This window comes from Acinetobacter sp. G11 (genome assembly GCF_049808495.1).
GTDB classification, from domain to species: Bacteria; Pseudomonadota; Gammaproteobacteria; order Pseudomonadales; family Moraxellaceae; genus Acinetobacter; species Acinetobacter kookii.
In genome coordinates this window covers 1-57,671 of record NZ_JBNCAT010000001.1, presented here as the reverse complement: position 1 = coordinate 57,671, position 57,671 = coordinate 1, and the positions used below count along the sequence as shown (strand labels likewise).

The 57,671-nt window shown below is 43.5% G+C and carries 56 protein-coding genes and 1 rRNA gene; 32 read left to right on the top strand and 25 right to left on the bottom strand.

All coding sequences use genetic code 11. The features are described 5' to 3' along the window. Nucleotides 1-247: 247 nt before the first annotated feature. Both ACPUEY_RS00285 and ACPUEY_RS00280 read left to right on the top strand, forming a co-directional pair. Nucleotides 248-2,383: a multicopper oxidase family protein gene (locus tag ACPUEY_RS00285; RefSeq protein ID WP_425120725.1), complete on the top strand. Its 2,136-nt coding sequence runs from the start codon at nt 248-250 to the stop codon at nt 2,381-2,383. Between the two features lie 122 nt (nt 2,384-2,505). Further along, nucleotides 2,506-3,231, top strand: coding sequence for a YgfZ/GcvT domain-containing protein (locus ACPUEY_RS00280; protein ID WP_425120724.1), 726 nt, complete (start codon nt 2,506-2,508; stop codon nt 3,229-3,231). 52 nt (nt 3,232-3,283) lie between these two features. On the opposite strand, the gene ACPUEY_RS00275 is transcribed toward ACPUEY_RS00280, so the two are convergent. Continuing rightward, nucleotides 3,284-3,529 carry a hypothetical protein gene (locus tag ACPUEY_RS00275; RefSeq protein WP_092820385.1) on the bottom strand — a complete coding sequence of 82 codons (246 nt, stop codon included), beginning with the start codon at nt 3,527-3,529 and terminating at the stop codon, nt 3,284-3,286. A gap of 364 nt (nt 3,530-3,893) precedes the next feature. Between ACPUEY_RS00275 and ACPUEY_RS00270 the strand changes: the two genes are divergently transcribed. Continuing rightward, nucleotides 3,894-4,700 carry a tetratricopeptide repeat protein gene (locus tag ACPUEY_RS00270; protein ID WP_425120723.1) on the top strand — a complete coding sequence of 269 codons (807 nt, stop codon included), beginning with the start codon at nt 3,894-3,896 and terminating at the stop codon, nt 4,698-4,700. An 81-nt stretch (nt 4,701-4,781) separates the two neighbouring features. On the opposite strand, the gene ACPUEY_RS00265 is transcribed toward ACPUEY_RS00270, so the two are convergent. From ACPUEY_RS00265 to ACPUEY_RS00250, 4 genes are all read right to left on the bottom strand, one after another. Then, nucleotides 4,782-5,708, bottom strand: coding sequence for an AEC family transporter (locus ACPUEY_RS00265; RefSeq protein WP_092820387.1), 927 nt, complete (start codon nt 5,706-5,708; stop codon nt 4,782-4,784). A gap of 99 nt (nt 5,709-5,807) precedes the next feature. After that, a complete protein-coding gene (locus ACPUEY_RS00260; protein WP_425120722.1) occupies nt 5,808-6,917 on the bottom strand; it encodes an NADH:flavin oxidoreductase/NADH oxidase in 1,110 nt (369 codons plus the stop codon). A gap of 15 nt (nt 6,918-6,932) precedes the next feature. Beyond that, on the bottom strand, nt 6,933-9,038 hold the full coding sequence (locus tag ACPUEY_RS00255; RefSeq protein WP_425120721.1) for a TonB-dependent receptor domain-containing protein: 2,106 nt from the start codon (nt 9,036-9,038) through the stop codon (nt 6,933-6,935). A 46-nt stretch (nt 9,039-9,084) separates the two neighbouring features. Continuing rightward, complete coding sequence (locus ACPUEY_RS00250; RefSeq protein ID WP_425120720.1) at nt 9,085-9,372, bottom strand: carbohydrate porin; 288 nt, start codon at nt 9,370-9,372, stop codon at nt 9,085-9,087. A 241-nt stretch (nt 9,373-9,613) separates the two neighbouring features. On the opposite strand from ACPUEY_RS00250, the gene mutM reads away from it, so the two are divergent. Both mutM and ACPUEY_RS00240 read left to right on the top strand, forming a co-directional pair. Then, a complete protein-coding gene (gene mutM / locus ACPUEY_RS00245; protein WP_425120719.1) occupies nt 9,614-10,474 on the top strand; it encodes a bifunctional DNA-formamidopyrimidine glycosylase/DNA-(apurinic or apyrimidinic site) lyase in 861 nt (286 codons plus the stop codon). Next, nucleotides 10,471-10,752, top strand: coding sequence for a peptidylprolyl isomerase (locus tag ACPUEY_RS00240; protein ID WP_092820391.1), 282 nt, complete (start codon nt 10,471-10,473; stop codon nt 10,750-10,752). Before mutM ends, ACPUEY_RS00240 begins: the two co-directional genes overlap by 4 nt. On the opposite strand, the gene ACPUEY_RS00235 is transcribed toward ACPUEY_RS00240, so the two are convergent. The 3 genes from ACPUEY_RS00235 to typA form a co-directional block, all read right to left on the bottom strand. Continuing rightward, entirely contained in the window at nt 10,733-11,431 is a 699-nt protein-coding gene (locus ACPUEY_RS00235) for an HAD family hydrolase (protein ID WP_425120718.1), read from the bottom strand. The two genes, ACPUEY_RS00240 and ACPUEY_RS00235, sit on opposite strands and share 20 nt — an antisense overlap. A 142-nt stretch (nt 11,432-11,573) precedes the next feature. Further along, complete coding sequence (gene mscL / locus ACPUEY_RS00230; RefSeq protein ID WP_092820394.1) at nt 11,574-12,011, bottom strand: large conductance mechanosensitive channel protein MscL; 438 nt, start codon at nt 12,009-12,011, stop codon at nt 11,574-11,576. 208 nt (nt 12,012-12,219) lie between these two features. Then, entirely contained in the window at nt 12,220-14,052 is a 1,833-nt protein-coding gene (gene typA / locus ACPUEY_RS00225; protein WP_092820395.1) for a translational GTPase TypA, read from the bottom strand. A gap of 175 nt (nt 14,053-14,227) precedes the next feature. On the opposite strand from typA, the gene ACPUEY_RS00220 reads away from it, so the two are divergent. From ACPUEY_RS00220 to ACPUEY_RS00210, 3 genes are all read left to right on the top strand, one after another. Next, the gene (locus ACPUEY_RS00220; protein ID WP_425120717.1) at nt 14,228-15,598 is read left to right on the top strand and encodes a uracil-xanthine permease family protein; all 1,371 of its coding nucleotides are present in this window, start codon (nt 14,228-14,230) and stop codon (nt 15,596-15,598) included. A gap of 66 nt (nt 15,599-15,664) precedes the next feature. After that, nucleotides 15,665-16,690 carry a methyltransferase gene (locus ACPUEY_RS00215; protein WP_425120716.1) on the top strand — a complete coding sequence of 342 codons (1,026 nt, stop codon included), beginning with the start codon at nt 15,665-15,667 and terminating at the stop codon, nt 16,688-16,690. A 9-nt stretch (nt 16,691-16,699) separates the two neighbouring features. Beyond that, the gene (locus tag ACPUEY_RS00210; RefSeq protein ID WP_425120715.1) at nt 16,700-18,160 is read left to right on the top strand and encodes an amino acid permease; all 1,461 of its coding nucleotides are present in this window, start codon (nt 16,700-16,702) and stop codon (nt 18,158-18,160) included. Between the two features lie 57 nt (nt 18,161-18,217). Here ACPUEY_RS00210 and ACPUEY_RS00205 read toward each other — a convergent pair whose 3' ends face one another. Next, on the bottom strand, nt 18,218-19,045 hold the full coding sequence (locus ACPUEY_RS00205; RefSeq protein WP_425120714.1) for an alpha/beta fold hydrolase: 828 nt from the start codon (nt 19,043-19,045) through the stop codon (nt 18,218-18,220). 142 nt (nt 19,046-19,187) lie between these two features. After that, entirely contained in the window at nt 19,188-20,252 is a 1,065-nt protein-coding gene (omp38, locus tag ACPUEY_RS00200) for an outer membrane protein Omp38 (protein ID WP_425120713.1), read from the bottom strand. A 382-nt stretch (nt 20,253-20,634) separates the two neighbouring features. Here omp38 and ACPUEY_RS00195 point away from each other — a divergent pair, with 382 nt between their 5' ends. The 3 genes from ACPUEY_RS00195 to ACPUEY_RS00185 all read left to right on the top strand — a co-directional run bounded on the left by ACPUEY_RS00195 (nt 20,635) and on the right by ACPUEY_RS00185 (nt 23,068). Further along, nucleotides 20,635-21,156: a GspH/FimT family pseudopilin gene (locus tag ACPUEY_RS00195; protein WP_425120712.1), complete on the top strand. Its 522-nt coding sequence runs from the start codon at nt 20,635-20,637 to the stop codon at nt 21,154-21,156. Nucleotides 21,157-21,273: 117 nt separating this feature from the next. Beyond that, nucleotides 21,274-22,449: a thiolase family protein gene (locus ACPUEY_RS00190; RefSeq protein WP_425120711.1), complete on the top strand. Its 1,176-nt coding sequence runs from the start codon at nt 21,274-21,276 to the stop codon at nt 22,447-22,449. Between the two features lie 169 nt (nt 22,450-22,618). Then, nucleotides 22,619-23,068 carry a VOC family protein gene (locus ACPUEY_RS00185; protein ID WP_425120710.1) on the top strand — a complete coding sequence of 150 codons (450 nt, stop codon included), beginning with the start codon at nt 22,619-22,621 and terminating at the stop codon, nt 23,066-23,068. Between the two features lie 72 nt (nt 23,069-23,140). On the opposite strand, the gene ACPUEY_RS00180 is transcribed toward ACPUEY_RS00185, so the two are convergent. From ACPUEY_RS00180 to ACPUEY_RS00160, 5 genes are all read right to left on the bottom strand, one after another. Continuing rightward, complete coding sequence (locus ACPUEY_RS00180) at nt 23,141-23,626, bottom strand: DUF934 domain-containing protein (protein ID WP_092820404.1); 486 nt, start codon at nt 23,624-23,626, stop codon at nt 23,141-23,143. Then, nucleotides 23,619-25,262: a nitrite/sulfite reductase gene (locus ACPUEY_RS00175; protein ID WP_092820405.1), complete on the bottom strand. Its 1,644-nt coding sequence runs from the start codon at nt 25,260-25,262 to the stop codon at nt 23,619-23,621. The genes ACPUEY_RS00180 and ACPUEY_RS00175 overlap by 8 nt, the downstream gene beginning before the upstream one ends. Before the next feature lie 254 nt (nt 25,263-25,516). Beyond that, nucleotides 25,517-27,919, bottom strand: coding sequence for a glucose/quinate/shikimate family membrane-bound PQQ-dependent dehydrogenase (locus tag ACPUEY_RS00170; protein ID WP_425120709.1), 2,403 nt, complete (start codon nt 27,917-27,919; stop codon nt 25,517-25,519). Nucleotides 27,920-28,113: 194 nt separating this feature from the next. Further along, a complete protein-coding gene (locus ACPUEY_RS00165) occupies nt 28,114-29,394 on the bottom strand; it encodes a carbohydrate porin (RefSeq protein WP_425120708.1) in 1,281 nt (426 codons plus the stop codon). 121 nt (nt 29,395-29,515) lie between these two features. Beyond that, complete coding sequence (locus ACPUEY_RS00160) at nt 29,516-30,634, bottom strand: CaiB/BaiF CoA transferase family protein (RefSeq protein ID WP_092820408.1); 1,119 nt, start codon at nt 30,632-30,634, stop codon at nt 29,516-29,518. 217 nt (nt 30,635-30,851) lie between these two features. Between ACPUEY_RS00160 and ACPUEY_RS00155 the strand changes: the two genes are divergently transcribed. From ACPUEY_RS00155 to ACPUEY_RS00140, 4 genes are all read left to right on the top strand, one after another. Beyond that, nucleotides 30,852-31,862 carry an AraC family transcriptional regulator gene (locus tag ACPUEY_RS00155; RefSeq protein ID WP_425120707.1) on the top strand — a complete coding sequence of 337 codons (1,011 nt, stop codon included), beginning with the start codon at nt 30,852-30,854 and terminating at the stop codon, nt 31,860-31,862. Between the two features lie 167 nt (nt 31,863-32,029). After that, the gene (locus tag ACPUEY_RS00150) at nt 32,030-33,235 is read left to right on the top strand and encodes an acetyl-CoA C-acetyltransferase (RefSeq protein ID WP_092820410.1); all 1,206 of its coding nucleotides are present in this window, start codon (nt 32,030-32,032) and stop codon (nt 33,233-33,235) included. An 11-nt stretch (nt 33,236-33,246) separates the two neighbouring features. Beyond that, nucleotides 33,247-35,379: a 3-hydroxyacyl-CoA dehydrogenase NAD-binding domain-containing protein gene (locus ACPUEY_RS00145; RefSeq protein WP_425120706.1), complete on the top strand. Its 2,133-nt coding sequence runs from the start codon at nt 33,247-33,249 to the stop codon at nt 35,377-35,379. Between the two features lie 170 nt (nt 35,380-35,549). Then, nucleotides 35,550-35,822, top strand: a complete 273-nt coding sequence (locus tag ACPUEY_RS00140) for a DUF4199 domain-containing protein (RefSeq protein WP_092820412.1) — start codon at nt 35,550-35,552, stop codon at nt 35,820-35,822. 53 nt (nt 35,823-35,875) lie between these two features. On the opposite strand, the gene ACPUEY_RS00135 is transcribed toward ACPUEY_RS00140, so the two are convergent. Continuing rightward, nucleotides 35,876-36,505, bottom strand: a complete 630-nt coding sequence (locus tag ACPUEY_RS00135) for an NAD(P)H-dependent oxidoreductase (protein WP_131272679.1) — start codon at nt 36,503-36,505, stop codon at nt 35,876-35,878. Nucleotides 36,506-36,605: 100 nt separating this feature from the next. Between ACPUEY_RS00135 and ACPUEY_RS00130 the strand changes: the two genes are divergently transcribed. Then, complete coding sequence (locus ACPUEY_RS00130) at nt 36,606-37,517, top strand: LysR substrate-binding domain-containing protein (RefSeq protein ID WP_425120705.1); 912 nt, start codon at nt 36,606-36,608, stop codon at nt 37,515-37,517. Nucleotides 37,518-37,537: 20 nt separating this feature from the next. Here ACPUEY_RS00130 and ACPUEY_RS00125 read toward each other — a convergent pair whose 3' ends face one another. Next, the gene (locus tag ACPUEY_RS00125; RefSeq protein ID WP_425120704.1) at nt 37,538-37,960 is read right to left on the bottom strand and encodes a GNAT family N-acetyltransferase; all 423 of its coding nucleotides are present in this window, start codon (nt 37,958-37,960) and stop codon (nt 37,538-37,540) included. A gap of 9 nt (nt 37,961-37,969) precedes the next feature. After that, complete coding sequence (locus tag ACPUEY_RS00120) at nt 37,970-39,193, bottom strand: class I SAM-dependent methyltransferase (RefSeq protein ID WP_425120703.1); 1,224 nt, start codon at nt 39,191-39,193, stop codon at nt 37,970-37,972. A 102-nt stretch (nt 39,194-39,295) separates the two neighbouring features. On the opposite strand from ACPUEY_RS00120, the gene trhA reads away from it, so the two are divergent. Beyond that, a complete protein-coding gene (gene trhA, locus ACPUEY_RS00115) occupies nt 39,296-39,937 on the top strand; it encodes a PAQR family membrane homeostasis protein TrhA (RefSeq protein WP_425120702.1) in 642 nt (213 codons plus the stop codon). A gap of 143 nt (nt 39,938-40,080) precedes the next feature. Beyond that, nucleotides 40,081-41,397 (top strand): MFS transporter, encoded by a 1,317-nt coding sequence (locus ACPUEY_RS00110; protein WP_092820416.1) that lies wholly within the window; start codon nt 40,081-40,083, stop codon nt 41,395-41,397. A gap of 51 nt (nt 41,398-41,448) precedes the next feature. Here ACPUEY_RS00110 and ACPUEY_RS00105 read toward each other — a convergent pair whose 3' ends face one another. After that, nucleotides 41,449-41,793: a hypothetical protein gene (locus tag ACPUEY_RS00105; protein WP_261183377.1), complete on the bottom strand. Its 345-nt coding sequence runs from the start codon at nt 41,791-41,793 to the stop codon at nt 41,449-41,451. 79 nt (nt 41,794-41,872) lie between these two features. After that, entirely contained in the window at nt 41,873-42,883 is a 1,011-nt protein-coding gene (locus tag ACPUEY_RS00100; RefSeq protein ID WP_131272684.1) for a metallophosphoesterase, read from the bottom strand. Between the two features lie 111 nt (nt 42,884-42,994). On the opposite strand from ACPUEY_RS00100, the gene ACPUEY_RS00095 reads away from it, so the two are divergent. Continuing rightward, a complete protein-coding gene (locus tag ACPUEY_RS00095) occupies nt 42,995-44,629 on the top strand; it encodes a phospholipase D family protein (protein WP_092820419.1) in 1,635 nt (544 codons plus the stop codon). Nucleotides 44,630-44,633: 4 nt separating this feature from the next. On the opposite strand, the gene ACPUEY_RS00090 is transcribed toward ACPUEY_RS00095, so the two are convergent. After that, a complete protein-coding gene (locus ACPUEY_RS00090; protein ID WP_425120701.1) occupies nt 44,634-45,467 on the bottom strand; it encodes a lysophospholipid acyltransferase family protein in 834 nt (277 codons plus the stop codon). Nucleotides 45,468-45,847: 380 nt separating this feature from the next. Between ACPUEY_RS00090 and hflX the strand changes: the two genes are divergently transcribed. The 8 genes from hflX (at nt 45,848) to ACPUEY_RS00050 (ending at nt 51,246) form a co-directional block, all read left to right on the top strand. Next, the gene (gene hflX / locus ACPUEY_RS00085; protein WP_092820421.1) at nt 45,848-47,179 is read left to right on the top strand and encodes a ribosome rescue GTPase HflX; all 1,332 of its coding nucleotides are present in this window, start codon (nt 45,848-45,850) and stop codon (nt 47,177-47,179) included. A 43-nt stretch (nt 47,180-47,222) separates the two neighbouring features. Further along, nucleotides 47,223-47,594: a hypothetical protein gene (locus ACPUEY_RS00080; protein WP_131272688.1), complete on the top strand. Its 372-nt coding sequence runs from the start codon at nt 47,223-47,225 to the stop codon at nt 47,592-47,594. 9 nt (nt 47,595-47,603) lie between these two features. Continuing rightward, nucleotides 47,604-48,278, top strand: coding sequence for an LrgB family protein (locus ACPUEY_RS00075; RefSeq protein WP_425120700.1), 675 nt, complete (start codon nt 47,604-47,606; stop codon nt 48,276-48,278). Between the two features lie 91 nt (nt 48,279-48,369). After that, the gene (locus tag ACPUEY_RS00070) at nt 48,370-48,816 is read left to right on the top strand and encodes a DUF2147 domain-containing protein (RefSeq protein WP_092820424.1); all 447 of its coding nucleotides are present in this window, start codon (nt 48,370-48,372) and stop codon (nt 48,814-48,816) included. A gap of 162 nt (nt 48,817-48,978) precedes the next feature. Continuing rightward, nucleotides 48,979-49,425: a DUF2147 domain-containing protein gene (locus ACPUEY_RS00065; protein WP_425120699.1), complete on the top strand. Its 447-nt coding sequence runs from the start codon at nt 48,979-48,981 to the stop codon at nt 49,423-49,425. Between the two features lie 150 nt (nt 49,426-49,575). Continuing rightward, nucleotides 49,576-50,025 carry a DUF2147 domain-containing protein gene (locus ACPUEY_RS00060; protein WP_425120698.1) on the top strand — a complete coding sequence of 150 codons (450 nt, stop codon included), beginning with the start codon at nt 49,576-49,578 and terminating at the stop codon, nt 50,023-50,025. A 163-nt stretch (nt 50,026-50,188) separates the two neighbouring features. After that, nucleotides 50,189-50,638: a DUF2147 domain-containing protein gene (locus tag ACPUEY_RS00055; RefSeq protein ID WP_425120697.1), complete on the top strand. Its 450-nt coding sequence runs from the start codon at nt 50,189-50,191 to the stop codon at nt 50,636-50,638. Between the two features lie 158 nt (nt 50,639-50,796). After that, nucleotides 50,797-51,246: a DUF2147 domain-containing protein gene (locus ACPUEY_RS00050; protein ID WP_425120696.1), complete on the top strand. Its 450-nt coding sequence runs from the start codon at nt 50,797-50,799 to the stop codon at nt 51,244-51,246. A gap of 49 nt (nt 51,247-51,295) precedes the next feature. Here ACPUEY_RS00050 and ACPUEY_RS00045 read toward each other — a convergent pair whose 3' ends face one another. From ACPUEY_RS00045 to pdxA, 3 genes are read right to left on the bottom strand one after another with little or no spacing between them, the layout of a single operon-like run. Further along, on the bottom strand, nt 51,296-52,141 hold the full coding sequence (locus tag ACPUEY_RS00045) for a symmetrical bis(5'-nucleosyl)-tetraphosphatase (protein ID WP_425120791.1): 846 nt from the start codon (nt 52,139-52,141) through the stop codon (nt 51,296-51,298). A gap of 15 nt (nt 52,142-52,156) precedes the next feature. Beyond that, nucleotides 52,157-52,969: a 16S rRNA (adenine(1518)-N(6)/adenine(1519)-N(6))-dimethyltransferase RsmA gene (gene rsmA / locus ACPUEY_RS00040; protein WP_131272691.1), complete on the bottom strand. Its 813-nt coding sequence runs from the start codon at nt 52,967-52,969 to the stop codon at nt 52,157-52,159. A 30-nt stretch (nt 52,970-52,999) separates the two neighbouring features. Beyond that, the gene (pdxA, locus tag ACPUEY_RS00035; RefSeq protein ID WP_425120694.1) at nt 53,000-53,968 is read right to left on the bottom strand and encodes a 4-hydroxythreonine-4-phosphate dehydrogenase PdxA; all 969 of its coding nucleotides are present in this window, start codon (nt 53,966-53,968) and stop codon (nt 53,000-53,002) included. A 491-nt stretch (nt 53,969-54,459) separates the two neighbouring features. Here pdxA and rplM point away from each other — a divergent pair, with 491 nt between their 5' ends. The 5 genes from rplM to ACPUEY_RS00010 all read left to right on the top strand — a co-directional run bounded on the left by rplM (nt 54,460) and on the right by ACPUEY_RS00010 (nt 57,391). After that, a complete protein-coding gene (gene rplM, locus ACPUEY_RS00030) occupies nt 54,460-54,888 on the top strand; it encodes a 50S ribosomal protein L13 (RefSeq protein WP_004811299.1) in 429 nt (142 codons plus the stop codon). A gap of 12 nt (nt 54,889-54,900) precedes the next feature. After that, complete coding sequence (gene rpsI / locus ACPUEY_RS00025) at nt 54,901-55,287, top strand: 30S ribosomal protein S9 (protein ID WP_034588505.1); 387 nt, start codon at nt 54,901-54,903, stop codon at nt 55,285-55,287. A gap of 333 nt (nt 55,288-55,620) precedes the next feature. Then, nucleotides 55,621-56,271 (top strand): glutathione S-transferase N-terminal domain-containing protein, encoded by a 651-nt coding sequence (locus ACPUEY_RS00020; RefSeq protein ID WP_425120693.1) that lies wholly within the window; start codon nt 55,621-55,623, stop codon nt 56,269-56,271. A 12-nt stretch (nt 56,272-56,283) separates the two neighbouring features. Beyond that, on the top strand, nt 56,284-56,715 hold the full coding sequence (locus tag ACPUEY_RS00015) for a ClpXP protease specificity-enhancing factor (RefSeq protein ID WP_425120692.1): 432 nt from the start codon (nt 56,284-56,286) through the stop codon (nt 56,713-56,715). A 19-nt stretch (nt 56,716-56,734) separates the two neighbouring features. Then, a complete protein-coding gene (locus ACPUEY_RS00010; protein WP_425120691.1) occupies nt 56,735-57,391 on the top strand; it encodes a hypothetical protein in 657 nt (218 codons plus the stop codon). 176 nt (nt 57,392-57,567) lie between these two features. Here the strand turns inward: ACPUEY_RS00010 and rrf are convergent. Beyond that, nucleotides 57,568-57,671 (bottom strand): 5S ribosomal RNA (gene rrf / locus ACPUEY_RS00005); the annotation flags it as partial.

Genomic DNA, 57,671 nt, shown 5'->3' with positions numbered 1-57,671 from the left:
ATTTATGTTGATGTTAAGCAGCCTGTCATCACTCAAAAAATTAAGTTTTTCTAAGCCGTTATCTATCAAACTTAAGCATTAAAAATTACATAAACTTTGATCATAAATATTTATATTTATTAGATATTTTTACAATTCTTCTGTTTGAACCATTTAGATTCCCCTATAATTAAGCCTTTCTTAAGAATTTAATTATTGTTCAATAAAAAAAACCTCATTACAAAAAAACCAAAGAAGGTGAAATAAAATGTTGCAAATAGCCATTATTGGAATCATCACTGCGGGTTTGGCAGTCTTGATCTCCAGTTGGTATGGAGCTCAACATCCATCCAGCCCATCGCATCCAGCCCATCCGCCACATCACTCTAACCCATCCCAGCCATCCAACCCTTCACACCCCTCTCACCCTAATCCCGAAGCATCTGATTCAGTGATTAGCAATCCGCCCTTATTACCCAAAAATGCCAAGGGCAAACACGAACTTGTTGTTACTTATAAACTCAATAAGCTCTATAACCCCAATACGAAAGTATGGAATCCAGTTCTCTTGCGAGGCTATTTAACCAACCCCAGCTTATTGAATAAAAAACAAGAGGGGCATTACGTTAACGATCTCTTGGTGGGACCACAAATTCGTATCAAACAAGGTGAAACTCTGAATCTGAACGTAAATAACCAGCTTCCAGCCGAATCGGAAGAAACCTGTCCTCATCATGTAGAGAATATCAACAACCCAAATTGCTTCAATACCACCAACATTCATACGCATGGGTTCTGGGTCACTCCTCAAGGCAACGGTGATAATGTCTTCGTAAGAATTGCCCCACAAGAAAAATTTGATTATCAGTATAAAATTGAAAAAAACCATCCTGCTGGAACCTTTTGGTATCATGCTCACGTGCACGGCTCAACAGCGATTCAAGTTTCCAGCGGTATGGCCGGCCCACTCATTGTTGAAGGTTCCAGAGTGCCAAAATATAAACAAGGCAAAATCACCGAAACTGGAGATATGGATATTCTGTGGAAAGATAAAGCCAAAAACAGCGATTCGAATGAAAAAGTCCTGTTATTTCAACAAATTCAATACAGATGCAATGCTTCAGACGGCACCCTTACCAATCCCGATAATTGTGTAGGGATAGGGATACTGGAAGATTATGTTAATTCCGGTCTGAATTCTCCGGCCACGTGGGGAGCGGATAAATATCACACCTCCATCAATGGCAAAGTTTTAGGCGAGATGAAAGTAGAGCAGAATGAATTTAATCGTTGGCGCATGATTCATGGCGGTGTTCGAGACACCATCGGTTTAATGATTAAAGAACTTCCTGAATCTAAAAACTATACTGCTGAACAAACCATTCAGGCCTGTTCATCTTATCAAGAAAAAAACCAGAAAGAGGCGTTTGATCGCCTGAAAAGTTTACAGGTCAACACCATTGCCCAAGATGGTTTGACCATGAATCATGTACAAACCCGAACACTCTCTGTATTCCATCCGGGTTATCGTCAAGATGCCATGGTCGCCTTCCCGACCAGCAATAAATACTGTATTTATGACACAGTGTTAAATGTGGATGACCAAATCAATTCAGCATTACCCGACCAAATCCAGCCCCAACTCGCACCGAATAACCCTTTAAACGCACAACTGATTGGATGGGTCAATGTCAAAGCCAGCAAACAGCCAGCACAAACAGCAGCCCAGTTCCTGCAAGCACAGGCGAAAAAAATTGGTTTAAACAAAGAGATTCAAGCTCAGCTCTCACAACTGAATCTTTCAGCATTTGCAGATCACGCCTCACTGATGACCCCGGAAATCGATCAAGAGGTTGCGGCAAGACCAACTCAATTTAATTCATTTATTATCAGTGGTTTTGGCTCCCCGGGAGGCCCTAAATTTGGCTTCAGCCATGATATAAACAACCCAACCAGCTCTCTTAGTTTTGGAGATCTGTTTGAAGGTCCGGGCTCTATTAATGGCCATTATGTGCGTCAATTACAAGTTGGAGCAACAGATGAGTGGGAACTCAGAAGTATAGTCGGCGGGCATCCCTTCCATATTCACATCAACCCGTTCCAAATTGTCAAAATTTTAGATCCTGATGGTGTTGATGTCAGTGTTGCCGATAATGAGGTCAAAGATGAAACAGGTGGCGTGGTTGATGCCCAGTACCGTGGTTTAAAAGGTGTATTCAAAGACACCATCTTTGTGAAACCGGGCGGCTATCGTATCATCCTTAGATCATACTATAAAAAATTTGAAGGTGATTTTGTTCAGCACTGCCATATTCTGGATCATGAAGATCAGGGCATGATGGAATTTGTCCGCATCTGTGGTGACAAGTTTGACTGTAATACTTCACCACCAGTACATCACTGACCTGAAGTACCCTCTTTCATCTTGCAAGCCCATAGCAATATGGGCTTTTTGTTTGCCTATCTGTCTTGCTTGCTGCAAAATATCTGCATTAACAATTTGTGAAATTTATCCAGAGGCTGGTCATGGCAACGTCTACTGCTTTTACGCTATTCACTTTAAATGGTGTAGATGCGCAAAAATTCCTTCAAGGTCAGGTGACTTTAAATACTGAAGCTTTGGCAGAAAACCAGACTCGCTATACCGCGATCTGTAGTTTAAAAGGACGTATCCAGTTTGGCTTATGGCTAAAAAAAATCAATCCGGAAAGTTTTGAAATTGTAGTCACTGCCGATCAGGCCGAAGAATTTGCCAAACACATTAAAAAGTTTGGTGCTTTTTCGAAAATGAAACTGGAACAAGTCGGCCAAGTTTACCCTACCCTGAATGGCGCCAGTACTGACTTTTCCGCAAACGAAACCGATATCGCCGCTTGGCAGCTTCAAGCGATTGAAGCAGGTCAGGCCTGGATTGAAGCAACCACCGCTCAAGAATTCCAGCCGCAAGAACTGCGTTTGCATCAGCGTGAAGGCGTACATTACGACAAGGGCTGCTATTTGGGTCAGGAAATTATTGCGCGTCTCTGGTTCAAGGCAAAACCGAAACACTGGCTGCATTTGGTTCAAGGAACAGGTGATGCCCCTGCCGCTGCAACCCAACTGAATAATGATGTTGAAGTGGTCAATAGCATTGCTGTTGATGGCGGTTATAAGGCCCTGGTCGTGGCTAAACCGGAAGCATTGGCTGAACTAGGGCTGCAAGTATTAGATTTGCCTGAAGCCTTAAATGGCGATGTGGCACGTCCACAGTAAATTCTAAAGATTAAATTCATAAAAGCCTCCAACAATGGAGGCTTTTGATTTATTAAAAACCATGAAACAGTTTGTTCATATCTTTGCAGACATATTCTTTAAATGAATAATCACGCGCATGCTTGGCATCAAATTTTGCTTCAAGTTCACCTTTTTTAAAGATATAGACACGGTCCTCTTTGCTGACCAAATATTCAGCCCCCAGTTTCATCAGTAAAGCATCTATTTTTTCTTCTTCAGCAATCGTACTGTCAAGATTGACCCGATCATAGGCCCGTTTAATCGCTTTAATGAACATTCATCTACTCACACATTAATTCAGTCGCGATTTAAACAAAGATTGGCTTAAAAACAAAGTACCGTTTCGCCACGGCATATTTTCATCTGTTTTATATCTGTGCCTGAACTTGAAGGTTTTCAATTTATTAGACACAAGACAATTGATATACAAAGCATTCAAATCGCTTAAGCTGGGTTTAAGATTGTCCGTCCAGAATTCATCCAGTAATGATTATGTAAATATCGATGAAATCTTATTGCAATGCACACATCATGTATTTACATTCGCATAAATAAACTTATGATGTTGTATGAAGTGTTCCACATTCATTTTAAACACATAAATGGAATTATGTGCATGTTTATAAAAGGTTTTTAAAAATATGAAAAAAATTATACTTGCCGGCCTTATCGCTTTGTCTTCAAATCTTGCGATGGCTGAAATGGCAACCACTTCGGTTGATCCGGCCTTTGCCAAAATAGAAACCCTGGTCAAAGCCAACAATATGAAAGGTGCTTATCAGGAACTGGATAAATTAGCCAAAACAGGAAATGCCCAGGCACTTTATAATCTGGCCTACCTGACCCAAACCGGACAGGGAACTGCCAAAGATGAGAAAAAAGCCGTCAAGCTGTATCAGGAATCTGCAAACAAAGGCTATCCGGTAGCAAACTATGTATTGGGTAAAAACCACATCACCGGGACTTTAGGCCTTCCTCAGGACACTAAAAAAGCTAAACAGTATTTAGAAAAAGCGTCTAAGCAAGGCTTCGATGATGCCAGTGTCGATTTAGCCGTATTACTGTTTTCTGAAGGTACACCCGCATCAGATAAACTGGCTTTGCAAAAACTAGATCCGCTGATCAAAAAAGGCAATTATCAGGCCATTCATGCCAAAGCCTTATATGACATCAGTCAGGGTTTTAAAAACAAAAACGAAGCCCCGATTAAGCAAGGCTTACAGAGCATTCAGGATCTGGCCCAAAAAGGTTATATTCCCGCTTTAATGGCTGTGGGCAACATGTTTGCAAACGGTAAAATCGTTCCGCAAAACCTGCCTGAAGCGAAAAAGATTTTTGAGGCTTTAGCCAAAGAAAATGTCCCGCAAGCCAAAGAATCTTTAGCTGTGGTGGATAAAATGATTGCCGAACAGGCCAAAAATCCGCCTAAAGAAGCAAAGAAAAGCTAAGCGCCAAGATGTTTTAAAAGCCCCAGAATCCGGGGCTTTTTTATAGCGGTTCTTTTGTGATCCAGGCTGAGCGTAAAAATTTTAAGCCCACCAGACAGTAATTAACACACTCACCACAATGAATCCTAAAATGGTGCTCATCAATAAAGGCGTTAAAGTTTTTTCATTTAAACCATAAGCCTGACCTAACATGGCAAAAATGGTAGGCATCGGCAAAGCGGCAATAATGGTTCCGGCATAGACCATCTCCTGACTCACATCGGTGAAATAACTCAACCCCAGAAACATCAGCAAAGGCATAATCAGGTTGCTGGAAATCACCAGATAAAAGCTTTGTACATTCACGTACTTCAGCGTCAGCCCCACAATTCCCCCACCAATCGAGAACAAGGCCAGAGGCGACGCGGTTTGTCCGATCATGGCCAAAACCTGATCCAGCTGCCGAGGAATTTCAATCTGGAAAATGGCACAGGCCATCCCCAGCATGACGCCCATAAATAAAGGATTTTTCAATAAAGTGACCACTGTACTCTGGAGAATCTGGGCAAAATTAGCCTGTTGCGAGCTTCCCAGTTCAGCCAGAATCAGCACTGCCGGAATAAGCAGCACACTTTCAATGATCACGACCAACGAGGTATAGGTCATCGCTTTTTGCCCCAGCAACAAGGACAATACCGCAGTACCAATGAGTCCGGTATTCGACATTGCCGCACCCAGCGACAGAACCGAAGACTGTGAACGGTTATTTTTAAAATAATGTGAAACAATAAAAAAAGCCGTCACATATAAAATAAAAGTCACGCCGCTATAGACAAAGAAGTATTGGGGATACCAGATTTCATGCAAATCTTTTGACGCAAGCGACTGTAAAAACAACGCAGGCAAAGCAATTTTAATGGCAAAAGCACCAACGCTATTGAGCTGTACCTTGCTTAAAAGTTGCCATTTTACCGAGAGATAACCGAAGGCCAATAAGAAAAAGATCGGCACGATGACCGAAAAGACCATATGGAATTTGTCCTTTCAATAAATAAAATTACCTGATCAGACCCTGATGGATCAGAGTCCGAGCATTAAAATGTTCAAGTGAAATATCGGGATGAAGTATTAAAAAGCACGAAACAATGCTTTTAACCCATGCGGCTGACAACGCAAATATTGCGGTGCAATTTGAATATTTTCACCCAATTCTGCTGCAGCATGCCATGGCCAGCGCGGGTCATACAGCATAGCACGTGCTAGAGCAATTGCGTCAGCTTGCTGATAATGCAAAATCCCTTCGGCCTGCATCGCTTCTGTAATCAAACCCACGGCAATCACCGGGATATTGACTGTTTTCTTGATGGCTTCAGCAAAGGGCACCTGATACCCTGGTTGTAGCTCAATTTTCTGTTGGGCATGCAAGCCGCCACTCGACACATGAATATATACGGCGCCCAATTGCTCTAAAGCTTTGGACAGACCGATTGAAGATTCGATATCCCAACTGTCCTGCCCCTCCATCCAGTCCGTTGCAGAAATACGCACACCTATAGGATAACCTTCAGGAACTGCATTTTTCATGGCCTGAAAAACTTCCAGCGTTAAGCGAATACGGTTCTCGAAACTGCCGCCATATTCGTCCTGACGCTGATTCGATAACGGCGACATAAATTGATGCAGCAAATAGCCATGGGCTGCATGCACTTCAATCAGGTCAAACCCGGCATCTACCGCACGCTTGGCCGCATTAGCAAAGTCTTGAATCACTTGCCGGATTTCATCTTTACTCAGCGCATGTGGCGGGTGATCAGTCGGATTAAACGGCAAATTACTGGCAGAAACTGTTTGCCAGCCATGAGTCTCTTCCGGCTTAAATTGGCCTTTTCCATTCCAGGGTTTGTCGGTAGAAGATTTACGCCCTGCGTGTGCCAGTTGTACCGCAAAAGGCATAGGCGAAAGTGTCTTTATTTTTGTCAGCAATGCCTTAATCTGATCACGCTGGGTATCATTCCACAGCCCCAAATCGGCATAACTGATCCGCCCTTCATCTTGCACTGCTGTTGCTTCAACAATACATAAACCTGCACCAGACAAGGCATAATTGGCCCATTGCTGTTCATGCCAATAAGTCACTTCGCCCTGTTCTGTAGCCGAATACTGGCACATTGGAGCAATCACAATTTTATTGCTCAGTTTTAATGAACCAAACTGAATCGGTTGAAATAATAACGCCACGTTTGGCCCCCTCTGTTAGAATATTTTGCTCACACTTAATCCCGCACTCCAGTTCAAACCATCCGCGGGTTCAAAGAAGCGCCCATTGCCATCATTGACAATCACTGAACCGACATAGTCCTCATCCAGGATATTATCAACTCTAGCAAAAGTCCGGACTTTCCAGTCGGCCTGTTTCCAGACATATCCTGCATTGGCCGAAACCAAGCTATAGCTTGGTGCGGCATCGCTATTTGCATCATCTACGTAGATTTTGTCCATATAACGGACATCAATACCCGCATTAAAGCCGGTTTCCGGCTGCCAGCCCAAAGAGGCAAAAGCCTGATTTTTGGCAATGCCGGGAATCTTGTTGCCTTTCTGCACCGTACTGTCCGGAATCGCTGCGTCAAATGTAGCATCAATATAGCTGTAGCTGGCTTGAGCAGTTAAATCACGCCATAGATTTTTGTTCCAGGACAGCTCTATCCCTTCACGTCGCGTTTTATCCGCATTCTTATAGGTCGCACGGCCATCTATTGTCCCCGCAGAGACAATATCGTCTCGGGTTTTGCTTTGGAAAACTGCAGCCGTGAAAGCCCCCCATGCATTTTGCGCTTTTACACCCAGTTCATAATTATCGCTGCTGGCAGGGCGTAAATTAAAGTTTATGCCCTCATTTGCGGAATAGGCCATTTCGGTAAAGGTCGGTGTTTCAAAACCTTTGGCATAGCTGGCATAGGCATTCAGCTGATCCTTGATTTTCCAGCTTAAAGCCGCTGAAGGCAACAATTTGCCATAGTCGGTCTTGCCGCTGTCATCGCCATTGCCTGTGACAATATAGTGATCGTTGGACTCATAATGCACATTGCTATAACGCAGCCCTGCATCCAAAGTCCAGCTTGGCAGGAAATCCCAGGAGGCCTGCAAATAAGGATCCAGATTCCAGAGGATATTCTGCTCATCCCGGCGTAGATTACCTTTTACGCCAAACTGCCCATTGGCATTAAAGTTTTCATATCCCTGACGGTCTTCATCCATATAGTCAAAGGCCAGTCCCGCGGTCAGACGTGTATTGGGCAGCAAATCTTTACCCGTCCAGCGCAAGTCCGTACCGTAATAATCACGGCTGAAATCAATTACCCCACCGGCATGACGCGGGTTATTTTGCGGTGCCCGAGGAATCGACTGGTATTGTATGACTTCACGATGTCCCAGATAAGCCATGGCATACAGTTCATGCTGATCGCTGACTGGTTTTGACCAGGTCAGACCGGTCTGGGTCTGATTGATTTCTTTACGCACATCGTATTGGTTGGAAGCATCATTGACCTGTTTGGGATTATTTTTCCACTGGTTTCGATTCAAGCCCTGCGGATCATCCGCATTAATATCGACATGGTTCACAATCCAGTTCAGCCTGGAACCGTCATTCAGGTTCCAGGTCAGTTTGGCATTGCTGAGTACTTTTCTGGCCGCGCTATGCTCACGATAACCATCGGTATCAAAATAGGATGAACTGACCACATAGCTCGGCTCACCGGCTTGATCTGCACCACCTTGCAACACCACATCGGCACGGCTTTTATGCTGACTGCCCCCTGAATAACCCAGTTCAATGGAATCTTGGCCTTCGCCCTGTTTGGTCGTGGTCAAAATTGTACCGCCAGAAGAATTGCCATACAGCGCAGAAAATGGCCCACCCAACACTTCAATATGATCCAGGCTGCTTAAATCGATATTTGAGGTCTGGCCCTGCCCATCCGGCATGCTTGCAGGAATACCGTCAACATATAAACGGATACCACGCACCCCAAAAGTTGAACGTGCACCAAAGCCGCGCATGGAAATCTGTAAATCCTGGGCGTAATTTTCGCGGTTATTCAACTGTAGCCCTGGCACCCCTTGTAAGGTTTCAGAAAGATTGACCCCCAGATGATTAGCCTTGTTATCTTGTTCGATTCGATATACAGAAGCCGGTGTTTGCAGCCATTCAGTATCCGTACGTGTCGCTTCTATTTTTAGGATAGGAAGCAAAACAGGTTCCGCAGAACCTGTTTGTGCATATAGATTTTGGCAGATGCATGCTGTTAAGCAAAGCAAACTCGTATGGAAGGACATCATCAGATTTTTACTTTGCATGGGCCTGTACCTGCCTTCTTCTCAGTTAGAACGCGATTTTTGATCCTCAGCCTAACACGAATGCATGATTCACATTGTGAGTTAATCCTGGATGGATCACATCTTGCAAGTTTGGACGAATCATCAGCCATTGGTTGGGATTAGGATTGTCATTCAATTCCACATTATATTCCGCACTGGCATTAAATACAGGGCTTGTTACACGATCATTGACATGTACACGGTTAATGGCCACACCTGAAATGGCATTTGGATAGAAATGAAAACAGCCGCTATATTTTAAACCGCAAGCCATTGTGAAAACGGCATCTTCATTCACAGCATGCCTCGCCATTTGTTCATTTGTGTCGCCTACAGTCCAGTGTTTCAAACCGGTTCAGGACCTCGGGTACGGGAAACAAAAAATTTTATCCTGAACATTTTTGGCTGATGAAAAAAAATCTCTGATGTCTACATTTTTGAGGTGCATCAAAATAAAATAATCGGCCATTTTTCTGGTTTTCCTTTCGCATTTTTACTTGCAATCAAGCTGAAATCACCCAATATTAGCCATATTCTCCTGTCTCTGATCTGCCATGCCCGAATTACCTGAAGTTGAAACCACCAAAACCAGTCTTTTGCCACTGTTGGAGCAAACCGTCTTAAAGGTAGAAGTCCGTCAACCGAGCTTACGTTGGCCTATTCCTGAAAATATACAGAAATTGGTGGGACAAAAATTAGTTCAGCTGACCCGCCGTTCCAAATATATTCTGGCTGAATTTGAACAGGACAGCATGCTTTGGCATTTGGGCATGTCGGGCAGCTTCCGATTGTGTGCAACAACAGATGAACTGCGTAAACACGATCATCTGATCATTCAATTTGAAGATATTGAACTGCGTTATCACGATCCCCGCCGTTTTGGCTGTATTTTATGGTTAAATGCTGCGACTCAAACCAAACTGATTGACACTTTAGGTCCTGAACCTTTGAGCGATGATTTCAATGCAAACTACTTGGCTGAGAAACTCAAAAACAAACAGGTTGGCACTAAAGTTGCAATTATGGATAACCATGTTGTGGTTGGCGTGGGCAATATCTACGCGACAGAAAGTTTGTTTAATTTAGGCATTCACCCGGCACAACCTGCAAAAGATTTAAGCTTTGCACAGATTGAAAAACTTGTGATTGAAATTAAACGTATTTTGCAGCAAGCCATAGATTTAGGGGGTTCTACCTTGCGTGACTATACCAATGCCATGGGTGAAAATGGTTATTTTCAGCAAACCTTGCTTGCTTATGGTCGTGCCGGTGAAATGTGTGTGAACTGCGAAACCACGCTTGAGAATATAAAACTTGGACAACGTGCCTCTGTGTTCTGTCCTGAATGCCAACCTTTAAAAAAAGCCAAAGTGATACCTCAACGTGTTGCCAAGGCGCAAGGGAAAACTTCATGAAAACAGCCATTGTGCGTCACATCCTTGTCAAAGATAAAGATACCTGCGAACAACTCAAAAAGCGTATTCAATCGGGTGCTGACTTTGCAAAAATTGCAAAGCAATATTCTACCTGCCCTTCGGGCAAAAAAGGCGGTGAGCTAGGTGAAGTCAAGAAAGGGCAACTGGTGCCTGTCATTGATAAACTGGTCTTTACCGCAGCTGAACGTGTTTTACACGGCCCTGTCAAAAGTCAGTTTGGTTTTCACCTGGTTGAAGTTAAGTTTCGCATGGACTAAACATCTGTTTTAAATCACTTAAGAATTTAGTCCATGTATGGGGCTGAATTTCTGTATCTTGCTGCTGAGCAGGACTGATCCAGTAGGTGTGCAACCCTAACTGTTGTGCTGCTTGTATATCCACTTCATTGTCATCTCCAACCATTAAGCATTGCTGTGGATGAAGCCTAAAAGCCTGACAAACGTTTAAAAATGCCTGGGGATGGGGTTTGGCAACACCCTGCTCATCACTTATAAAATAATGTGTACACCAACGCTCTAAATGAAGATGACGGATTTTTTGCAATTGACCTTGTGCAGGTCCATTGGTCAGTACTGCCATCTGCAAGCCTAAAGCCTGGCATAGGTTTAATGCCTCTTCTGCACCCTCACAAAAATGATGATGTTGTAAAGCATGCTGCATAAAGCTTTGGTTTAATGCCTTCGCTAACTCCACATCATCAATACCACATTGCTGTAAGGGCTTGAGATAACGATATAGACGATATTCGCTGACCATTAAATCCTGCTGCATATAGGCGTCCCACAAGGTGTCACGCAATACCTCATAGGCCTGCCAAAAGGCATCTACAGACACATGCTGAACAATCTTTTCATTCAACTGCTGTCTGGCAAAGCGCTGTGTCCGATCCCAGTCCAACAAGGTCCGATCAAGATCAAAAATCACCAATTTCAGCATGGGTTGGTCCATAAAACAGAATGTCGAACATCACAAAGAGGTAGACACTAGATCTAAAATCTAAATTTAAAATCCAAACCAACATTTATGAGTAAAAATAAAAAACGGCACAGAGAGTGCCGTTTTTTTACTTTTTCAGCCATTAAAGTTGCGGGCGTTTTTTCAACTCATCACGAATTTCACGCAGCAATTCAATGTCGGCCGGGGTAGTCGGTGTTTCCTCTACCGGACCTTCCTGTTTACGTAAACGGTTCATAAGTTTAACCAGCAAGAAAACCACCCAGGCAAGAATCAGGAAGTTTATGAAGATAGTTAAAAAATTACCATAGGTTAAAACATTCACACCCGCTTTTTGCAATTCAGCTAAAGACTGCAAATTATTCGGGTTACTGCCAAGCACAAAGAATTTCTGGGTGAAATCGACACCACCGCCCGTAATAACCGTGATTAAAGGCATAATAATGTCTTTAACCAAAGAATCAATGATTTTACCAAACGCACCACCAATGATGACACCAATCGCTAAATCCATCATATTGCCTTTAATGGCAAATTCTTTAAATTCTTGGATAATACTCATAACTTTCTCCAGCTTTTCTTGATGCTATTCTTTTAAAGTATTTTGAAAACTGTCCTACCCTTTTAAGCACGAATAACAGTTCATAATTCCTTATAATTTACTTGGAATTTAACATCTTGAACATAATGGTTTTCTAATTATAAACAAAAAAAATGCTACCACTGACGTGATAGCATTTTTTCATTCTAAATCTGATTGAATTAAATCATTAAGAACGGTTACGTTTACGTTCGTTTTCAGTCAACCAACGCTTACGGATACGGATTGATTTCGGTGTAACTTCAACCAGCTCGTCGTCTTCAATGAATTCAAGCGCTTGTTCAAGCGTATATTCAATTGCTGGAACCAGTGTTAAAGCATCATCAGTACCTGACGCACGTACGTTGGTTAACTGTTTCGCTTTAGTCGGGTTCACCACCATGTCGTCTGAACGGGAGTTAATACCCACGATCATACCTTCGTAAACTTCTAACTGAGGTTTAGCGAATAGGCGGCCACGGTCTTGCAAGCTGAACAATGCATAGCCCAGGCAAGTACCTTGAACCATAGAGATCAATACACCGTTTTGACGTTTCGCAACAGTACCTTGTTTCATAGGACCGTAGTGCGAGAAGCTTGATGTCATGATCCCTGTACCAGAAGTCATGGTCAAGAATTCAGAACGGAAACCAATTAAACCACGTGAAGGAACAGTTGCTTCAATACGGATACGGCCTTTACCGTCAACTTCCATATTGGTCATCTCACCTTTACGGTGACCCATTTGTTCCATCACAGCGCCTTGGTGCTGTTCTTCAACGTCAAAAGTTACGTTTTCGTACGGTTCTTGCATTTGACCGTCAATCTCTTTCAAGATCACTTGCGGACGAGATACACCCATCTCGAAACCTTCACGACGCATGTTTTCAATCAGAACTGAAAGGTGAAGTTCACCACGACCAGACACTTTGAAACGGTCAGGACTGTCTGTATCTTCAACACGAAGTGCTACGTTGTGAATCAATTCGCGGTCAAGACGTTCACGGATGTTACGTGAAGTCACGAATTTACCTTCTTTACCGGCAAACGGTGAGTTGTTGACCTGGAATGTCATCGAAACTGTTGGTTCGTCCACAGAAAGCGGTGGCAATGCTTCAACGTTCTTAGGATCACAGATCGTATCAGAGATATGAAGCTCTTCCATACCTGTGACACATACAATGTCACCAGCAGAAGCAGATTCAACGTCAATACGCTCAAGACCGTGGTAACCCATGATTTTTAAGATACGACCGTTACGTGTCTTACCTTCTTTATCAATAACAGTTACAGGTGTGTTTAATTTTACTGAACCGCGTTGGATACGACCAACACCGATTACACCAACGAAGCTGTTATAGTCCAAAGACGAAATTTGCATCTGGAATGGACCATCAACGTCAACTGCTGGTGGTTCAACAATGTCTACGATTGTTTGGAACAATGGTGTCATGTCTTCAGCAAGTTCTTCTGGAGACGGGCCCGCCACACCACGAAGACCAGAAGCATAAACTACCGGGAAGTCCAACTGTTCGTCAGTACCACCCAGATTGTCGAACAGGTCGAATACCTGGTCAATTACCCAGTCAGGACGCGCGTTTGGCTTGTCGACTTTGTTGATGATCACGATTGGTTTCAAGCCACGTGCGAACGCTTTTTGCGTTACGAAACGGGTTTGTGGCATTGGACCTTCTTGAGAATCGACAAGAAGAAGTACACAGTCAACCATAGACATTACACGTTCAACTTCACCACCGAAGTCGGCGTGTCCCGGGGTGTCCACGATGTTGATACGGTATTCTGTATCTGTACGTTTATCTAACCATTTGATTGCAGTGTTTTTTGCAAGAATGGTAATACCACGTTCACTTTCAATAGCGCCTGAATCCATAACACGCTCGATCTCACCCGCGCGTTCACCCAAAGCACCTGATTGTTGTAAAAGTTTGTCGACTAAAGTCGTTTTACCATGGTCGACGTGCGCGATGATGGCAATATTACGGAGAGTTTTAATATCTGACATGTAAATTCGATACGCTTTAAATTTGAGGGCAAATTATACAGAAAAAACTTAGCTTTTTATAGTGACAGTTTATTGACAGTTACAAGTTTTTTTGACTATTCATCCCTTTTTCGGTTTGTAAAGTACTGTAACTCGATTAGAATAACGCCAAATTACTGCTGTACCTTTTTTTTACATGTCTGATTTAGAAAACTCTCCCAAACAACAAGATCGTCTTGATTTGGTCTACGGATTAAACGATCGCCCCAAACCACTTATCGCTTTTCTCGCTGCCCTGCAACATTTACTTGCGATTATTGTCCCGATTGTCACCCCTGGTCTTTTGATCTGTCTTGCTTTAGGCGTATCAAAAGAAGACACCAACATGATTCTTTCCATGTCCTTGGTGATCTCGGGGATTGCAACTTTCTTACAATGTAAAAAAGTTGGCCCTTTTGGCGCAGGTCTTTTAATTGTACAGGGCACCAGTTTTAACTTTATTGGCCCGATTATCGGCATTGGTTCAGCGATGGTCGCGGCAGGCACCCCTGTTGAAGCAGTGATGGCTTCTATTTTTGGTGTAGTGATTGCCGGCTCATTCATTGAAATGGGCGTTTCACGTATTTTACCTTGGGTGAAAAAACTCATCACCCCACTGGTGACAGGTATTGTCGTGCTGCTGATTGGTTTGACTTTGATTAAAGAAGGTCTGATCAGTATGGGCGGTGGTTATCAAGCCATGGGTGACAAAACCTTTGCCAATGCCGATAACCTGATTATGTCATGTACGGTACTGGCGATTATTATTATCCTGAACCGTATCCGCATTACCTGGATCAAAAGCTCCGCCATTCTGATTGCCCTGATTATTGGTTATGCTCTTGCAGGTTTCATGGGACATCTTGATTTTTCAGGCCTGAAAGATGCGCCGATGGTTCAGATTCCAACCCCGATGCATTTTGGTTTAAGCTTCTCCTGGAGCTTGTTTATTCCAATGGCGTTCATTTATCTGGTGACATCACTGGAAGCCATTGGGGACATTACCGCCACTTCAAAGATTTCCAACCAGCCAGTCGATGGTCCAGTATGGATGGAACGTATTAAAGGCGGTGTGCTGGTGAATGGTGCCAACTCTCTGCTCGCCGGCTTATTCAATACTTTCCCAAGTTCGGTGTTCGCACAAAATAATGGCGTCATTCAGCTTACTGGTGTTGCAAGCCGTTATGTCGGTATTTGGATTGCAGCATTACTGGTGATTTTGGGCTTATTACCTGCGGTTGCTGGCGTGATTCAAGCAGTTCCTCAAGCCGTGCTTGGCGGTGCGGTGATGGTGATGTTTGGTGCTGTAGCGGCGTCTGGTATTAATATCCTGTCAGGGATTCATCTTGACCGTCGTGCCCTGTTAATTATTGCGATTTCACTGGGACTTGGTTTGGGTGTTGCACAAGTCCCACAAATTTTGGAACATCTTCCTGAATTATTCCGTAACATCTTCAGTTCTGGCGTAGCGACTGGCGGTATTGCAGCATTGCTTTTAAATATTATTCTTCCTGAATCGAAGCAATAATTTCATTTCAGCATCAACTCTGCCCAGCATTGTCTGGGCAGAGTTTTTCAATGGCGAGATAAAAAAATGGATCCAAGAAGTGAAGTTGTCATTCGGCAGCATGAATATCTTTCTGGACGTGTGCTTTTGGTCAATGCACCTACGGATGAGTTACTTTCCAATCTAGAGAAAGACATCAGCCCTTGTTTCTGGACCTGGAATTATAATGAATTTCAATATTTTCAGTCACAACAGGCCAATGTCCATTTTGGCGTAGAGCTTCCTGAAGGCAGTTTTGACCAGGCCATTATCTTTGTACCGAAGTCCAAAGAACTCCTAAATTATGTGCTGCATAATGTCGTCAGCCGTCTAGGGTTAGGTGCTTCCATCTTTCTGGTGGGTGAGAAAAAAGGCGGCGTTGAGCGTGCAGCCAAACAGCTACAGCCTTATGGTAAAGCCATTAAACTGGACAGTGCACGTCATTGCCAGCTCTGGCAGGTCAAGGTTGAATCGACGGTTAAAGAAAAGGCTCTGGCAGACTGGGCTCAAGCATATACGGTAGCAACACCGAAAGGTGATCTCACCATTTGTGCCCTGCCCGGCGTATTCAGCCAAAATCGTTTAGATGTCGGTACAGCGGTATTTTTACCGTTTTTACCACAGGTTACTTCAGGTAAAATTGCCGACTTTGGCTGTGGTGCCGGTGTGATCAGTGCCTATCTGGCAAAACTGAATCCGAAAAACCGTATTTTTGCGCTGGATGTTGATGCTTTTGCATTGGCCTCTACCCGCATGACGTTTGAAAAAAATGGCCTTTCTCCCGAACAGCTGGAAATTACCGCTGTGACCGGTATTGAAGATGCACCGCTTTTCTTGCATGCCATCGTCAGCAATCCGCCTTTCCATCAAGGCATTCAGACCAATTATGATGCCAGCGAAAGCCTGTGCAAGACTTCACGCCGTCATTTGAAATCTGGTGGTGAACTCTGGATTGTGGCAAACCGCTTTTTAAATTATCCATTACTCATTGAACAAAGCTTTGGCAAATGTACAACCAAAGCCGATCAACAAGGCTTTAAAGTGCTGTTCGCTAGCACCGAAAAGAAATCTTAAGGAACAACGATGAGCGAAACTCAATCTGCACATTTACAGCGTAAGCTGGGTGCACGTCATTTGAATATGATCGCCATTGGTGGTTCTATCGGCACAGGCTTATTCCTGGCTTCTGGTGCAACCATTGCCAATGCAGGCCCGGGCGGTGCTTTATTGGCTTACTGCCTGATTGGGATCATGATTTATTTCCTGATGACCAGTCTGGGCGAGCTTGCGACACATAACCCGACCTCGGGTGCCTTCTTTACCTACGGTACAAAATATGTAGAAGGCGGTTTTGGCTTTGCTCTGGGCTGGAACTATTGGTACAACTGGGCCATTACGGTTGCTTTTGAACTGGTAGCAGTCCAGTTTATTATGAAATTCTGGTTTCCTGATGTTCCCGGATTCTACTGGAGTGCCATTTTTCTTAGCGTGATTTTTGCCATTAATTCACTCTCTGTAAAAGGCTTTGGTGAAAGTGAGTTTTTATTCTCCTTGGTCAAAGTAATTGCCATTATTGTCTTTATCATTATTGGTATTGCCATGATTGCAAAAATCATGCTGACGCCAAATATGGTGACCTTTGCCAACTGGACCAAAGGTGATGCACCTTTTGTTGGTGGTTTGCAGGCCATGATTGGTGTCGCCATGATTGCCGGATTCTCCTTCCAGGGTACAGAAATGGTGGGGGTTGCCGCAGGTGAATCGAAAGACCCTAAAAAGACCATTCCGGTGGCCATCAAGCAAATTTTCTGGCGTATTTTATTGTTCTATGTGGTGTGTATTTTCATCATTGGTACTTTGGTGGCCTATGATAATCCACGCCTTTTACAAGCGGCTGCAAGTGAAAATATCGCCCTTTCACCTTTTACCTTATTGTATGAAAAAGTCGGTTTTGCTTTTGCCGCAGGTTTAATGAATGCCGTAATCTTAACTGCAATTTTGTCTGCAGGTAACTCAGGCATGTATTCATCGACCCGTATGCTGTTTGACATGGCTCGTAAAGGCAGTGCACCAAAAATCTTTGGCAAACTGGATGCACGCGGCGTACCCATGAATGCACTGTATGCCACCACTGCAATTGCCGCTCTTTGCTTCCTCACGACTTTCATTGGGGAACAGCAAGTGTTTAGCTGGTTGCTGAATATGTCAGGCATGTGCGGATTCATTGTATGGCTGGGTATTGCCATTTCACACTACCGTTTCCGTAAAGGTTATTTGGCACAAGGTTATAAGCTGGAAGATTTAGCGTATAAAGCCAAGTTTTTCCCATTTGCTCCTTGGTTTGCCTTTATTCTGTGTACGATTGTCGTACTTGGACAGAACTATCAAGCCTTTATTACGGGTGATTGGCTCGGTGTGTTATCTACCTATATCAGTATTCCATTATTTCTAGCAATCTGGCTGGGCTATAAATGGAAAAACAAAACCAAGTTGGTTTCTTATCAAGATATGGATGTCAAACCCATGAATCCTGATCAGGACTAAATGCAGTATATAAATAAAAAAACAGCCTTTAGGCTGTTTTTTTATTTATCGCATCGTTCAATGATGTGCCAGAAATTCCTTCAAGGCAAAGCTGACTTCATTTTTATGGGTGGTACACAACCCGTGCGGTGCTCCCTTAATTTGCTCTTCTACGCCATGCTTTAAAAGTTTGACGGTTTGCCGGCTGCAAATTTCTGGCGGAACAATATCATCTGCTGTTCCATAAAGCACCAAGGTCGGTATAGTAATCCGGGTTAAATCTTCACGTAAGTCGGTTTCTGAAAATGCGTGGATACAATCGTAATGCGCCTTGATTGAACCCTGCATGGCAATACGCCAGAAACTTTGTATTACCCCTTCTGAGGTTTTATTTAACTGCTTGTCATAGCCATAAAATGATTTAGCAAAATCCAGGTAAAAATCGGCTCTGTTGGCCAGTAAATTGGCACGCATCTCATCAAACACGTCTGAATCTACACCGTCTGGATGATCATCCCGTTTAATCATGAGAGGTGTTACCGCCGCAATAAGCGCAAGCTTAGTGACTTTATGCTGACCATATTTTGCCGTATAACGGGTCACGACAGCCCCACCGGTAGAATGTCCAACTAAAGCAAACTCGGTTAATCCAAGATGCTCAATCAGTTGATGCATATCTTGTGCATACTGATCAATGTTATGCCCAGCCCAAGGCTGACTCGAGCGCCCATGACCCCGTCGGTCGAATGCAATCACCCGATAGCCATGTTCTGCAAGAAATAACATCTGGTCTTCAAAAGCATCACTGGATAAAGGCCATCCATGAGAAAAGACCACAACCGATCCCTCCCCCCAATCCTTATAATAAATCGAGGTTCCATCTGTTGTCGTTAACATCTGCGTCATTTTTTCACCCTCTTTTTATTGTCTATATGGGTGTTTATTAGAACAAGATCAAAATAAAACTGTGTATTAAACAAGTTATGCTTATGTAGCACATAAAAAAAGCAGCCGTAAGACTGCTTTTTTAACTCAGTTCAATAATAAATTATTGAGCTGCAGGCGCTTGTTGAGCAGGTTCTGCAACAACTGTACGGCTACCAGTAATAGTCGCGAATACACGACGGTTCATAGCACGGCCTTCTTTAGTGTTGTTGTCAGCAATCGGTTGATCCCAAGCGAAACCTTGAGTAGACAAACGAGTTGGATCTACATTGTATTCATTTACAAGTGAAGATTTAACAGAGTTAGCACGAGCTAAAGATAAACGTTCGTTCAATGCACGTGGACCAGTGTTGTCTGTGTGACCTTCGATGCGAGCAGTAGCGTTTGGATATTCAACTAACTTCTCAGCAACTTTAGCGATTTCTGGCTTGTATTGGTCTTTGATGTTTGATTTGTTTGTATCAAAGAACACACGAAGTTCCATGTTAAGGTCTTCAGTCAACTCTTGTGGAGCTGGTTGAACTGGAGCTACAGGCTCAACTGGAGCAACTTCTACTACAGGAGCAGCAGGCTTCAAGTGACCGCCAAGAACTACGTTAAGACCAGCTAAAGCTGTATAGTTCCAGAAGTCTTCGTCGATGTTATAAGTAGCACGAGCTTCAGTACGTAGAGATAAAGCATCGTTTAAGCGCCAGAAAGCACCTAGACCAGCGTTACCAAGAGTACCTTCTTCTTCAAGACCACGAGTATCGCGGCCAGCAGCGCTGTCAAACTCATATTTATAGTGACCAGCACCTAACAATACGTAAGGTTTGATTTTGCTGTCATAGTTTTTGGTGATCAAATCAGAAGTCGCATAGAAGTTACCGTTGATTTGAGACTGTTTATAGTCAGCGCTGCCACCACCAACAAGATCAGAATCACCTTTCACTTGGTTGTATTCAGCTTCAAAACCTAACCATGGAGTTAATTCAACACCAAGTGCTGCACCAACGAACAAATCGTCCTGAAGCTCTTGACCACCATTAGTTAAGTTGCCACGGCTGTTGTTGTGTTGAGTGTCTTGGAATGTATAACCAAGCATTAATGGAGTAACAGTTACGCCAGCGTTAGCAGCTGCTAAAGGTGCAGCAACGAGCATTGCTAAAGCAATACGACTCATTTTCATGGATTTATCCTCCAGAGATAACAATTGTTGTTCAAGCTCAAGCCTAGAATTTGACTATTCTGAGATAGGCTTTCTTATACCCCAGTTTTTTTCTTAATTCTTAAGCTATTCACAGTGAATCATACAAACACTTTATTTTTTTTCCAAGTGCTTGATAATTTTAATCAAGTAAATTATTGACAAAATTACTTACAATTTCCGTTGTAATTCGGTAAATTTTTACTCAATTTATTCTTATGAATAGCTTATCGTCACTTGCGAATTATTTTAACAGCTTTCTTATAAAGTTGAAAAATAAATATTAATCGCAAAAAAACAATTAAAAAACAAAATATTAATAACACACATAATTAAAAAAAAATACATTGCAGGATTACTTTAAATGCTTTTTCAACAAAAAAATGGGTTCACATTGGTTGAGCTAATCGTTACTTTGGCTATTTTTGCAATTCTGGCCACCATCGCTTTACCTTATTTTCAAGACATAAGAGCCAAACAGGAAGTCAACGACACTACGCATAAACTGATTTCAACAATTCATTTAGCCAAATCTCAAGCCCTTCTCTATCATAGCAATGTGGTGTTGTGTCCAAGTCAAAATAACTTGAATTGTCAAACAAATCAATGGGCTGCCGGTTTATTGGTTTTTCTCGACAGCAATAAAAATAGACAAATTGATACAGGCGAAAAAATTATCTATACAGAATCAACCAATTTAAAATACGGGCATTTAGACTGGAGAGGGACATTAAGTGCCCCCAGCCTAACGTTTCAAGCTGAAAATGGCCTGCCGATAGGTTCAAATGGCAGTTTTTATTATTGTTCAAATGTTTCTGATCATCATCGGAAACTGGTTCTGAGTGCCATGGGGCATATGCGGATAGAAACCCTCTCCCTCTGCTAAAAACTTCTCAGTCTAAAGACATGCTGCCATCCCCTCTTTATTCCGGCTCATTTTTCAATATACTGCTTAAACTTGGAAAAATAATTCCTTAAAAAAATCAATCTCGGAGAAAGAACAATGACAGACATCGTAATTGTAAATGGTGCACGTACTGCAATGGGCGGCTTTCAAGGTAGCTTGGCCAATGTAACAGCCCCAGAACTTGGCGCAGCATGTATTAAGGAAGCGATTGCACGTGCAGGATTACAAGCAACCGATGTCGAAGAAGTCATTATGGGCTGCGTGCTCCCTGCTGGCCTGAAGCAGGGACCAGCCCGTCAGGCAATGCGCAAAGCCGGCTTACCTGATTCAACTGGTGCAGTGACTATTAATAAGTTATGTGGTTCTGGCATGAAAGCGGTGATGCAAGCGGCTGACATGATTAAAGCCGGTTCTGCTGAAATTGTGGTTGCAGGCGGCATGGAATCGATGACCAATGCCCCTTATGTATTGCCTAAAGCGCGTAGCGGTTTGCGCATGGGACATGGCGAAATCAAAGACCATATGTTCCTGGATGGTTTAGAAGATGCAGAAACAGGTCGTTTAATGGGTTCTTTTGCACAAGACATGGCAAATACTCGTGGCTATACGCGTGAACAAATGGATGCCTTTGCGATTCGTTCATTACAACGTGCACAAAAAGCGGTCAATGAAGGTTACTTTGACGATGAAATCGTCCCAGTCATGGTATCTACCCGTAAAGGCGATGTCGTGATAGACAAAGACGAACAGCCTTTCAATGCCAATATTGAAAAAATTCCAACGCTACGTCCTGCATTTGCCAAAGATGGTACGATTACTGCGGCCAATGCCAGTTCGATTTCAGATGGCGCCTCTGCCCTTGTGCTCACCTCAAGTGAAAATGCCTCTGCCAAAGACTTAAAACCTCTGGCAAAAATTGTGGCTTATGCTTCAAATTCACAGCATCCTTCAGAATTTACCATTGCTCCAGTCGGTGCCATTCATAAAGTTTTAAATAAAACCGGTTGGGATGCTCAAGATGTTGATCTTTGGGAAATTAATGAAGCTTTCGCCATGGTGACCATGTGTCCTATGGATGATTTCAAGCTTGATCCGGCTAAAGTCAACATTAACGGTGGTGCATGTGCACTCGGTCATCCTGTCGGCTCTACCGGTTCGCGCATTATCTTGACGCTCATTCATGCCTTGAAACGTACGGGTGGCAAAAAAGGGATTGCTGCTCTGTGTATCGGTGGCGGTGAAGCGACTGCTGTGGCCATTGAACTGCTTTAATCTCCTTTCGAAGCAGTGCTTCTCATCTCTCCGTTTGGGAGAGATGATAAAAAAATCCCTCGCTTGAGGGATTTTTTTATGCTTACACTTTTTTATGTTTTCATCATCAAAATTTGAGCTTAAACCTGCTAGATTAGAACCATCAAAATAACAATTACAAAGGCTTTGCATGCAACTTAATCATTATCTTAATTTCCAAGGTGAAACCGAAGCAGCATTTAACTTTTATAAATCTGTTTTTGGTGGTGAGTTTTCCAATCTGACCCGTTATGGTGAAATGCCAGCGCAAGAAGGTGTCACGCTATCTGAAGCGGATAAAAATCTTATTCTGCATGTATCCTTACCGATTAATGCATTTACAGAATTGATGGGGTCTGACACCAATGATCAATTCTGTGCGCAAAACAATAGCATTTTCACGCCAGGCAATAATCACTATATTTCAATTAATCTGAATGCCCATGAGCAAGATGAGGCGAAACGTTTATTTGATGCCTTATCTGTAAATGGACAAATTGAAATGCCCTTAGAAAAGACATTCTGGGGTGCACTCTATGGCTCATTCACCGATCAGTTCGGGATTAAATGGATGGTGAATTGCCAGTTAGAAGCCATGTAATCTCGGTTTTTTATTTAAACACGCATAAAAAAGCCGGAATCAATCCGGCTTTTGAACATCAGCTTAAAACAATCAAGCACCTGTTTGATAACTTGCTTTTTCAACCGCAGTTGAAGCCTGATATGGATTGGTAAAATCACCCAGACCGGCCGCAGCTTCCTGAATATCTTTCCCTTCTTTAATCACGAAAGTATCGAAACCAGAACGCTTCATGTAGTTCAACACGTCTTTGAACACATCACCTGTCGCACGCAGTTCGCCCTGGAAACCTTGACGACGTAACAGTGCCGCGAATGAATAGCCACGACCATCGTTAAAACCTGCAAATTCAATAAAAATTGCATCTAACTGGTCAAGTGGAAATTCATGCGTTTCAGGAGATGCATCTACAGTGATGTAAAGTGCTTTCTTACCTGAAACCTGGGCAATTTGGTCGAGCTGGTCAACCGTTAAAACCACGTCACCTTGTGGCAATACGCCATCTTCACCAATCAATTGATAGGTATTGTCTGCAATCGTGCCATCTTTAGAGAGCACTTGTAGTGCGGTATTAAGCATATGCACGCTCCTTGAATGGTTGAATGCCAACACGGCGGTAGGTATCAATAAACTCTTCACCCTCATTACGCAGGTCAAGATAGGTATTTAAAATTTCTTCCACTACATCTGGAATACGGTCTGCTGCAAATGATGGTCCCAGGATGTCACCAATCGATGCATCGTGGTCTGCATTACCACCCAACGTGATTTGGTAGAATTCAGCACCTTTTTTGTCAACACCCAAAATACCGATATTACCCACATGGTGGTGACCGCAGGCATTCATACAACCTGAAATGTTCAAGTCAAGCTTACCTAGATTATAGATAGTATCCAGATCATCAAAACGGCGTGAAATAGCTTCTGAAATCGGAATAGATTTCGCATTGGCAAGCGAACAGAAGTCACCGCCCGGGCAGCAGATGATGTCAGTCAAGAAACCAATGTGCGCACGTGCCAGGTTGTGCTGATCAAGAATCTGCCACAATTCAAACAGGTCTTTTTGCGGCACATCAACCAAGGCCACATTTTGTTCATGTGTAGTACGGAACTCGCCGAAGGTGTACTTGTCTGCCAGATCGGCAATCAGGTTCATCTCTTCCACCGTCATGTCACCCGGTGCGATACCCGCACGTTTCAGTGAAATGGTAACGATGCGATAGCCTTTGACTTTATGCGCATTGGTATTGATGTTGAACCACTGCTTGAACTTCGGATGCGCTGCAAACTGTTCTGTAAAGTCTTCATCGGCATAGTCTTGATAATCAAATGGCGTGAAGTTCTCATCCATTTTCGCCAAGGTGTCTGCATCGATTTTTAAAGTTTTTACGGTATGTGCAAATTCAGCTTCAACTTTCTCTGCAAACACTTCCGGAGTCAGTGCTTTAACAAGAATTTTGATACGGGCTTTGTATTTGTTGTCACGGCGACCATGCAAGTTATAGACACGCAGTACCGCTTCCAAATAGGCAATCAGGTCTTCACGTGGCAGGAAGTCACGGATAAAGCTGCCAATCACCGGGGTACGGCCCAAGCCACCACCGACTTTGATTTTATAGCCCATCTCGCCTGCTTCATTACGCACGATGTATACACCGATGTCATGGAATGAAGTCGCTGCACGGTCAGTTTCTTCCAATGCAGAAACTGCAATTTTGAACTTACGTGGCAAGAAGGCAAATTCTGGGTGGAATGTAGACCACTGACGGATCAATTCACAGGTTGGACGTGGGTCAGCCACTTCACCAGCAACCACACCGGCGTACTGGTCAGTTGTAGTATTACGGATACAGTTGCCAGAGGTCTGGATGGCATGCATTTGTACAGAGGCAAGTTCTTGCAGCATGTCCGGTACATTTTCTAGTGCAGGCCAGTTAAACTGAATGTTTTGACGTGTTGATACGTGTGCATAACCACGGTCATAGTCTTTAGCCAATTGCGCAATTTTACGTAATTGTTTTGAATTCATCAGGCCGTAAGGAACCGCAATACGCAACATTGGCGCATAACGTTGTACATAAAGGCCGTTTTGCAGACGAAGTGGACGATATTCATCTTCCGTCAATTTACCGGCTAAATAACGTTCCGTTTGGTCACGGAATTGTGCAACACGTTCATTGACCAGTTGCTGGTCAAAATCAGTATATAAATACATGGCGTACAGCTAGTAGTTTCTATTATAACGGTGCACAGCATAACGAGATTTGATCTATCAACAAAATGCGTTTTTTACATATTTCATAGCGGTTTTATTGATAAGTGTGCCCGACCTGCACAGATATAAAGCCTTTCAGCCTTTTTTAATTCATTTTCAATGATATTGCTTAATTTATTTAGTTTTTAGCATTTATTTTCATAAAAAAGCCCGACGAATCGGACTTTTCAAATTTAACCTAATAAATAAATAGCTTATTTTTTATCGGGTAAGGCATAAGCGACCAAAGAGTCGCCCATTTTGGTTCCAAATGAACCATGACCGCCCGCCATAATGACTACATATTGTTTACCGTTGCTTTCATAAGTCATTGGCGTTGCCTGGCCACCCGCCGGCAAACGGCCTTTCCAAAGCTCATCCCCATTGGTGACATTAATGGCACGGATGTAATTGTCCTGGGTTGCGCCCACAAACATGACATTACCAGCAGTAGAGATTGGACCACCCAGCATTGGCACACCCATTTTAAATGGTGGCAATGGAATACCCGGCATACTGTCTCGAATGGTACCGATCCGGCGTTTCCAGGCCACTTTATGGGTATTTAAATCGACACCTGCCACATAGCCCCAAGCCGGCTGTTTACATGGCAGCCCGAAGGGAGAAAGGAAGGCACTGATTTCCACACCATACGGCACACCGTACATGGGCTGAACACCTTGTTCAGTCCCCGCGCCTTTGGCTGTTTGCTTACGGTTCGGATCTTCTGGGATCAGTCTGGACACAAATGGCAAGCCAATCGGGTTCATCAGAGCAATTTGACGGTCCGGGTTGACCGACATGCCTCCCCATTCAAACACCCCCAGGTTACCCGGGAACACCAGCGTGCCATTTTCAGAAGGTGGCGTATAAATGCCATCGTAGTTCAATTTCTTGAACGCTACACGGCACATTAACTGGTCAAACATGGTGGCTCCCCACATCTGCTTGTCGGTCAATTTGTCTTTCGGTGCCAGGTCAAAGTCAGAGAATGGTTGAGTTGCTGAATAACGTTCGCCTTTGGTTTGCGGACCGCGTTTTACCCTTTGCGGCACCGGTTTTTCCGTAATTGGAATAATAGCCGCACCGGTACGTCGATCCAGCACAAACGCATTCCCTGTTTTCGTCAGTACATAGATGGCGGGAACAAGATTGCCCGCTTTATCTTTAATGTCCGTCAACGTCGGCTGCGCTGGTACATCCATATCCCACAAGTCATGATGGGTGGTTTGGAAATTCCAGACCAGCTTACCGGTAGATGCATTTAAAGCCAGCATGGAGTTGGCATAGCGCTCATCCAGCTCGGTGCGGTGTCCGCCATAAATATCTGGCGTACCGACACCTGTAGGTACATAGACCATATCCAGTTTCGCATCATAGGCTAATGGTGCCCAGGCATTAGGTGAGTTATGCACAAATTTCTGACCTGGCGCAGGAATGGCATTGGGGTCTTCCGCACCGGTATCGAATACCCATAGCAGTTCACCGCTATTCACGTCATAACCGCGGATGACGCCAGATGGCTCTTCAGTCGAATAGTTATCGGTGGTTGAACCGCCAATAATAATGGTTGTACCTGTAACTACGGGCGGAGAAGTCGGGATATAACCGCCCGGGTATGGAAATGGCATGTCTTTTTGCAGATCGACTTCGCCATTGTTACCAAAGTCGGTACACGCCTTGCCCGTGTCGGCATTGATCGCGACAAGACGGCCATCGTTCACCGGCAAAATCACTTTCCTCGGGCATTCGGCTGAAGCTGTTTTTTTGGCGGCCAGACTGGCTTCGAAGCCCGCCGTGTTATTGGCATCATAATAAGACACACCACGGCAAGTTAAATGCTGATAGGTATTATCAGCACGTAATTTAGGATCATAGGTCCATTTGGCTTTCCCCGTTGCAGGATCAAGTGCGGTCAATTTCTGGTGAGTGGTACAGAAGTACATATTGTCACCCACTTTAATCGGCGTCACCTGATTGGTTGTTTCACCGGAGTCGTTTTCAGTTTTGAATTCGCCAGTGTGATATTCCCAAGCCACTTCCAGGTTTTTTACGTTTTCTGAATTGATTTGTGTCAAGGGAGAATAGCGTAAACCGGACTGGGTACGGCCATACGCAGGCCAGTCGCCATCTGCAATGCCCGGAATGGGTTGTGATGTTGCAGGCTGTTGGGTGCTTAATTCACCATGAATTTCCTGAGGATCATTAAATACAGCGTAAATCATCACGGCAATAGTGATGGCCAATGTGCCTGCAAGCGCCAGTTTTGCACCTTTGGGATGTTCAAATCCGCGAGTCACCGCAGGAATCAGCAATAAAAGACCAAATAGCCCTAAAATGTCTAGACGAGGTGCCAGTGCAAAGAAGTCAGAACCCACTTCCCAAAGCCCCCACACCACAGTCCCTAATACCAGCACCGCGTAAATCAGCAGTGCCGAACTTTTTAATTTATGTAATAAAACTGCAGTAGCAATGAAGAATAGACCTGCGATGATGTAGTACCAAGACCCGCCAAGCACTGCAAGATATATTCCTCCAACTAGCAGCAGCAAACCGAAAATGACGGCCACCACAGCCAAAATCGTTTTTAGCCCTGAACCTGAAGATGGAGTACTCATATTGGCCACCTATTTTTAGGATTCTTTTTAAAGCCCATACCTAAAGTCACATATGAGCACTTTTTTAGTTTGTAGATTTTAAATATCCGGATTAAACCGATCTGTAAAAGAAAATTGTGCTCCAAGCATCTCATGATAAAACCCGAGTACTTATCATCTAGAAACTAGACTTCTAGAAACTAGACTTCTAGAAACTAGAACGCTGTTTGTAGCTTAATACCGCCTACCCAGGCATTTTCGCCATTGTTATATGCACCAACCCGGTGGATATATTGAATATTCGGACGGATCGTAAGCCAGTTTGCGGCATGCATACCGTAGTAAATTTCGCTATTGTATTCTTCGCCCTGTAGACCACGGGCATCTACACTGTTATTGCGAATGTTCGCATCATTAACCTTGTCATTGATATTGATCCGGGCGATACCGACCGCAATCTCATCATGAGGACGGGAGTCGATTAATCCCTTATAAACCAGACCAATATTTTGCATGTCACTGACTTGATTTGTGTCGCTATCATGTACAGTTAAGTTTACAAAACCACTCAAGCCACGAGACGCATCGCCGTTATGGGCCGTCAGTTGTTGTCTGGCCACCACCCAACCGCCTTGATGATGCTTCTTTTCAGTTGTAGTGCTAGCGATCAGTGCTGCATCCGCGGTGCTATAGTAATAGCCGGCACGGTATTCACCTGGAAGTTTGGCCACGCCAAGTTTTGCTGTCCAAACCACTTCAGCAGGAATAATCGCACCATGCGAACCATCGGTACTTAAATTAAAGCCTTTACCACGCTCTAAATTTTCCGGGTTATATTCATAGGCGCCGACTTGTGCATAGACTTCTGGAGTCAGGCTGTATTTCAGCCGTGCCGCCCACTGGCTGACGGGCCAGTTATACCACTGGTCACCGACCCAGTTCCCGACTTGTGAACCGCAGAGCGACAAGTTCTGAAAATCACAGTCGAAACTGTTGAAATCTTCACCTTCACCAAAACGGCCGACTTTAACATCCAGTTTTTGATCCAGGAATTTTTTCTTGATCCAGAAATCGGTTAAACGCCAGGTCTGGCCGCGGCCCCATACTTCTTGGACTGAACTTTTATGACCATTTAAAGCCTCAGAAGTATTCGACAAATTACGACCATTACGCTCAGTCACGGTAATTTGCGCTTCAGTATCTGGCCAGCCTAAGATTTTGTTTAAATCCAAATGCGCACCAAAAGCAAATTGATCCGCATATTCCGTACCATGACTGGAGTGGTTCTCGGAATGCATTAGCGTCGCCAGTTCACCGGTATAGCCAAGGCTGAAATCGTAACCTTTTGCTTGGAGCTCGGTACGTTTACCATTCCAGTCTCCAAACATCCATTGACTCTGTGGGTCAAAAGCATCGGCTGCATTTGCTATCTGTAACGCACAGCTGAAAGACAGCAGACTGATGCTAAAACTGAACGTTCTACATAATTTCTTCATAAGAAAGAGTCTTTATATTATTTTGTAATACAAATATGGTACTCTTGTCCATTATGTAACTTTTAATGAAATTTGTTAATTTATTGTTTTATAAAAGAATATTTATCAATATAAAATAAAGCTACCAATCTCCAGCCCCTAAATGCTGCCCAATATATAGATATTTTGTCTTAGATCGCGAAAATTTGATCGGACAGGCCAGCTGGGTTTCGGTGTGTTGACTGCCCTGCTCTAGCGGAACTTCCACCGTCCACTGTCGTTGCTCGGCCAAAGTGGAATGCAAGGCTTCATCCAGATCTAAAACAGGCTCTACGCATACATCCTGCTGCGCGAACAGCATTTTCCATTCTGCAAAAGTTCGGCTTTTAATTTTTTCCCGCAGAGCCTGTTTTACGCTTTGCTGATCTGCCAGATCAAATGAAGCTCCTTTTTCAGCAAGTAGGGGAAGATCTAATATTTGCGCCAAGCCGGTCATAAACTGTGGCTCTAAACTCCCAATCGATAAATAACGGCCATCCTGAGTTTGGTAATAGTCATAAAAGCTGCCGCCATTTAAATGCGACTGTTCCGGAAATTGTCTGGTTTTTCCTGCCAATGTTGCCGCTGCTGCCATATTATTTAAAGTGGCAACACAATCAGTCATCGAAATATCAATATATTGTCCCAAGCCACTGTGCTCACGCTCAACAACCGCGGCCAAAATACCAATGACCGCATGTAAGGAGCCTCCGGCAACATCGGCCACCTGAATACCCAATGCGGGTGGTCCACCTTGTTGGCGGCCACTATGTCCTGCAATTCCGGATAAAGCCAGGTAATTGATGTCATGACCGGCTTTATTTTTATAAGTTCCGGTCTGACCATAGCCGGTAATGGAACAATAAATCAGTCGGGGGTTAAGTGCGCTCAGTGTTGCATAATCCAGACCCAGACGCTGCATCACTCCCGGTCTAAACTGCTCAACCACAATATCGTATTCAGTAATCTTCTGTTTAATCAGCTGGATACTCTGTGCATCTTTTAAATCCAGCGCAATCGACTGCTTATTACGGTTTAAGTAACTGTGCGCCGTTGCCTGCCCATTGGCATAAGGTGGCATCAGCCGGATCAGGTCTGGACGTGTAGGCGATTCGATATGGATCACTTCTGCACCGAGGTCCGCTAAATACAAAGTGGCAAAGGGACCTGGGAGTAAAGTGGAAAAATCAAGCACTTTTAATCCGTTTAAAGCCGTAGTCATATCCGTTTTTTCTCATTTTATATTGATTTTATATGCATATTAGAAATATAAAACTCATAAAACAATGTCATGTTCAGCCATTTACCTTGATCATTTCGGCAATTTAAGATGTCAATAAGGTAAAACATCTATTGTAAATTGCCACTCAAACAATTTTTAGCGTCATTTAGGTCAACTGCAAGTGAATATAAAAGAGAAAGAGACTGAAGGATTTAATATGAGCCGCGATACGATCAGTATCCACTTCGTCAATGCGGCTCTAACCGGCGCAAAACGTCTGGGCATGGATGTCGAAACTTTATTGTCACATGTGGGCATTGAAGCGGAATTATTACGTCAGCCTAAAGCACGTATTTCTCCGGAACAATACACCCGATTTATTCAGATGCTCTGGATGGTGACCCAGGACGAACATCTCGGCTTTGATATACAGCCACGTCGTTTGGGCACTTTTGCCATTATGTGTCAGTTGATTATTCACGCGAAAACGCTAGGAGATGCCCTGGAGCTTTCTTCCCAGTTCTATAAACTGTTTGGCGATGAATGGTCGGTGATTTTAGAGCGTGACAAACATGAAGCACGTCTGGTTCCCCTTATTCCCCAAAGCATGGATCCCGATCACTTCATTACCGAAAGCATGCTGATGATCTGGCATGGTCTGGCATCCTGGCTCATCGAACGCCGTCTGCCACTCGAACGCGTTCATTTTGGCTATCCACGTCCTGCACATGCCGATGAATATGATGCCCTGTTCTTCGCACCGGTGATGCAATTCGATGCCCCACGTACCGAAATTACCTTTGCTGCGGACTATCTTGATCTCCCGGTTCGTCAAAATGAAGATACGCTGGAAGAATTCCTCAAAGCAGCGCCTGCACAGTTGCTGGTTAAATTCAAAAACACCAACTCGCTGACTTCTCGTATCCGTGAAGTGTTAAAGAGCCAGATTGGCGAAGAAATGCCGACACTCAACGATGTCGCTTCAATGTTGTACCTCTCTCCGCAAACTTTGCGTCGCCGTCTGGCTGCGGAAGGCAAAAGCTATCAGGGCGTGAAAGATGCCTTGCGTCGTGATGCCGCCATTCACCTGTTGCTGAATCCGGGCTTGACCCTGGAAGATGTCGCGCAGCAGGTCGGCTTTAGTGAAACCAGTACTTTCCACCGTGCCTTTAAAAAATGGACTGGGGTAACTCCAGGTTTATATCGCCAGTTGCACGGTTATCACTGATCACAACCGGTCTTTTCAGTTTCTCTCTATGCCCAGGTTCCGACTTGGGCTTTTTTTATTGACCAAAAACATCATCTGACCTGACCCGTTCTCATCATTGCACTTCAAAAATTAATCATTACACTCAAAAAAGTATAAAAAATTTAAAGTCATAAAAGGGAAATGCCATGAGCGAGGCTTATATCATCGATGCCATTCGCACACCACGCGGAAAAGGAAAAAAAGACGGTTCACTGCATCAAGTGAAACCGATTAGCCTGTTGACCACCTTGCTGAATGAACTGAAAGACCGTCATCAACTCGATACTTCCAAGGTGGATGATATTGTCCTGGGCTGTGTTACCCCGATTGGCGACCAGGGTGCCGACATTGCCAAAACCGCAGCCATTGCTGCCGGATGGGACAATGATGTGGCTGGAGTACAGATCAACCGCTTCTGTGCATCAGGCCTGGAAGCCGTGAACTTGGCTGCGCAAAAAGTCCGTTCGGGCTGGGAAGATATTGTGGTGGCCGGTGGGGTCGAATCCATGTCGCGCGTGCCGATGGGTTCCGATGGCGGTCCCTGGGCACTCGACCCTGAAACCAATATGGCCTGTGACTTTATTCCGCAAGGCATTGGTGCCGACCTGATTGCCACCATTGATGGTTATACACGTTCGGATGTCGATGCCTTTGCTGCCGATTCACAAAAGAAAGCCGCTGCAGCTCAAGCCAACGGTTTTTTCAGCAAATCAGTGGTCCCAATAAAAGATAAAGCCGGTGTGGTGATTCTGGACCAAGACGAATTCATTAAACCGACCACGACAGCAGAAGGCCTAGGCAAACTCAATCCAAGTTTTGCCATGATGGGACAGATGGGTTTCGATGCTATTGCCCTGCAAAAATATCCGGAAGTGGGTGCAGTCAATCATGTGCATCATGCCGGAAATTCATCAGGCATTGTTGATGGTGCGGCTGTCGTGCTGGTGGCATCCGAAAAAGCCGTTCAGGAACAGGGCTTAAAACCACGAGCCAAAGTATTGTCTACGGCACTTGTAGGCACTGATCCAACCATCATGCTGACCGGCCCTGCCCCGGCTGCACGTAAGGCTTTGGAAAAAGCCGGTTTAAGCATTGATGATATCGACCTGTTTGAAGTGAATGAAGCTTTTGCAGCTGTGGTGATGCGTTTCATTAATGAACTGAAGGTTGATCCGGCCAAAGTCAATGTCAACGGCGGTGCAATTGCCATGGGACATCCACTGGGTGCAACCGGTGCCATGATTTTGGGCACACTACTGGATGAGCTGGAACGCCAAGGCAAGAAACGTGGTCTTGCAACGCTGTGTGTCGGTGGTGGTATGGGCATCGCAACCATTATTGAATTGGTATAAGGAGAACAAAAATGAGCGCAATTCAATTTGAAAAAAATGCCGAAAATATCGTGATTTTGACCTTAGATTCTCCAAACCAGTCTGCCAATACCATGAATGCAGATTTCCGCGATGCTTTAACCGAAACTGTAGAAAAATTAAAAGCCGATGACAACATTGCAGGCATCATTTTCCGCTCGAACAAAAAAACCTTCTTTGCCGGGGGCGACCTGGATGAGCTGATTCAGGCCACCCCTGAACATGCCACCGAATTCTTCAACATGATTGAAGACATGAAAGCCAAGCTGCGTTATATCGAAACCCGTGGCATTCCTGTGGTCGCTGCCCTGAATGGCACGGCACTGGGTGGCGGTTGGGAACTGGCTTTGTGCTGTCATCATCGTATTGCCCTGAATGATCCTAAAGCCAAATTCGGTCTGCCTGAAGTGACGCTGGGTTTATTGCCTGGCGGTGGCGGTATTGTGCGCATGGTTCGTCTCTTGGGGCTACAAAATGCCTTTCCTCTACTCATGGAAGGCAAGCAATTTGGTGTAGAAAAAGCCAGATCGTTAGGGCTGATTCACGACACAGTCGGTTCTGAACAGGAGCTTTTAGACAAAGCCATCGCCTGGGTCAAAGCCAATCCGAAGTCTATGCAACCATTTGATGTGAAGGGATATAAAATTCCAGGAGGAACCCCGTCCTCTCCTGCCGTAGCACAAATGCTGGCCATTGCGCCTGCCATGCTGCGTGACAAGACCAAGGGCTGCTACCCAGCACCTGAAGCGATTATGGCGGCAGCGGTAGAAGGTGCTCAGGTCGATGTCGATACTGCGCTGACCATTGAATCACGTTACTTTACCTATCTCGCCACCGGTCAGATTTCCAAGAACATGATCGGCACTTTCTGGCATGGACTGAATGCGATTAAATCCGGTGCCAGCCGTCCCAAAGACATTGCCAAATGGAAAGCTTCTAAAGTCGGCATTTTAGGTGCCGGCATGATGGGCGCAGGCATTGCCTATGCTACAGCCTCTAAAGGCATTGCCGTAGTGCTGAAAGATGTGTCAATTGAAGCGGCTGAAAAAGGCAAAGCCTACAGCCAGAAACTGCTGGATAAAAAAGTATCGCAAGGTCGTTTAACTGCCGAGAAAAGAGATCAGGTTTTAGCCCTGATTCAGACAACCGCAGATGCTGCGGACTTGCAAGGTTGTGACCTGATCATTGAAGCGGTATTTGAAAATCCCCAGCTGAAAGCCAAAGTGACGCAAGAAGCGGAAAACTATCTGGTCGATGGAGGTCTAATGGCATCCAATACCTCAACCTTGCCCATTACAGAACTGGCTCAGGCTGCTAAAAATGAGCAGAACTTTATTGGCCTGCATTTCTTTAGTCCGGTCGATAAAATGCAACTGGTTGAAATCATCAAGGGCAAAAATACATCCAATGAGACTTTAGCCAAAGCCTATGACTTTGTACAGCAAATAGGTAAAACCCCGATTGTGGTGAATGACAGCCGTGGTTTCTTTACCAGCCGTGTGTTTGGCACCTTTGTTCAGGAAGGTCTGCGCTTATTGGCTGAAGGTGTGCATCCGGCAAGAATTGAAATGGCTGCGCTGAAAGCGGGTATGCCAGTGGGTCCACTGGCCATTCAGGATGAAGTTTCTTTAACCTTGTCTGAACATGTCGCCAATGAAGCGCGAAAAGCTTTACAGGCTGAAAGCAAAGACCTGCCGCGCTCAGCTGCGGATGACGTGATTCACAGCATGATTCATGAGTTCGGCCGTAAAGGCAAGTCCGCCGGTGCAGGCTTCTATGATTATCCGGAAGGCGGCAAAAAGCAGCTTTGGGATGGCCTGAAAAAATGGCAGCAAGATACCGAGATTTCTGAACAGGAAATGATTGACCGCTTCCTGTTTGTGCAGTCACTGGATACCTTGCGCTGCCTGGAAGAAGGTGTACTGGAATCAACGGTTGATGGCAATGTTGGCTCTATTTTCGGGATTGGTTTTGCCCCTTGGACCGGGGGTGCTTTGCAATTTTTAAATCAATATGGTTTAGAAAAAGCCCTGCTTCGTGCCAACACCTTGCAAGCAAAATACGGCGACCGCTTTAAAGCGCCGCAATTGCTCAAAGACAAGATTGCCCAAGGCGAAAAAATTTAAATCTTCTCCTGTAAAATCTTGCAAAAAAGAGAAGCGAAATGCTTCTCTTTTTTTGTGCTTGAGTACGATGCTTTTTTAAGCAAAAGAATCTCATCTGCTTTTGCCGGCTTTTATGTTATAAAGTTACATAAGTTTTAAATTTTTTTATTTATCCAGTGGGTAGACCTCTCATGACAAATAACTCTTCTCCTGAAAAATCACCTTGGGGTTGGAAAGCCGTTATTATTGTTTGTATTTTAGGTGCTTTATTTATGGGCATCTTTTATCTGGCCGTGAGCAACGAACCAGACTATATGCCGAGTCAAAAACGTAATCAAACGCATACTGCACACCAGCAGCAGTCTTCGGCTGCCGAACCTACTGCCGCTGAAATGAATATGACTGAAGAAGAACATGCACATATGACAGACCATGCCGAAGCATCAAGTGCACACAGTCACTAAAGCATTATCGGCGTATCAAAGCGGGCTTTATCACCCGCTTTTTTAATGTCATTTCAAATTGATGCGTTTTGTACACTTTTTTGAGCCTTTAAATAATGGTCAATTTGCACCAAGGCGGACTGCACTGCTTTGGCTTTACCCTGCGGCTGCAGATCGGTACCTTCTGCATAAATAAAATCGACATCCTCAATACCGACCAGCCCCAATACAGCAGTCAAATAAGGTGTGACGGCATCGGTTGTCAAACCTTGATGAATACCGCCTCTTGAACTGAAAACAGCCGCTTTAACCCCTTGAATTAATCCCACAGGTGCTGTTTCAGTATATTGAAAAGTGACACGTGCCCGTGCAATCAAATCAAACCAGTTTTTCAACTGAGTCGGCACATTCAAGTTATACATCGGCACCGCAATCAGCAATAAATCACAGTGCTGAAGTTCCTGAATAAATTGATCCGACAAGGCAACGGCGCGCTTAATCTCAGGTTTTTCATTCACCTCGCCTCGCAGGGCCTGAAACAGTTCCAAGTCCAATACCGGCAAATGCATCGCAGCCAAGTCATGTTCAATGACCTGATCTTCAAAACCCTGCTGCTGACGCGTCTGTAAATAGGCATCTATCAGCTGATTGCTCATGGATTGACTCTGCATAAAACTGGATTTAAGCACCAAAATTTGACTCATGATCTGGCTCACTCTGTTCATTGAGCACAAGATTAGCATTGCCAAATTAGATGCAAAAGCGATAATAAATCATCACATTGATTCCATACTGGAAACAAAAATGCGCCTTACGGATCTGAAAAGCCTGAATGCCTTTATGACTGTGGTTGAATTAGGCAGTTTTACTCAAGCGGCTGAAAAATTGCATCTCACCCGTTCTGCCGTCAGTAAAATGGTCGCCAAGCTGGAACAGCAAATGGGCGCTGTGCTGCTGACCCGCAATACCCGCCATGTGACCTTGACCGACGAAGGTGCAGTATTTTATGAATACAGCCAGCGTGCTGTACAGGAACTGCTGACCGCCGAAAATCTGCTGGACAGCAGCAGTCAACATATTCGAGGCTCATTACGCCTGTCCATGCCTGTTTTATTCGGTCAAAAATTTATTGTGCCGATACTGAAAACCTTGTCCGAACAACATCCTGAATTAAATATAGAACTGTCTTTTAATGATCGGCGGGTCGATTTAATTGAAGATAATTTTGATCTTGCTATTCGAATTGGCCATCTGGAAGACAGCAGTCAGCTGATTGCAAAAAAGATTGGCCAACATGCAATGTGGCTTTGCGCCACACCACATTATTTAGAACAGCATGGCACCCCGTCATCGCTCACGGACTTAGAACAGCAACATCTGATTCGCTATGCGAAATCAGGTCAAATGCAAGCTTGGCAATTTAAAGACCCAAATCTGAAAACCATAAAATACAGGCCAAATGGCAACATCCAGATGGACGATATGCAGGCTATTTTAGACTACACTTTAATGGGTGGTGGAATTAGCTGGCTTCCATCGTGGCTGATTCAGCCTTATCTGCAATCAGGACGGTTGAAGCACTTGCTTGCAGATCATTCAAGTGCCGACTATCCCATTCAAATCGTCTGGAAACAGTCTCATTTTTTGCCCTTACGCATCCGTATCACCATTGATCTGATCGCCCAATCACTACAGCAGCATCTGACTGATGCTTAACTACTGTAATCAGCAGATGATTAAAGTTTCAAATACATATCAATATGTGGAATGCCACAGTCCAGGTATTCCTCGCCCTGCACCTGAAAACCCAAACCTGCATAAAACTGAATGGCATGCACTTGCGATGACAGCTTTAAAAATTTACGCTGTTCGGATTTCGCTTGCTCGATAATGGCTTGCATCAGTAATTTGCCAATGCCCAAACCGCGATGTGACTTCAATACCGCTACACGGCCAATGCTGTTATTTTGCAATAATCGTGCAGTCGCAATGGGCTGATGCTGATCATAAACTGCAAATTGCAATGACACAGTGTCTTCTGCATCCCATTCATCTTCCGGGGCAATCTGCTGTTCCTGAATAAACACCGCTTCTCGAATCGGCTTAATCTCCTGCTGCAAGGCAGCCCATGATCCCGAAACAATCTTAAATTGGCTCATTTTCATTCCTCAGCACTTACAGCCAATATCCTGCTGATCCCACTGATCATTTAGCAACAATTCCAGAGAATGCTTTTGAATGCCATACATCTGTTTTAAGGCCTGAATCTGGGCCAAAACCTGTGGGTCAGGCTCACGATAATCTTTGCGTTTGGTGGCCAGAATCATCTTGTTTTTACTGGTATGTTCCAGCGCCACAAACTCAAACACCTTGGTTTCATAGCCATAGGCTTTGAGCAATAAAGCGCGAATGGTATCGGTCAGCATTTCAGCCTGCTGTCCGGCATGAATGCCAAATTGTAACATCGGTTTCAGCACTTCAGGGCTTTTAAGCTGTGGACGCAGTTCTTTATGACAGCACGGCGCGCACATGATCATTTGTGCATTTAAGCGAATCCCGGTATGAATGGCAAAGTCGGTTGCCACATCACAAGCATGCAGCGCAATCATGACATCGAGATGTTCCGGCTGATAGGTACGGACATCGCCCTGGAAAAAATCCAGTTGCTGAAAATCGGAACGCTGCGCAACGTCCTGACAAAACTCCACCATTTTCGGATTCAGCTCGACCCCGGTGACAAAAGGCGTCTGCCCGTGTTTGGCCAGATAATCATATAAGGCAAAAGTCAGATAGCCTTTGCCTGAACCAAAATCCACCACACGCAGTGCATGATCGTGTTGCTGAATTTGATCCAGAGCACCTGAGAAAATTTCGACAAATTTATTAATCTGCTTCCATTTTCGTGCCATGCTCGGAATAATCTGCGCGTTATGGTCGGTAATGCCGAGCGGTTGTAAAAAATAGCTGTCCTGATCGACATAGCGATGCTTGGCACGGTCATGGCCTTGCTGGGTCTCAGCAGGATTCACTGGTGTACCGGCCTTTTTACTGCTGCTCAGCATGGCTTTTTTCTTGTTCTTTTTCAGTTGCAGTTCTTCGCCCGCAGTAAACAGATTGGCCTGCTTCGATTGCGCCAACAATGACTGCACCACGGGCACCGCTTCTGCCAAAGGATAATTTTTAGTGACATCCTGAGTCTTGTAACGGTACAGACAACTGAGCACTGGCTGGTTTTGCAGTGAAATGACTCGCAAGGTCATTTTCTCCAAATGCTCCAGCTCACCTTTATACTGGCTAATAATCATTCGATCAAAACTATGTGTTTCAATGGCTTGCTGAAAAGCGTCTAAGAATTTTTGTTCCTGAATAAAAGGAGAAGCCGGTTGAGACATATACATCACTCGAATAAATTAAGCCATCAGTTTAAAACTTCTTACTTTAAAGGTAAAACTGCATTACTATACAAGTGTATTTTTAATTATAGAAAATAAATAATGACAACTTCCCAGCTGCAGGCTTACGATCCCCATGAAGAAAAAATCAATGCGATCAGTCATGCATTTGGCGCACTCCTAGCGCTTATTGCCAGTATTTTTATGCTGATCAAAGGCAGTGATTTACCGCTCGGACAATTTATTGGACTGTGCGTGTATGCACTCAGCATGATTTTACTTTTTTCTGCATCCAGCCTGTACCATTATGCCGAATCGCCACAACGTCGTGGCTGGTACAAAAAACTGGACCATACTGCCATTTATTACCTGATTGCAGGAACCTATACCCCGTTCCTGTCCATTGCCATTCCTACAGCCAAGGCACAATATTTATTAATCGCCCTTTGGCTGATTGCCGCCATTGGCACACTATTCAAATTGGTTCTCATTCATCGTTTCCAGAAAATTTCACTCATCGCCTATTTGGTCATGGGGTGGCTGGCTTTACTGGTTATGGATGATATGCAACACTTTTTAAGTACCCCAGCCTTAACCTATCTGATCGTTGGCGGGCTTGCTTACACCATGGGTGCATTGTTTTATGCGCTAAAAAAGGTAAGATACACGCACGCTATCTGGCATATTTTTGTATTGATCGGTGCAGGATCACATTTTCTGTCTATCTATCTTTACGTGATTTAATCCTCTCATTCTTCATTTCAGTGACCCTGAGCGAGTTGAGTAGAGAAGATTCTTCGTTGTTTTTTTAAAAAATTACGCCTTTTTTAAAAAGATTACGCTTTTAAAATTAAGTTTTTTTATTTTTAGTAAGTGTAAGGTCATCCATGGCGTCATCAGATTCTATTGCTGCTTCAGAAGAAGCCGCAACCAATTCAAAATTCCGCGTTCTTACTGCAAGTCTTGTCGGTACAACAATCGAGTTTTTCGATTTTTATATTTACGCAACGGCAGCAGTCATTATTTTTCCACATCTGTTCTTTCCAGCCAGCACAGATCCCACCACGGCAACCATTCAGTCTTTAGCCACCTTTGCGATTGCCTTTATTGCGCGTCCGATTGGTGCTGCCCTGTTTGGACATTTGGGTGACCGGATTGGCCGTAAGGCAACCCTGGTCGCAGCCTTGCTGACCATGGGTATTTCGACCGTATGTATCGGTTTATTGCCGACTTATGCTCAAGTGGGTCTTGTTGCACCGCTATTGCTTGCTCTTTGCCGTTTAGGTCAAGGTCTGGGCTTAGGCGGTGAATGGAGTGGCGCGGTTCTTCTTGCAACTGAAAATGCACCTGAAGGTAAACGTGCCTGGTACGGCATGTTCCCGCAACTTGGGGCACCAATCGGCTTTATCCTGGCGACAGGTTCGTTTATTACCCTTGGCGCATTGATGTCGGAACAGGACTTTATGCAATGGGGCTGGCGTATCCCGTTTATTTCAAGTGCGTTACTGGTGATTGTGGGTTTATGGATTCGCCTGAAACTGCATGAGACACCCGCCTTCCAGAAAGTATTGGATAAGCAGAAAGAAGTAAATATTCCGTTCAAAGAAGTGTTGACCAAACACTGGGGCATGCTGATTCTCGGTACCATCGCTGCCATCTGTACCTTTGTGGTGTTCTACCTCACCACGGTATTTGCCTTAAACTGGGGAACCACCAAGCTTGGTTACACACGTTCTGAATTTCTGGAACTGCAACTGGTTGCCACTTTATGCTTTGCTGCATTCATTCCACTTTCTGCCGTGTTTGCGGAAAAATTTGGTCGTAAAGCCACTTCAATTGGCGTATGTATCGTTTCAGCCTTGTTTGGCCTGGTGTTCTCAAGCATGCTTGAATCTGGCAGTACGATTGTCGTCTTCCTGTTCTTATGTATTGGTCTGGCGATCATGGGCTTAACCTATGGCCCGATTGGTACGGTACTGTCTGAAATTTTCCCGACTTCAGTTCGTTATACCGGTTCGGCATTAACCTTTAACCTTGCCGGTATTTTTGGGGCGTCTTTTGCACCCCTTATTGCAACCAAGCTTGCAACGACATATGGTTTATATGCCGTAGGTTATTATTTAACCGCCGCCTCTCTTCTTTCACTGCTTGCCTTCCTGGCCATTCGTGAAACCAAAAATGAAGATGTAAACAACCAGGTTTAATTTCATCCAGACATAAAAAACCAGCGTTATCCACGCTGGTTTTTTTATAATTTAAACCTGCTCATCGCTTAAAATCTGTTGATAGATTTCTTCAAACCTGCTTCGTTCTCCCCCCGCATTGTAGTAACTCGAAACAATCCAAGTGACCAGCTGACGGTAGGTTTCCGTTCCATATAAATGATCCAGCAAAGCTTCCACAGTACTGTCATTAAAGCCAAAATCACCAATCAGTTGCTGAAACTTTTGATAAAACCTGCTGGCAAATGCGGGTGTATTGACCACATCGCTTTCGGCTTGCAAAAAAGCCTGTTGCAAAGCGAGCAGGCCCATTTCCAGCTGTGACGATTGCGCAGCAGTTAAATCAAAAAACTGTCCCACTTCCTGCGAAAAAGACATCGGCCTCTCCTCATTCTTGTTTTATTCAATGCTTATTATTTTATCGCATGTCACATATAGGACAACCCATTATTGAGCCTTAAATCAGCTCAATAATATCAATGGTCGGCGGTACCCGAAAACGAAAAGGCACACCCACCATTCCTGTGCCTACAGTCACAAAAACATCTGCATTTTCATGTTGGTACAACCCTTTTTTATGTCCAAGAATGGAGACTTTTTTCATGATGTAATTGGTCAGCCAAGGCAGTTCCACCTGTCCGCCATGAGTATGCCCCGACAGCATAAGAGGGCGTGTCGGCAATTGCGGTACCATATCCACCGTATCCGGGTTATGCGACAAAATTACCCAGGGTTTGTCTTGCGGCAAATCCGGCATATAACGCATATCGGTTTTTCCGGCCCATAAATCGCCCACGCCCAGCAACCTGAATTCATCAAATTCAACAATTTGACCTTCGATATCAATCACGTTATTCACTTTAAGCGCATGTTGCAATAATTGTAGAATCGGCGGTCCGGGATACTGTTCGTCATGATTGCCGTTCACCGAATACACCGGCGCATTGATATTTTGTAAAATGGCCAGTTCATCTGCCAGTTTGTTTTCCGGTTCATAGGTCCAGTCCCCTGCGACCACCACCAGGTCGGGATTCTGCTGATTAATTTTATCGACAATAATTTTCAGCTGGCGTTCATGCCCGGAAAACAGTCCGATATGTAAATCGGCAATCAAGGCAATTTTGACGGGGCTTTGCAGGTTTTGTTCCGGATTGAGCTGGTATTGCAGGGTTTTAACCATGACATGCTGAGGCTCGATAAAACGGGCATAAATCAGCACGCAGCTCAGCAAGAAAATAAATACCGCCTGGTGAATAGAGTAATAGCCACTCCAGCCGGCATATAAACTAAAGAAAAACAGCGGAAACAGTAAATAGGATAAGTAAAAGGCCAATAAATGTACAAATGCCTTAAAGGGATGAATGGTTTCTGTTCGGGTTTGGCTCAGCCAGGCCTGCGCAATACCCCATATGCCAAGTACTGCAAAACACAAGTAAAAATAAAAAATGACTGAGTGTGAATCCCACATATTATCTTCTCTAATCTTGACGCTGATATTACATCATTCATCTATTACGATATTTATCTTTTCACAGCTCACAATTATACTCAAACCAATTTTTGGTATTGTTTACACCTTATGACGCGATCTTCTCATCAGCACACACACTTACACAGCGGTCAATCACCTGGCACAGCCAGCTATAAAACCACTGTATTATTAAGTTGCAGTCTGCTGCTGGGGATTCCGGCATGTTCCACCCTTCCCAAACAAATACCGCAGCCAGTTGAATATTCATTTGACACCAAAACCGAACAGACCTCCCTGGCTAAAATCATTTTGCCCTTGAGGGAACAAAACCCCAACCTGACCGGCTATCATGTTCTGTACGACCCGCTTGAGGCATTGGCAGCACGTATCCATTTAATTGATAAAGCAGAAAAAACTTTAGATTTACAATACTACATTTGGGACAACGATAAAATTGGTGCGTTGGCCCTGCACTCTATCATTCAAGCAGCGGACCGGGGCGTAAAGGTCCGCTTATTGATGGATGACAACAATGCCAAAAAGATGGAAGGCATTTATCTGGCCCTCGATCAGCATCAGAATATTGATGTGCGTCTGTATAATCCTTACCGTTTTAGACATTACCGTGCCATGGACATGGTGCTGGATTTAAAACGGATCAACCGTCGCATGCATAACAAAAGCTTTATTGCAGACAACCAGATTGCATTAATTGGTGGTCGCAATATGAGTAACCAGTATTATAACGTCAGTGACAATTATCAGTTTTCCGATGTCGACGTGATGCTGGTTGGTGCTGCATCGGATGAAATTATTCATTCTTTTGATGAATACTGGAATGACGATTATGCTTTTCCAGTCAAGCAAATTGTCAATCCAAACCATTATTCCTTGCGTTTTGACAGCCTGAAAAAACAGCTCGAGGAACATTCGCAAAATATTACCGTGCAGAATTATCTCGATTTAGCCACCCGATCACATGCTTTTGAAAACTGGCTCAATAACAGCATTCAATTTGACTGGGTCAAAGCGGAAGTGGTCAGTGATTCACCGAGTAAAATCCGCGCAAAGGCCAAAAAAGAACAGCATCTGAATTTTCAGCTGATTAACCGTTTAGAAAAACCCCAACACAGTGTCGATATTATTTCCGCTTATTTTGTTCCGGAAAAAAAAGGCGAAAAGATGCTGAGTGAGCTGGCTCAAAACAATATCAATGTGCGGGTACTCACCAATTCCTTTAAAGCCAATGATGTGGCGTTGGTGCATGCCTTTTATGGCAAATACCGCAAGGATTTACTTCAGAATAATGTCCAGCTTTACGAGTTTCTGTCTGCACCGGAAACCGAAAACTTGAATGCCCATACCCAGGAAATTGCAGAAAAAGCCAAAGTCAGCATTAAAGGTTTAAGCCGTTCCAGCCTGCATGCCAAACTGATGGCCATAGATGAGAAGCAGGTATTTATTGGTTCTTTTAATTTCGACCCACGTTCCGCTTATTTAAATACCGAAATTGGCGTATTGCTGGACAGCCCGAACCTGGCGAAACAGATTCATTCCACCATGGACCAGAACCTGTCTAAATATGCCTATAAACTGGTGTTAAATGCCAACAATAAAATCAACTGGCAAATTAAACGTCATGATGGCAGCATCAAAACTTATCAGAAAGAACCCAAGATGAAATGGTGGCAAAAAGCCGGTGTTAAAATCATTTCCTGGTTACCGGTCGAAGGCTTTATGTAAGCCTTCATGACTGCTTGGACAGAAGTGTTGCAGGTGACGCCTTCAGGACTTTTTGCTGTAACCGCCCCAAACCTTCAATCATTTGCGCTTGCACTTCTTCAGTCAAGCTTTCAATAGTATGCCCTTGCACAGTAATTGCCGGCAATGCCATTAAATGTGCAGTAACTTTGGGCATTTCCAGCACTTTTTTGACATGGTCGGCAAAGCTAAGATCTCCAACAAATGGCGCGATGGTATCCAATTCCCCATCCTGATTCACATAACAAATCAAACAAATTTGCACCGGACGATTGGCATCAATGGCAGCCCCTAAAATACGGCCATAGATTTTTTTAATTTTACTGCCATCCGAAGTGGTGGCTTCCGGAAAAAATAACACCGGAATATCGCGTTTTAAAAAATTGGTAATTTGCTCTTTAATTTTAATTGAATCACCAGAACCCCGCTTAATAAATAAGGTACCGCCGCCCTTGGCCAGTTTGCCCAGAATCGGCCATTTTTCAATTTCCGCTTTGGCTAAAAAGAACACCCGTGCCCCTGAACCCAAAACGGCAATATCCAGCCAGGAAACATGATTGCTCACCCACAGCGCGGGTTCGCGTGGAATTACCCCATGCACCTGAATTTCAAGGTTAAATACTTTGCATAATTCGCGGCAGAAATGCTGTACATAACGCGTATTACAGGGATTATTCGGGTCTTTATATAAACGATGGCGAAAAACCAGATAAAATCCCTGAATAATTGCCGCTAAACCAGCCAATAACTTTTTGCTATATAAGAAAAATTTAGACAAGCCATTTAACGATGAACTTTCAGTTAGGGGGGATTGAGTCATAGATGGATCACTAATTATTAGCTACAACGTTTAATCATTTATTTACTGTCATTCTATACTGTTCATTTTAAACTTGCATTGATCATAAAAATTTAAATCAGCAATTCACTTTTTAAAACCAGTAGACTGAGTCAATAAATCATTTATTTTTATCATAAATAAAGAGATGAAATAATGTGCTAAAAATTAAAAAAAAAAGATTCGGATACATCTCCGTGATTTGCTGCTTTTAATCACTGCTTTTTAGAAGTCCCTGCTCATAAAAACACGCCCGGGACTGAATATCTTGTTACGATGCTTTGTTAAGTTTTTGCTATTTTTCCCTCTGCCTGTGCATTTTCAACTAAAATGAAATTTTAACGCAGTAGAGATCATCGTTAGTGGAATATTTTGAGCAACATCAGGGTGGTGAACGAACAATCTTAGTGAGTGTATCGGTACAGCTATTAGATGACCTTGATGCAGAAGAATTTCGTTTACTGGCAGAATCTGCCGGTGCTGAAATTTTGGAACATATTAGTGCTCAACGTATTAAACCCGATCCCAAACTGTTTATCGGTTCTGGCAAGGCCGAAGAAATTGCTGCTCTAGTACAGGACCTTGAAGCCAATCTGGTTATTTTCGATCATTCGCTGACACCCGCTCAAGCGCGTAATTTAGAAAAAATCATGCTTTGCCGTGTGGTGGACCGCACCGAACTGATTTTAGATATTTTTGCGCAACGTGCCCGGACCTATGAAGGCAAATTGCAAGTCGAACTGGCACAGTTACAGCACCTTTCCTCGCGTTTAGTGCGTAGCCGGAGCAATCTTGACAGTCAAAAAGGCGGGATTGGCTTACGCGGCCCGGGTGAAACCTTGCTGGAAACAGACCGCCGTTTACTGCGTATCCGCATGGGGCAACTCAAAGCCAAACTGGATAAAGTTCGCCAAACCCGCATGCAAGGTCGTGTTGCACGGCAAAAGGCCGCTGTGCCGACCGTATCTTTAGTCGGTTATACCAATGCCGGCAAATCCACCCTGTTTAATATTCTGGCCAAGAGCGATGTTTACGCGGCAGATCAGCTGTTTGCAACCTTGGACCCTACACTGCGCCGTCTGGAGTGGGATGGAATTGGACGTTTGGTTCTGGCAGATACCGTGGGTTTCGTGCGTAATCTCTCGCATTCTTTAGTCGAGTCCTTTAAGGCAACGCTGGAAGAAACACTGGAAGCCACCTTGCTGCTGCATGTGATTGATTCCAGCAGCCCAGACATGCTGGAACAGATTGAAGCGGTAGAGTCGGTACTCAAGGAAATTGGCGCCAATGTGCCGGTCCTGCGCGTCTACAACAAAATTGATGTCAGCGGTGAAGATGCCAAAATTGTCTATGCCAAACCGCACATGCCCGATCGGGTCTATGTATCCGCACACACAGGCAAAGGTTTAGACCTGCTGCGTCAAGCGGTGCAAGAATGTTTGATGGGCCAGATTCAAAGCTTCGAGCTGAAGTTAAAGCCTGCCTATGGCAAATTACGTACTCAACTGTATGCCTTGAATGTCATTCAATCTGAACATTATGATGATGTAGGTAATCTGCATTTGCATGTGATTATGGCGCCACAAAAGCTGGAACAGCTGATTAAACAGGCACATTTACCTATAGATGAAATTCTGGGGCACAAGGCTGCACAATTTAAACGGCCGCTTGAGGAATTTGAAATAAAAAGATAAATCAGTTAAAACGTGACAAGTGTAATTATAATTGTTGGTAAAAATGGACTGGATAAAAACAATCGACTGGCCAGCCTGGATTGGCACCCTGGCATTAATCATCTGTTTCCGTGAAGGCGCAGTATGGTTAACCACACAATTTCACCATCCTGAGCTGGGTAATCTAGTGGGCTTGATCAGCCTATTGGCGACTTTATTCATTTGGAGAAGTTTCAGGAAATTACCCAGTCGCCTGGTCGATACCAATAACAAGATCATGAAAGAAAGTGCCTTTGCCTTTTTGCCCATTAGCGCAGGGTCCCTGATTATGCTGACTCAAATGGGCAGGGAAATGCCGGCTTTTCTGCTGGTCATGTTTGTAAGCACCCTGATTCCATTGTGGATCTATGCAAAAATGTCCAAGCGCTGGTTATAGGGAAATTATATGTTTGCAGTACTCTCCGGTTTTTTCATTACCCTGATCGCCTATCTGGTCGCAAAACCGATCAATAAACGCCTGCCGCAAATTCCGGTCATTGTGATTGGCATGTTTTTGATTATTGGCTTGCTGTTGTCATTCGGGATTCGTTATGAATCTTATATGGCACAGGTCAATCCGCTTTTTAATCGCCTCTTGGGCTATGTCACCGTTGCATTGGCCATTCCCCTAGCCGCCATGCGTTATGATGATCTGCCGCTAAAAGCCATGCTCGGAATTCTGGTGTTTGCCAGTATCAGTGCAGTCGCGTTACCGATGGGACTTGCCTATTTATTGCATATGACCGACTCCAGCATTATGGCCTTTGCTACACGTGCCGTGACTACACCAATCGCCATTAATATTGCCACGCTGTTACATGCACCTATAAGCATGGTTATTCTGATTGTGATTTTATCCGGAGTGATTGGCGCTGCCTTTTCGCCATTGATCTTGCGTCATATCAATGATGAACGCGCTTCGGGTCTGGCATTAGGTCTGGCCGCGCATGCCATTGGAACAGCACAGGCATGGCAAAGAGGCAGTGTGGCAGGACGCTATGCCGCTTTTGGCATGGCTGTGAATGCTGTATTTACAGCCATATGGCTGCCTACATTTATACTGTATTTACAAAAAATGTGACCAAACAGTCATTTGCATTAATAATGATTGTTGCCTGTCAAAAATACTCCTAGTATCAAGAATACTGTTAGTGGAATGAAGGAACATTCAAATGGTCAAGATGAAACTTACTATTGCATTAATATGCTCAACTTTAGCGAGTTTTGCCCTAGCTCAAGACCTTACAGGAACGTGGAAAAATATTGATGATAAAACCGGTTCATCAAAAGCCATTCTTGAAATTCGTCAGGAAAATAATGGCACTTATACCGCACAAGTGGTCAAAGTCACTCCGCGTCCTGGCTATACGCCCAAAGAAATTTGCGTCAAATGTCCGGCACCTTATACCAATCAGCCTATTCTAGGCATGGATGTCTTGAAAGGTTTAAAACACGTAGAAGGACCCAACTATGCGAATGGTAAAATTATTGATCCGCTCTCTGGACATATCTACAGCATGAAAGCGAAATTAAGTCCAAATGGTAAACGCTTGACCCTGCGTGGTTATGTCGGGGTTTCAGCATTAGGCCGTAGTCAGACCTGGATTAGAAATGACTAAATATGACAAAAAGCCACACTATGTGGCTTTTTTCTTCACTGATATTTAAATAATTCACATTATATTTCATTTTTATGAAACAGTGGGTTGACTAATTTTTAAACGATAACTATATCTTTATATAAATTAAAAAAAATATTTTCCACACTTCCAGGAGTTAATATGAAGAAAAATCTATTATTTACTGCTTTTGCTAGTGTAGTTTTCAGTGGGAATGTATTGGCAAATGATCTTAGCGGAACATGGAAAACTATTGACGATAAAACAGGCTCATCAAAAGCGATTCTTGAAATGCGTCAAGAAAGCAATGGAACCTATACGGCAAAAATTGTAAAAGTCACTCCTCGTCCGGGTTATACCCCAAAAGAAACCTGTGTAAATTGTCCAGCACCCTATACAGACAAACCCATCTTAGGATTAGATATTTTAACCGGCTTGAAACCTGCCGGGAATAATCAGTTTGTAAATGCCAAAGTTCTTGACCCGCTGAACGGTAAAATCTATAGCGGCAAAGCAAAGTTAAGCCCGAACGGTAAACGTCTCACTCTACGCGGTTATGTCGGTGTGTCTGCGCTTGGCCGTAGCCAGACCTGGATTAAACAAGATTAAATGATGCAGATTACAGCTCGGCATAGATGGGGAGCATGGTACGAATGAGCACTTAAAAACTTAATTCCAAAGACTGCTCAATTTCGTATTGCTTCCCCCCACTTTAAATAAGTCTTCAGGATGACTGACTTATACAGATGAGGAAATCTTATGAAAAAAATAGCAATCACCACTACATTTTTTGTAGCACTATTCAGCAGTTTTTCAATTTTTGCTCAGGACATCATTGGCACATGGATACAAATTGATGATAAAACCGGTTCACCTAAAGCACTGATTGAAATTCAAAAGCAAACGGATGGAACCTATGCCGGAAAAATTATCAAAGTAACGCCACGCCCAGGCTATACTCCCCGAGAAACATGTTTCCAATGTCCACCCCCTTATACCAATCAGCCAATACTAGGGTTAGAAATTTTTAAAGGCTTAAAACAGGTCAATGGAAATAATTATGCAAATGGTCGTGTACTTGACCCTTTAACCGGGAAAATATATGGCTTGAAAGGACGGATGACCCCGAACGGTAAACGTCTTATTCTACGTGGTTATGTAGGAATTTCTGCTTTGGGGCGAACTCAGACCTGGATCAGGAGCGACTGAATATGACAAAAAGCCGCACTATGTGGCTTTTTTATTCACTGATATTTAAATAGTTCGCATTATTCTTCATTTTCAGGACCCATTATATTGACTAATTTATAAACACTCCTAATATGTTTTTTATAGATTAAAAAAATTATTCAGCACAACCGTAGGAAATTAAATGAAAAAAAATATCTTACTTACTGCTCTTGCCAGTTTAGCTTTTAGTGGAAATCTATTGGCACAAGATCTATCGGGCACATGGCAACAAATTGATGATAAAACCGGTTCACCTAAAGCAATTATTGAAATTCGTAAAGATGCAAATGATATTTATACGGGTAAAATTGTAAAAGTGACACCTCGCCCAGGGTATACACCTCAAAAGACATGCAACAAATGCCCGGTACCCTATACCAATCAACCGATTTTAGGTATGGATGTCCTCACCGGGTTAAAGCATGTAGAAGGTACGAATAACTATGAAAAAGGCCGTGTGATCGATCCTTTAGCCGGCAAAATTTATGATGCCAAAGTTCGACTGAACGCCAATGGAAAACGGCTCACCCTACGTGGTTATATCGGTATCTCGGCATTGGGTCGCAGTCAAACCTGGTTACGGGTCGATTAATCCAAATCTCTGTTTTTAATTAAAAAGCCACAATATAGTGGCTTTTTATCCAAATCGGCTTAAAACTGTTTGCTTGACTCTAGAGTATATTGACTAATTACTTTATCTATCTAATATATCCGTTAATTAGAAAATGAAAGATTAAGTGAGAGTCTTATATGCAAAAGAATCTATTGCTGGCTGCTTTTGCTGCTACACTTTTCAGTGGGAATGTTTTCGCTCAAGACATTTCTGGAACATGGCAGCAAATTGACGATAAGACCGGTGCTGCAAAAGCGATTATTAAAATTAATAAAGAAAACAATAATACATTTACCGGGAAAATTATTAAAGTTACTCCTCGCCCAGGTTATACCCCACGAGAGACATGTAATAATTGTCCAGCACCCTATACCAATCAGCCAATTTTGGGTATGGAAATTCTAAAGGGCTTAAAACATGTATCTGGAACCAATAACTACGAAAAAGGCCGTGTTATAGATCCTCTAGCGGGTAAAGTTTATGACGCCAAAATCAGACTGAATGCAACAGGCAAGCGTTTAACCTTAAGGGCTTATATGGGTATTTCCACCTTAGGACGCAGCCAGACCTGGATCAGACTTGACTAAGCAGGTTTAAATATGAAAAAGCCACATCATGTGGCTTTTTCATTATGGCTTAGCTTGAGGATGACATGACCGGATTATCGACCTTAAATAATTCTTTATCTTCCAATCGATACGCAATCAGTTGATTTCCCCAAACACACCCCCCATCCACATTCTGAATCTGTGGCGTAATGGTTTTCCCTTGTAATCCAGCCCAGTGTCCAAAGATAATTTGATGGGTTTTGGCCGCTTTGGACTCAAAGTCAAACCAGGGCTGAAAGCCTTCAGGCATCGGGTCATCCAGAGAATCTTTAAAGCAGAATTCCATTCGCCCTTCTGCATTGGTTAAACGCATACGGGTCAAATAATTGGTAATACAACGCAAGCGCGCATTGCCTTGCAAATCATCTGACCAAAGATCGGGTTCCGTACCGTACATTTCTGCCAGGAAAGCATCTACCACAGCAAAATCATCATGAGCAATGACCGCTTCTATTTCTTTTGCCAATGCTGCAGTTTGTTCTGCTGACCAAAGGCAAGGAATACCGGCATGGGTCAATATGGTTTGCTCATTCGGGAACAGGCATAAAGGCTGTTTACGCAACCAGTCAATTAAATCATCGCTATCAATCGCATCAATTACATCGCGGGTGTTGTCTTTTTCTTTCAGCTCTTTTAAACCACGTGCACATGCCAACAGGGTCAAATCATGATTGCCCAGTACTGTCGCTGCCACGCCACGGTCTACCAGTTTTTTAATAAAGCGCAGCGCACCCAGCGAGTTTTCACCCCGTGCCACCAGATCGCCTGCAAACCAGATAAAATCCTGATCCGGATCGAACTTGATTTCTTTCAGCAAGCTTTTTAAGGCTTCAAAACAGCCTTGAACATCACCAATCACATAATTATATCGAATATTCGAATCTGCCACTTAATCCACCATTTGATCTGCTAATGCAACAAATTGAGCCAAGGTCAAAGTTTCTGGACGCGCCATCGGATCAACACCTGCTTTTTCAAATCCTTCTTCAACCAGCATGCCTTTTAAACTGTTGCGCAAAGTTTTACGACGCTGGGTAAAGACATGTGAAACCAGACGCGCCAAGGCTTTTTCATTTTTTGCCACAATCGGTTTAACATCGTACGGCTCTAGACGGAACACCGCAGACGTCACTTTTGGAGGAGGATTAAATGATCCTGGTGGCACTTCAAACAGGAAAGTCGGTTTACAGTAATACTGGATCATCACCGACAAACGGCCATATTCTTTGGTATTGGGTGATGCAGTAATACGGTCAACCACTTCCTTTTGCAGCATGAAGTGCATGTCTTTGACTTTGTCGCCAAATTCCAGGAGATGGAACAGCAGCGGTGTTGAAATATTATAAGGCAGGTTACCCACCACACGTAGCGGACGGCCTTCCTGAAATAACTCAGTAAAGTCGTATTTCAAGGCATCCGTTTCAACAATGGTCAAACGCTCAGGATGTGGCACACGACCTGGCAAGCCTGCCGCCAGGTCACGGTCAAGTTCAACCACAGTTAAGGCATCACATTCACCAATTAAAGGTGAAGTCAATGCAGCAAGACCCGGACCAATTTCAACAATGTTATCGCCAGAACGTGGATTCACTGAACGGACAATTTTGGCAATGACACGTTGGTCATGTAAGAAGTTTTGCCCAAAACGCTTACGCGTGTGATGCCCTTCATCTTTGGGGTTTAAGGCATTAATCTGATACATAAACATTTCCAACGTGTAATAAAGACAAGATCACTGACGCGCAAGTTGGAGCGCCAAATCCACAGCCACATGCAAGCTTGAGCTTTTTGCCAGACCTGTACCTGCAAGGGAGAGTGCTGTGCCATGATCGACAGAAGTTCGGATAAACGGTAAGCCCAAAGTAATATTGATGGCTTCACCAAAACCCTGTGATTTTAACACAGGTAAGCCCTGATCGTGATACATCGCCAGCACGGCATCGGCATCTTTTAAATTTTCAGGAGTAAATAAGGTATCCGCAGGTAAGCTTAAACTCATGTTGATGCCCTGAGTACGATAAGTTTCCAGCACAGGATTAATCACCTCAATTTCTTCCATCCCCAAATAGCCATCTTCCCCTGCATGCGGATTTAAACCGCACACCAGAATATGGGGATGATCAATCCTGAATTTGGTTTTTAAATCGTGGATTAAGATATCAATCACCTGATGCAGGCGTTCAGGCGTGATCGCATCAGGCACATCACGTAAAGCCAGATGCGTGGTCACCAGTGCCACCCTTAAAGTCCTGGTAGCGAGCATCATCACCACGCGATCGACACCAGCAAATTCCTGATAATATTCAGTATGCCCGCTAAAATGAATACCCGCTTCATTGATAATGGATTTCTGTACGGGTGCGGTGGCTACCCCGACACTTTTACCCGACATGGCATAGTCTGCCGAACGACGTAATTGTTCTAATACATAGGCAGAATTTTCTGCATTGAGTTGTCCCAAAACCACTTCAGTATTTAAGGGAATATGTTCCACATACAGCTGTCCTTGAGCTGCAGATTCTAATTGTCCTTGATATTCAACCAGTTCAATCTCTTTTTTTAATAATTCGGCACGTTTTTTTAATAGATGGATATCCGCCAAGATGACAAGAGGACGCTCATCAACACGATCGGCCAAACTTAAACAAATATCCGGACCAATACCAGCAGGTTCACCACTCGTGACATATAAAGGAAGCATAATTCATCCAAATAGGGCTCAATGTTCAACATTATAACGCGAATGCCGGACAAGAAAGCTGAAGCTGTGCAAAACAACTTATAGATCAACTGCCTTAATCAACAAAACAACTCATCAATAGCCATACACTGATATTTTTCACTTTAATATTTCAATAAAAACAAAATTGTAAATTTTCATCATCGCTTGCTAAAAATACCAAAAACACTGAATGGCACAGATCCTCAAGTCGATAAAATCGTATCTATTGCTTTTCAAGAGAACATGCAAGATTCACAATTCCAGAACCAAAAGCCAATATTTTGATCTTCATTTACCGACCATCCGTTTTAGATTCCCCAACACTTCCAATTTCATCAGTCTTCTTTTAAAATATAGCGCTTGAAATTTTATATTTTCATTGTGGTTCTCCTGTCTTTCAGGTAGAATTCGGTCTCCTTTTGTTTGGACAGCTTCCATAGTCCAAACCAACTATAATAGGTAGTGGTTTAATGAAAACTCTCAGCGCTAAGCCAGCTGAAGTTCAACACGACTGGTACGTTGTTGATGCTTCTGGCAAAACTTTAGGTCGTCTTGCGACTGAAATCGCTCGTCGTTTACGCGGTAAGCATAAAACTTCTTATACTCCTCACGTTGACACTGGTGATTACATCGTTGTGATCAATGCTGAACAAGTTCAAGTGACTGGTAAAAAATCACTTGATAAGAAATATTATCGCCATACTGGTTTCCCTGGTGGTATTCGTGAAACTAACTTCGAGAAGTTAGTTGCTCACAAACCAGAAGAAATTTTCCAACGCGCTGTAAAAGGCATGTTGCCAAAAGGTCCTCTTGGTTATGCAATGATCAAAAAAATGAAAGTGTACGCTGGTACTGAGCATCCTCATACTGCTCAACAGCCACAAGTTTTGGACATCTAAGGGATACAGCACATGGCTACTAACTATGGTACAGGTCGCCGTAAGACCGCAACTGCACGTGTTTTCCTATCAGCTGGTACTGGTAAACTCGTAATCAACAACCGTTCTTTAGAGCAATATTTCGGTCGTGAAACTGCTCGTATGGTTGTTCGTCAACCTTTAGAGCTTTTAGAAGCTACTGAAAAATATGACCTTTACATCACTGTTGCTGGTGGTGGTATCGGTGGTCAAGCTGGCGCTATCCGTCACGGTATTACTCGTGCATTGATCGCTGCTGACGAAACTTTAAAACCTGCTCTTCGTCAAGCTGGTTTCGTTACTCGTGATGCTCGTGAAGTTGAACGTAAGAAACTTGGTTTACGTAAAGCGCGTAAACGTCCTCAATTCTCTAAACGTTAATTCGTTTACCGAATCGGACAAAAAACCCTGGATTATCCAGGGTTTTTTTATGGCACTTCAATTTTAATCTGGGTGAATATTTTCATCCTACTGTTCATGCACATCCTTACCCCACACACCTTCATGGCACCAGAAAGATTTGGTGAGATAATAGTTCGCAAGACCAATCAAAATAAACAGTGAAATCATCGCCAGTTTGATTAGCATCTTGTTTTCCTCTCGCTATTTTTTCTTATCATCTTTCTATCTTAACCCCAATTGCGCTTTTATGCTTCGTGCTTTTTAGCTTGAATTTTAGTATCCTATTCCATTCATTTATCACTGTTTCGGATTATGTCGATCGAAAATGCACATCTACAAGGAATTACGCTTTACAGTCATGCGGATGATTTCCGCTCCCACTGGATACGCTATGTACTTGCAGAGAAGCAAATCAAATATAATCTAATTCTTGTAGATGAAGACGATGAAGATCTGGCCAGTTTAAATCCCTATAATCAGCTCCCCATGCTGATTGAAAATGATTTAAAATTATTTAATTCCAGCATTATTTCCGAATACCTGGACGACCGCTATCGTCAAAACAAACTCTATGCCGATGCACCGATGCCACGAGCAGAGCAACGGCAATATATCTGGCGTTTTGAGCAAGATTGGTTAAAACTGGCGGATATTATGCTGTGTCATCCAGACACCCTGAATGAAAAAGAAAAAGCCAAAGCTCAAAAGCAGCTCAGAGATACGCTTATTTCACTCACGCCATTATTTCAGCATTTTCCCTTTTTTATGTCTGAAAACTTTACAATTTTAGATTGCATGCTGGCACCTATTTTTATACGGTTAAAAGCCATGGGTATCGAACTACCTAAACAGCATTGCCGTCCCATTCACTTGTATTGTCAACGAATTTTTAGCCGGCCTGCATTTGCCAAATCTTTAACGATGCAGGAAAAAAACCGTTATAGCGAATTTTTAGTAAATTAATCGAGCAACATCATGTCTGAACAAGAATTGAATCTCACCCCTACCCGACCTTATTTAGCACGCGCTATTTATGAATGGATTTGTGACAATAACCTGACCCCATATTTATTGGTTGATGCGACTCAGCCTAATACCATGGTACCGGAACAATTCATTCAGGACGGTCAGATTGTGTTAAATATCATTCCACATGCCGTACATAAGTTACATATGGGTAATGAGGCAATCACCTTCTCTGCGCGTTTTGGTGGCGTTTCACGTGACATCTATGTACCCTTAAATGCAGTACTGGGTATTTATGCTCGTGAAAATGGACAAGGTCTATTCTTTGATCCAAATGAATATGAAGGTACCCAAATTACTGAAGATACATTAGAATCAACCACAACTTCAGAAGAAACTGAACAACCTAAGAAAAAACCGAGCCTACGGTTATTAGATTAAAATAAGATGGAGCAAGTGAATGGCTTTTGATTTAGTACAATATTTTGCTGAGCAGATTAACAATCAAAAGCCTCAGCTTCTCGAGCACTATTCTAGAGAAGATCGAAAAACTCATCTGTTAGAAATTAACGCACTGGTATTAGGTAAACTTATTTCACTTTGGCGCACCGATGATAAAAAAGTTTATCAGGAAATTTCCTCGCCAGATGATCTTTTTATTCAAGAGATTGCACGACATCTCACGACATCTTCAAAAAATCAGTCTCCTTTGCCTAAAAATGAACTAGAGCCAACAGTAACTGAAATATTAAAATTACAATTGGCAGAATTAAAACAACTCAATGATATTGGAAATTTGAATATCATAGGCTTACGTGAACTGATTTTAGGACAGATTGAACATTTATCTGGCCAGGCTTCCGATTGGGTTTGGTCAACAAACGACCTAACAGAGTTAAAAGGCTCTAAACCGATTGAGCAAGAAGAGATATCATTAGACTCAACAATGAAGGAGTTTAATCAAATGGTCAGCCAACAATATCCACATCACGAAGCAAATATCAGCCATGAAGTGGTAAATGCCCCAGTTCCAGCATGGTCAAAAGTATTTGAACCTATTGTAGCTATCGTCATTCTTTGGATTTTATATAGCGCAGCAACATCTATGTTTAATTAAGAACATTCAAGTTGATATTCAAATAAAAAACTCGCCAAAATGGCGAGTTTTTTTATAACCAGCTTAAGTATTCTGAATAAAATCACCGCAAAGCTCTATTAAACTGAGAGTTATAAATTGTCTTGTTAAACATAAAAAAAGCCCCCTGCTTATGCAGGGGGCTTTTTAGAATAATGAGCTGGCGATGACTTACTCTCACATGGGTAATCCCACACTACCATCAGCGCTAAGAGGTTTCACTTCTGAGTTCGGGAAGGGATCAGGTGGTTCACTCTTGCTA

Coding starts and splice junctions, on each gene's coding strand:
- rplM (WP_004811299.1), top strand. CDS start 54,460: ATGAAAACTCTCAGCGCTAAGCCAGCTGAAGTTCAACACGACTGGTAC.
- ACPUEY_RS00060 (WP_425120698.1), top strand. CDS start 49,576: ATGAAAAAAATAGCAATCACCACTACATTTTTTGTAGCACTATTCAGC.
- ACPUEY_RS00020 (WP_425120693.1), top strand. CDS start 55,621: ATGTCGATCGAAAATGCACATCTACAAGGAATTACGCTTTACAGTCAT.
- ACPUEY_RS00160 (WP_092820408.1), bottom strand. CDS start 30,634: ATGACTACGGCTTTAAACGGATTAAAAGTGCTTGATTTTTCCACTTTA.
- ACPUEY_RS00185 (WP_425120710.1), top strand. CDS start 22,619: ATGCAACTTAATCATTATCTTAATTTCCAAGGTGAAACCGAAGCAGCA.
- ACPUEY_RS00130 (WP_425120705.1), top strand. CDS start 36,606: ATGCGCCTTACGGATCTGAAAAGCCTGAATGCCTTTATGACTGTGGTT.
- rsmA (WP_131272691.1), bottom strand. CDS start 52,969: ATGTATCAGATTAATGCCTTAAACCCCAAAGATGAAGGGCATCACACG.
- ACPUEY_RS00205 (WP_425120714.1), bottom strand. CDS start 19,045: ATGACGCAGATGTTAACGACAACAGATGGAACCTCGATTTATTATAAG.
- ACPUEY_RS00220 (WP_425120717.1), top strand. CDS start 14,228: ATGTCTGATTTAGAAAACTCTCCCAAACAACAAGATCGTCTTGATTTG.
- ACPUEY_RS00080 (WP_131272688.1), top strand. CDS start 47,223: ATGGACTGGATAAAAACAATCGACTGGCCAGCCTGGATTGGCACCCTG.
- ACPUEY_RS00070 (WP_092820424.1), top strand. CDS start 48,370: ATGGTCAAGATGAAACTTACTATTGCATTAATATGCTCAACTTTAGCG.
- ACPUEY_RS00170 (WP_425120709.1), bottom strand. CDS start 27,919: ATGAGTACTCCATCTTCAGGTTCAGGGCTAAAAACGATTTTGGCTGTG.
- ACPUEY_RS00055 (WP_425120697.1), top strand. CDS start 50,189: ATGAAAAAAAATATCTTACTTACTGCTCTTGCCAGTTTAGCTTTTAGT.
- mscL (WP_092820394.1), bottom strand. CDS start 12,011: ATGAGTATTATCCAAGAATTTAAAGAATTTGCCATTAAAGGCAATATG.
- ACPUEY_RS00120 (WP_425120703.1), bottom strand. CDS start 39,193: ATGTCTCAACCGGCTTCTCCTTTTATTCAGGAACAAAAATTCTTAGAC.
- ACPUEY_RS00095 (WP_092820419.1), top strand. CDS start 42,995: ATGACGCGATCTTCTCATCAGCACACACACTTACACAGCGGTCAATCA.
- ACPUEY_RS00090 (WP_425120701.1), bottom strand. CDS start 45,467: ATGACTCAATCCCCCCTAACTGAAAGTTCATCGTTAAATGGCTTGTCT.
- ACPUEY_RS00240 (WP_092820391.1), top strand. CDS start 10,471: ATGAAAACAGCCATTGTGCGTCACATCCTTGTCAAAGATAAAGATACC.
- ACPUEY_RS00280 (WP_425120724.1), top strand. CDS start 2,506: ATGGCAACGTCTACTGCTTTTACGCTATTCACTTTAAATGGTGTAGAT.
- ACPUEY_RS00150 (WP_092820410.1), top strand. CDS start 32,030: ATGAGCGAGGCTTATATCATCGATGCCATTCGCACACCACGCGGAAAA.
- ACPUEY_RS00265 (WP_092820387.1), bottom strand. CDS start 5,708: ATGGTCTTTTCGGTCATCGTGCCGATCTTTTTCTTATTGGCCTTCGGT.
- ACPUEY_RS00175 (WP_092820405.1), bottom strand. CDS start 25,262: ATGTATTTATATACTGATTTTGACCAGCAACTGGTCAATGAACGTGTT.
- ACPUEY_RS00010 (WP_425120691.1), top strand. CDS start 56,735: ATGGCTTTTGATTTAGTACAATATTTTGCTGAGCAGATTAACAATCAA.
- ACPUEY_RS00065 (WP_425120699.1), top strand. CDS start 48,979: ATGAAGAAAAATCTATTATTTACTGCTTTTGCTAGTGTAGTTTTCAGT.
- ACPUEY_RS00100 (WP_131272684.1), bottom strand. CDS start 42,883: ATGTGGGATTCACACTCAGTCATTTTTTATTTTTACTTGTGTTTTGCA.
- ACPUEY_RS00105 (WP_261183377.1), bottom strand. CDS start 41,793: ATGTCTTTTTCGCAGGAAGTGGGACAGTTTTTTGATTTAACTGCTGCG.
- ACPUEY_RS00015 (WP_425120692.1), top strand. CDS start 56,284: ATGTCTGAACAAGAATTGAATCTCACCCCTACCCGACCTTATTTAGCA.
- trhA (WP_425120702.1), top strand. CDS start 39,296: ATGACAACTTCCCAGCTGCAGGCTTACGATCCCCATGAAGAAAAAATC.
- ACPUEY_RS00165 (WP_425120708.1), bottom strand. CDS start 29,394: ATGAAGAAATTATGTAGAACGTTCAGTTTTAGCATCAGTCTGCTGTCT.
- ACPUEY_RS00125 (WP_425120704.1), bottom strand. CDS start 37,960: ATGAGCCAATTTAAGATTGTTTCGGGATCATGGGCTGCCTTGCAGCAG.
- ACPUEY_RS00285 (WP_425120725.1), top strand. CDS start 248: ATGTTGCAAATAGCCATTATTGGAATCATCACTGCGGGTTTGGCAGTC.
- ACPUEY_RS00180 (WP_092820404.1), bottom strand. CDS start 23,626: ATGCTTAATACCGCACTACAAGTGCTCTCTAAAGATGGCACGATTGCA.
- ACPUEY_RS00255 (WP_425120721.1), bottom strand. CDS start 9,038: ATGCAAAGTAAAAATCTGATGATGTCCTTCCATACGAGTTTGCTTTGC.
- ACPUEY_RS00110 (WP_092820416.1), top strand. CDS start 40,081: ATGGCGTCATCAGATTCTATTGCTGCTTCAGAAGAAGCCGCAACCAAT.
- mutM (WP_425120719.1), top strand. CDS start 9,614: ATGCCCGAATTACCTGAAGTTGAAACCACCAAAACCAGTCTTTTGCCA.
- ACPUEY_RS00195 (WP_425120712.1), top strand. CDS start 20,635: ATGCTTTTTCAACAAAAAAATGGGTTCACATTGGTTGAGCTAATCGTT.
- ACPUEY_RS00190 (WP_425120711.1), top strand. CDS start 21,274: ATGACAGACATCGTAATTGTAAATGGTGCACGTACTGCAATGGGCGGC.
- ACPUEY_RS00270 (WP_425120723.1), top strand. CDS start 3,894: ATGAAAAAAATTATACTTGCCGGCCTTATCGCTTTGTCTTCAAATCTT.
- ACPUEY_RS00145 (WP_425120706.1), top strand. CDS start 33,247: ATGAGCGCAATTCAATTTGAAAAAAATGCCGAAAATATCGTGATTTTG.
- omp38 (WP_425120713.1), bottom strand. CDS start 20,252: ATGAAAATGAGTCGTATTGCTTTAGCAATGCTCGTTGCTGCACCTTTA.
- rpsI (WP_034588505.1), top strand. CDS start 54,901: ATGGCTACTAACTATGGTACAGGTCGCCGTAAGACCGCAACTGCACGT.
- ACPUEY_RS00050 (WP_425120696.1), top strand. CDS start 50,797: ATGCAAAAGAATCTATTGCTGGCTGCTTTTGCTGCTACACTTTTCAGT.
- ACPUEY_RS00075 (WP_425120700.1), top strand. CDS start 47,604: ATGTTTGCAGTACTCTCCGGTTTTTTCATTACCCTGATCGCCTATCTG.
- ACPUEY_RS00155 (WP_425120707.1), top strand. CDS start 30,852: ATGAGCCGCGATACGATCAGTATCCACTTCGTCAATGCGGCTCTAACC.
- ACPUEY_RS00135 (WP_131272679.1), bottom strand. CDS start 36,505: ATGAGTCAAATTTTGGTGCTTAAATCCAGTTTTATGCAGAGTCAATCC.
- ACPUEY_RS00215 (WP_425120716.1), top strand. CDS start 15,665: ATGGATCCAAGAAGTGAAGTTGTCATTCGGCAGCATGAATATCTTTCT.
- ACPUEY_RS00140 (WP_092820412.1), top strand. CDS start 35,550: ATGACAAATAACTCTTCTCCTGAAAAATCACCTTGGGGTTGGAAAGCC.
- typA (WP_092820395.1), bottom strand. CDS start 14,052: ATGTCAGATATTAAAACTCTCCGTAATATTGCCATCATCGCGCACGTC.
- ACPUEY_RS00210 (WP_425120715.1), top strand. CDS start 16,700: ATGAGCGAAACTCAATCTGCACATTTACAGCGTAAGCTGGGTGCACGT.
- ACPUEY_RS00250 (WP_425120720.1), bottom strand. CDS start 9,372: ATGGCGAGGCATGCTGTGAATGAAGATGCCGTTTTCACAATGGCTTGC.
- ACPUEY_RS00275 (WP_092820385.1), bottom strand. CDS start 3,529: ATGTTCATTAAAGCGATTAAACGGGCCTATGATCGGGTCAATCTTGAC.
- ACPUEY_RS00235 (WP_425120718.1), bottom strand. CDS start 11,431: ATGCTGAAATTGGTGATTTTTGATCTTGATCGGACCTTGTTGGACTGG.
- pdxA (WP_425120694.1), bottom strand. CDS start 53,968: ATGCTTCCTTTATATGTCACGAGTGGTGAACCTGCTGGTATTGGTCCG.